This window comes from Exiguobacterium sp. s128, from assembly GCF_018618815.1.
Classification (GTDB): domain Bacteria; phylum Bacillota; class Bacilli; order Exiguobacteriales; family Exiguobacteriaceae; genus Exiguobacterium_A; species Exiguobacterium_A antarcticum.
In genome coordinates this window covers 1-57,671 of sequence record NZ_JACSMT010000003.1, presented here as the reverse complement: position 1 = coordinate 57,671, position 57,671 = coordinate 1, and the positions used below count along the sequence as shown (strand labels likewise).

The 57,671-nt window shown below is 46.2% G+C and carries 55 protein-coding genes, 1 riboswitch and 2 other annotated features (1 of these 58 running past the window's edge); of the genes, 38 read left to right on the top strand and 17 right to left on the bottom strand.

Translation table 11 applies throughout. The annotated features are described in order from the left end of the window. The 5 genes from KNQ13_RS02155 to KNQ13_RS02135 form a co-directional block, all read left to right on the top strand. Positions 1-233 carry the 3' end of an iron-containing alcohol dehydrogenase gene (locus KNQ13_RS02155; protein ID WP_209548003.1) on the top strand. Its footprint begins 934 nt before the window's first position, so only the last 233 of its 1,167 coding nucleotides appear in the window; its start codon lies off the left edge, out of view; the stop codon is at positions 231-233. A 112-nt stretch (positions 234-345) separates the two neighbouring features. Next, complete coding sequence (locus KNQ13_RS02150; protein WP_209548002.1) at positions 346-1,695, top strand: glucose-6-phosphate isomerase; 1,350 nt, start codon at positions 346-348, stop codon at positions 1,693-1,695. 129 nt (positions 1,696-1,824) lie between these two features. After that, complete coding sequence (gene ytkD, locus KNQ13_RS02145) at positions 1,825-2,298, top strand: RNA deprotection pyrophosphohydrolase (protein ID WP_026830037.1); 474 nt, start codon at positions 1,825-1,827, stop codon at positions 2,296-2,298. Further along, positions 2,270-3,013, top strand: coding sequence for an alpha/beta hydrolase family protein (locus KNQ13_RS02140; RefSeq protein WP_209548001.1), 744 nt, complete (start codon positions 2,270-2,272; stop codon positions 3,011-3,013). The genes ytkD and KNQ13_RS02140 overlap by 29 nt, the downstream gene beginning before the upstream one ends. Before the next feature lie 167 nt (positions 3,014-3,180). Further along, a complete protein-coding gene (locus KNQ13_RS02135) occupies positions 3,181-4,434 on the top strand; it encodes an EAL and HDOD domain-containing protein (protein ID WP_209548000.1) in 1,254 nt (417 codons plus the stop codon). Between the two features lie 61 nt (positions 4,435-4,495). Here KNQ13_RS02135 and pckA read toward each other — a convergent pair whose 3' ends face one another. Next, the gene (gene pckA / locus KNQ13_RS02130; RefSeq protein WP_209547999.1) at positions 4,496-6,064 is read right to left on the bottom strand and encodes a phosphoenolpyruvate carboxykinase (ATP); all 1,569 of its coding nucleotides are present in this window, start codon (positions 6,062-6,064) and stop codon (positions 4,496-4,498) included. A 232-nt stretch (positions 6,065-6,296) separates the two neighbouring features. Beyond that, positions 6,297-6,423, top strand: a riboswitch (SAM riboswitch). Between the two features lie 127 nt (positions 6,424-6,550). Here pckA and metK point away from each other — a divergent pair. The 3 genes from metK to KNQ13_RS02115 all read left to right on the top strand — a co-directional run bounded on the left by metK (position 6,551) and on the right by KNQ13_RS02115 (position 9,172). Then, positions 6,551-7,759 (top strand): methionine adenosyltransferase, encoded by a 1,209-nt coding sequence (metK, locus tag KNQ13_RS02125; protein WP_209547998.1) that lies wholly within the window; start codon positions 6,551-6,553, stop codon positions 7,757-7,759. A gap of 138 nt (positions 7,760-7,897) precedes the next feature. Further along, positions 7,898-8,386, top strand: coding sequence for a GNAT family N-acetyltransferase (locus KNQ13_RS02120; protein WP_071499671.1), 489 nt, complete (start codon positions 7,898-7,900; stop codon positions 8,384-8,386). Between the two features lie 81 nt (positions 8,387-8,467). Beyond that, entirely contained in the window at positions 8,468-9,172 is a 705-nt protein-coding gene (locus tag KNQ13_RS02115; RefSeq protein WP_071499672.1) for an alpha/beta fold hydrolase, read from the top strand. Between the two features lie 54 nt (positions 9,173-9,226). On the opposite strand, the gene mnmM is transcribed toward KNQ13_RS02115, so the two are convergent. After that, entirely contained in the window at positions 9,227-9,817 is a 591-nt protein-coding gene (mnmM, locus tag KNQ13_RS02110; RefSeq protein WP_071499673.1) for a tRNA 5-(aminomethyl)-2-thiouridylate-methyltransferase MnmM, read from the bottom strand. A gap of 175 nt (positions 9,818-9,992) precedes the next feature. Here mnmM and KNQ13_RS02105 point away from each other — a divergent pair, with 175 nt between their 5' ends. The 5 genes from KNQ13_RS02105 (at position 9,993) to KNQ13_RS02085 (ending at position 16,960) form a co-directional block, all read left to right on the top strand. After that, on the top strand, positions 9,993-11,180 hold the full coding sequence (locus KNQ13_RS02105) for an MDR family MFS transporter (protein ID WP_071499674.1): 1,188 nt from the start codon (positions 9,993-9,995) through the stop codon (positions 11,178-11,180). A 164-nt stretch (positions 11,181-11,344) separates the two neighbouring features. Next, the gene (locus KNQ13_RS02100) at positions 11,345-12,376 is read left to right on the top strand and encodes a peptidoglycan bridge formation glycyltransferase FemA/FemB family protein (RefSeq protein WP_209547997.1); all 1,032 of its coding nucleotides are present in this window, start codon (positions 11,345-11,347) and stop codon (positions 12,374-12,376) included. Between the two features lie 109 nt (positions 12,377-12,485). Continuing rightward, a complete protein-coding gene (locus KNQ13_RS02095; RefSeq protein WP_209547996.1) occupies positions 12,486-13,130 on the top strand; it encodes an HAD family hydrolase in 645 nt (214 codons plus the stop codon). 39 nt (positions 13,131-13,169) lie between these two features. Further along, positions 13,170-13,391 (top strand) — a binding site (T-box leader). 52 nt (positions 13,392-13,443) lie between these two features. Beyond that, positions 13,444-15,849, top strand: coding sequence for a leucine--tRNA ligase (leuS, locus tag KNQ13_RS02090; RefSeq protein ID WP_209547995.1), 2,406 nt, complete (start codon positions 13,444-13,446; stop codon positions 15,847-15,849). A gap of 130 nt (positions 15,850-15,979) precedes the next feature. Continuing rightward, entirely contained in the window at positions 15,980-16,960 is a 981-nt protein-coding gene (locus tag KNQ13_RS02085) for a hypothetical protein (RefSeq protein WP_209547994.1), read from the top strand. A 35-nt stretch (positions 16,961-16,995) separates the two neighbouring features. Here KNQ13_RS02085 and KNQ13_RS02080 read toward each other — a convergent pair whose 3' ends face one another. Further along, positions 16,996-18,255: a BaiN/RdsA family NAD(P)/FAD-dependent oxidoreductase gene (locus KNQ13_RS02080; protein ID WP_209547993.1), complete on the bottom strand. Its 1,260-nt coding sequence runs from the start codon at positions 18,253-18,255 to the stop codon at positions 16,996-16,998. 184 nt (positions 18,256-18,439) lie between these two features. On the opposite strand from KNQ13_RS02080, the gene KNQ13_RS02075 reads away from it, so the two are divergent. Then, a complete protein-coding gene (locus KNQ13_RS02075; protein ID WP_209547992.1) occupies positions 18,440-20,104 on the top strand; it encodes a putative polysaccharide biosynthesis protein in 1,665 nt (554 codons plus the stop codon). Then, entirely contained in the window at positions 20,091-20,810 is a 720-nt protein-coding gene (locus KNQ13_RS02070) for a pseudouridine synthase (protein WP_071499681.1), read from the top strand. Before KNQ13_RS02075 ends, KNQ13_RS02070 begins: the two co-directional genes overlap by 14 nt. Before the next feature lie 40 nt (positions 20,811-20,850). Here KNQ13_RS02070 and KNQ13_RS02065 read toward each other — a convergent pair whose 3' ends face one another. Together KNQ13_RS02065 and KNQ13_RS02060 are read right to left on the bottom strand one after the other, a co-directional pair. Continuing rightward, on the bottom strand, positions 20,851-21,483 hold the full coding sequence (locus tag KNQ13_RS02065) for an SDR family oxidoreductase (protein WP_209547991.1): 633 nt from the start codon (positions 21,481-21,483) through the stop codon (positions 20,851-20,853). 109 nt (positions 21,484-21,592) lie between these two features. After that, positions 21,593-21,811, bottom strand: coding sequence for a DeoR family transcriptional regulator (locus KNQ13_RS02060; RefSeq protein ID WP_012371138.1), 219 nt, complete (start codon positions 21,809-21,811; stop codon positions 21,593-21,595). A 307-nt stretch (positions 21,812-22,118) separates the two neighbouring features. Between KNQ13_RS02060 and pepV the strand changes: the two genes are divergently transcribed. The 6 genes from pepV (at position 22,119) to KNQ13_RS02030 (ending at position 29,223) form a co-directional block, all read left to right on the top strand. Beyond that, positions 22,119-23,516, top strand: a complete 1,398-nt coding sequence (pepV, locus tag KNQ13_RS02055) for a dipeptidase PepV (RefSeq protein ID WP_209547990.1) — start codon at positions 22,119-22,121, stop codon at positions 23,514-23,516. Positions 23,517-23,625: 109 nt separating this feature from the next. Next, positions 23,626-24,771, top strand: coding sequence for an MFS transporter (locus tag KNQ13_RS02050; RefSeq protein WP_209547989.1), 1,146 nt, complete (start codon positions 23,626-23,628; stop codon positions 24,769-24,771). Positions 24,772-24,776: 5 nt separating this feature from the next. Further along, on the top strand, positions 24,777-25,289 hold the full coding sequence (thpR, locus tag KNQ13_RS02045; RefSeq protein WP_209547988.1) for an RNA 2',3'-cyclic phosphodiesterase: 513 nt from the start codon (positions 24,777-24,779) through the stop codon (positions 25,287-25,289). A gap of 13 nt (positions 25,290-25,302) precedes the next feature. Then, positions 25,303-26,169, top strand: a complete 867-nt coding sequence (locus KNQ13_RS02040) for a hypothetical protein (RefSeq protein WP_071499686.1) — start codon at positions 25,303-25,305, stop codon at positions 26,167-26,169. A gap of 39 nt (positions 26,170-26,208) precedes the next feature. Then, positions 26,209-28,368 (top strand): type I pullulanase, encoded by a 2,160-nt coding sequence (gene pulA / locus KNQ13_RS02035; RefSeq protein WP_209547987.1) that lies wholly within the window; start codon positions 26,209-26,211, stop codon positions 28,366-28,368. A gap of 51 nt (positions 28,369-28,419) precedes the next feature. Next, entirely contained in the window at positions 28,420-29,223 is an 804-nt protein-coding gene (locus KNQ13_RS02030; RefSeq protein ID WP_014971047.1) for a phosphotransferase family protein, read from the top strand. Positions 29,224-29,289: 66 nt separating this feature from the next. On the opposite strand, the gene budA is transcribed toward KNQ13_RS02030, so the two are convergent. The 3 genes from budA to cydS form a co-directional block, all read right to left on the bottom strand. Further along, on the bottom strand, positions 29,290-30,003 hold the full coding sequence (gene budA / locus KNQ13_RS02025) for an acetolactate decarboxylase (RefSeq protein WP_071499688.1): 714 nt from the start codon (positions 30,001-30,003) through the stop codon (positions 29,290-29,292). A 15-nt stretch (positions 30,004-30,018) separates the two neighbouring features. Then, the gene (alsS, locus tag KNQ13_RS02020; protein ID WP_209547986.1) at positions 30,019-31,713 is read right to left on the bottom strand and encodes an acetolactate synthase AlsS; all 1,695 of its coding nucleotides are present in this window, start codon (positions 31,711-31,713) and stop codon (positions 30,019-30,021) included. 162 nt (positions 31,714-31,875) lie between these two features. Then, positions 31,876-31,977 (bottom strand): cytochrome bd oxidase small subunit CydS family protein, encoded by a 102-nt coding sequence (gene cydS, locus KNQ13_RS16285; protein WP_371818609.1) that lies wholly within the window; start codon positions 31,975-31,977, stop codon positions 31,876-31,878. Positions 31,978-32,157: 180 nt separating this feature from the next. Here cydS and trmB point away from each other — a divergent pair, with 180 nt between their 5' ends. Both trmB and KNQ13_RS02010 read left to right on the top strand, forming a co-directional pair. After that, complete coding sequence (trmB, locus tag KNQ13_RS02015) at positions 32,158-32,799, top strand: tRNA (guanosine(46)-N7)-methyltransferase TrmB (RefSeq protein WP_071499690.1); 642 nt, start codon at positions 32,158-32,160, stop codon at positions 32,797-32,799. Between the two features lie 115 nt (positions 32,800-32,914). After that, positions 32,915-33,430 (top strand): hypothetical protein, encoded by a 516-nt coding sequence (locus KNQ13_RS02010; protein ID WP_071499691.1) that lies wholly within the window; start codon positions 32,915-32,917, stop codon positions 33,428-33,430. Positions 33,431-33,492: 62 nt separating this feature from the next. Here the strand turns inward: KNQ13_RS02010 and KNQ13_RS02005 are convergent, their stop codons facing one another. Then, entirely contained in the window at positions 33,493-33,849 is a 357-nt protein-coding gene (locus KNQ13_RS02005; protein ID WP_209547985.1) for a DUF1304 domain-containing protein, read from the bottom strand. A gap of 59 nt (positions 33,850-33,908) precedes the next feature. After that, positions 33,909-34,211, bottom strand: a complete 303-nt coding sequence (locus KNQ13_RS02000) for a PepSY domain-containing protein (protein ID WP_012371126.1) — start codon at positions 34,209-34,211, stop codon at positions 33,909-33,911. A gap of 120 nt (positions 34,212-34,331) precedes the next feature. Between KNQ13_RS02000 and KNQ13_RS01995 the strand changes: the two genes are divergently transcribed. After that, positions 34,332-35,402 (top strand): M42 family metallopeptidase, encoded by a 1,071-nt coding sequence (locus tag KNQ13_RS01995; protein WP_209547984.1) that lies wholly within the window; start codon positions 34,332-34,334, stop codon positions 35,400-35,402. Between the two features lie 145 nt (positions 35,403-35,547). Next, positions 35,548-36,561, top strand: coding sequence for a PTS sugar transporter subunit IIC (locus tag KNQ13_RS01990; protein ID WP_209547983.1), 1,014 nt, complete (start codon positions 35,548-35,550; stop codon positions 36,559-36,561). A 565-nt stretch (positions 36,562-37,126) separates the two neighbouring features. Here KNQ13_RS01990 and KNQ13_RS01985 read toward each other — a convergent pair. Further along, positions 37,127-37,417 (bottom strand): hypothetical protein, encoded by a 291-nt coding sequence (locus KNQ13_RS01985; protein WP_209547982.1) that lies wholly within the window; start codon positions 37,415-37,417, stop codon positions 37,127-37,129. A 126-nt stretch (positions 37,418-37,543) separates the two neighbouring features. Here KNQ13_RS01985 and KNQ13_RS01980 point away from each other — a divergent pair, with 126 nt between their 5' ends. The 7 genes from KNQ13_RS01980 (at position 37,544) to KNQ13_RS01950 (ending at position 42,931) form a co-directional block, all read left to right on the top strand. Then, the gene (locus tag KNQ13_RS01980) at positions 37,544-37,852 is read left to right on the top strand and encodes a thioredoxin family protein (RefSeq protein ID WP_209547981.1); all 309 of its coding nucleotides are present in this window, start codon (positions 37,544-37,546) and stop codon (positions 37,850-37,852) included. A gap of 54 nt (positions 37,853-37,906) precedes the next feature. Then, entirely contained in the window at positions 37,907-38,704 is a 798-nt protein-coding gene (locus tag KNQ13_RS01975; protein WP_209547980.1) for a DUF1444 domain-containing protein, read from the top strand. 53 nt (positions 38,705-38,757) lie between these two features. Further along, on the top strand, positions 38,758-39,366 hold the full coding sequence (gene ytpR / locus KNQ13_RS01970; RefSeq protein WP_209547979.1) for a YtpR family tRNA-binding protein: 609 nt from the start codon (positions 38,758-38,760) through the stop codon (positions 39,364-39,366). 37 nt (positions 39,367-39,403) lie between these two features. Then, positions 39,404-40,297, top strand: coding sequence for a hypothetical protein (locus KNQ13_RS01965; RefSeq protein WP_214773181.1), 894 nt, complete (start codon positions 39,404-39,406; stop codon positions 40,295-40,297). 78 nt (positions 40,298-40,375) lie between these two features. Continuing rightward, complete coding sequence (gene murC / locus KNQ13_RS01960) at positions 40,376-41,671, top strand: UDP-N-acetylmuramate--L-alanine ligase (RefSeq protein ID WP_071499700.1); 1,296 nt, start codon at positions 40,376-40,378, stop codon at positions 41,669-41,671. A 173-nt stretch (positions 41,672-41,844) separates the two neighbouring features. Further along, positions 41,845-42,360 carry a DUF5698 domain-containing protein gene (locus tag KNQ13_RS01955; protein WP_071499701.1) on the top strand — a complete coding sequence of 172 codons (516 nt, stop codon included), beginning with the start codon at positions 41,845-41,847 and terminating at the stop codon, positions 42,358-42,360. Positions 42,361-42,490: 130 nt separating this feature from the next. Further along, on the top strand, positions 42,491-42,931 hold the full coding sequence (locus tag KNQ13_RS01950) for a Dps family protein (RefSeq protein WP_209548480.1): 441 nt from the start codon (positions 42,491-42,493) through the stop codon (positions 42,929-42,931). 51 nt (positions 42,932-42,982) lie between these two features. Here KNQ13_RS01950 and KNQ13_RS01945 read toward each other — a convergent pair whose 3' ends face one another. Continuing rightward, positions 42,983-44,095, bottom strand: coding sequence for an aminopeptidase (locus KNQ13_RS01945; RefSeq protein WP_071499702.1), 1,113 nt, complete (start codon positions 44,093-44,095; stop codon positions 42,983-42,985). 140 nt (positions 44,096-44,235) lie between these two features. Between KNQ13_RS01945 and KNQ13_RS01940 the strand changes: the two genes are divergently transcribed. From KNQ13_RS01940 to ccpA, 4 genes are all read left to right on the top strand, one after another. Further along, the gene (locus tag KNQ13_RS01940; RefSeq protein WP_209548479.1) at positions 44,236-44,808 is read left to right on the top strand and encodes a DUF948 domain-containing protein; all 573 of its coding nucleotides are present in this window, start codon (positions 44,236-44,238) and stop codon (positions 44,806-44,808) included. Continuing rightward, on the top strand, positions 44,805-45,371 hold the full coding sequence (locus tag KNQ13_RS01935) for a YtxH domain-containing protein (RefSeq protein ID WP_209548478.1): 567 nt from the start codon (positions 44,805-44,807) through the stop codon (positions 45,369-45,371). The genes KNQ13_RS01940 and KNQ13_RS01935 overlap by 4 nt, the downstream gene beginning before the upstream one ends. A 125-nt stretch (positions 45,372-45,496) precedes the next feature. Beyond that, positions 45,497-46,582 carry a bifunctional 3-deoxy-7-phosphoheptulonate synthase/chorismate mutase gene (locus KNQ13_RS01930; protein WP_071499705.1) on the top strand — a complete coding sequence of 362 codons (1,086 nt, stop codon included), beginning with the start codon at positions 45,497-45,499 and terminating at the stop codon, positions 46,580-46,582. Positions 46,583-46,745: 163 nt separating this feature from the next. After that, complete coding sequence (gene ccpA, locus KNQ13_RS01925) at positions 46,746-47,759, top strand: catabolite control protein A (RefSeq protein WP_083412270.1); 1,014 nt, start codon at positions 46,746-46,748, stop codon at positions 47,757-47,759. A 63-nt stretch (positions 47,760-47,822) separates the two neighbouring features. Here the strand turns inward: ccpA and KNQ13_RS01920 are convergent, their stop codons facing one another. The 4 genes from KNQ13_RS01920 to KNQ13_RS01905 form a co-directional block, all read right to left on the bottom strand. Beyond that, positions 47,823-48,581, bottom strand: a complete 759-nt coding sequence (locus tag KNQ13_RS01920) for a FixH family protein (RefSeq protein WP_209548477.1) — start codon at positions 48,579-48,581, stop codon at positions 47,823-47,825. Between the two features lie 114 nt (positions 48,582-48,695). After that, a complete protein-coding gene (locus tag KNQ13_RS01915; protein WP_209548476.1) occupies positions 48,696-49,886 on the bottom strand; it encodes an acetoin utilization protein AcuC in 1,191 nt (396 codons plus the stop codon). After that, positions 49,883-50,515, bottom strand: coding sequence for an acetoin utilization AcuB family protein (locus tag KNQ13_RS01910; RefSeq protein ID WP_209548475.1), 633 nt, complete (start codon positions 50,513-50,515; stop codon positions 49,883-49,885). Before KNQ13_RS01910 ends, KNQ13_RS01915 begins: the two co-directional genes overlap by 4 nt. Positions 50,516-50,526: 11 nt before the next feature. Continuing rightward, positions 50,527-51,159: a GNAT family N-acetyltransferase gene (locus KNQ13_RS01905; RefSeq protein WP_209548474.1), complete on the bottom strand. Its 633-nt coding sequence runs from the start codon at positions 51,157-51,159 to the stop codon at positions 50,527-50,529. Positions 51,160-51,305: 146 nt separating this feature from the next. Between KNQ13_RS01905 and acsA the strand changes: the two genes are divergently transcribed. Beyond that, on the top strand, positions 51,306-53,009 hold the full coding sequence (gene acsA, locus KNQ13_RS01900) for an acetate--CoA ligase (RefSeq protein WP_209548473.1): 1,704 nt from the start codon (positions 51,306-51,308) through the stop codon (positions 53,007-53,009). 142 nt (positions 53,010-53,151) lie between these two features. Here the strand turns inward: acsA and KNQ13_RS01895 are convergent, their stop codons facing one another. Then, positions 53,152-55,752: a transglycosylase domain-containing protein gene (locus KNQ13_RS01895; RefSeq protein WP_209548472.1), complete on the bottom strand. Its 2,601-nt coding sequence runs from the start codon at positions 55,750-55,752 to the stop codon at positions 53,152-53,154. Positions 55,753-55,902: 150 nt separating this feature from the next. Further along, positions 55,903-56,106, top strand: a binding site (T-box leader). A gap of 48 nt (positions 56,107-56,154) precedes the next feature. Between KNQ13_RS01895 and tyrS the strand changes: the two genes are divergently transcribed. Next, positions 56,155-57,402: a tyrosine--tRNA ligase gene (gene tyrS, locus KNQ13_RS01890; RefSeq protein ID WP_014971020.1), complete on the top strand. Its 1,248-nt coding sequence runs from the start codon at positions 56,155-56,157 to the stop codon at positions 57,400-57,402. Positions 57,403-57,671: the final 269 nt, after the last annotated feature.

Genomic DNA, 57,671 nt, shown 5'->3' with positions numbered 1-57,671 from the left:
TCTTTGACGTCGACACGACAGGTAAATCAGAGATGGAAGCAGCACACGCGACCATCGATGCAATCAGTGCGTTCTGGACGTCACTGGGTGCACCGAACCGTCTCGCGGATTATGACATCAAAGAAGAGACGGTCGATTCAATCGTGAAGTCAGCGATGACACGTGGAGACTTCGGAAACTTCAAATCACTTGGTAATGACGATGTCCGTCAAATCGTAACAGCTGCTTTATAAGCACTACAACATTTGCTAATCTTTTCACAAAAGACTTGAACGACCTTCCTTCTTGCGTTTTAATGAAAAGGAAGGTCGCATTTGTTTGCGAATGAATAAGGAGGACGAGTGAATGACAACGGTACGTTTTGATTATTCGAAGGCCCTACAATTCGTAGGACAACATGAAGTAGACTATATGGCAGATACGGTGAAGACATTACACGGAGCCATCCATAACGGGACAGGTGCCGGTAGTGATTTCCTCGGTTGGGTGGACTTACCGACGAACTATGATAAAACGGAGTTTGCTAACATTCAAGCAGCAGCAGAAAAAATCAAGTCGGATTCGGATGTCTTGTTAGTCGTCGGAATCGGCGGATCGTATCTTGGTGCCCGTGCGGCAATCGAGATGCTCGGTCATTCGTTCCACAACTTATTGTCAAAAGAAGAGCGGAAAGCTCCGCAAATCATTTATGCCGGACATAACATTTCTTCGACGTACTTACACGATTTGTTCCAAGTACTGGAAGGGAAAGATGTGTCGGTCAACATCATCTCGAAATCGGGGACGACGACAGAACCAGCGATTTCGTTCCGCCTCTTGAAAACATTCATGGAAGGTAAGTATGGTAAAGCCGGTGCCAAAGACCGGATTTATGCGACGACAGATAAAGCACGTGGTGCCTTGAAGACGCTTGCGGATTCAGAAGGCTATCAGACGTTTGTCATTCCAGATGATGTTGGTGGACGTTTCTCGGTCTTGACACCGGTTGGTCTGTTACCGATTGCAGCGGCTGGAATCTCGATCGAAGAATTAATGGCTGGAGCACGTGACGCACAAGTTCAATTCTCAAATGAGAACTTGGCTGAAAACGAAGCCTATCAATATGCAGTCGTTCGGAACGCCTTGTATGCAAAAGGAAAAACAATTGAACTCCTCGTCAACTACGAACCGGCCCTGCACTATGTGTCCGAATGGTGGAAACAGTTGTACGGCGAGTCAGAAGGAAAAGACTTCAAAGGCATTTTCCCGGCAGCGGTCGATTTCTCGACGGATCTTCACTCGATGGGCCAATACGTCCAAGAAGGACGCCGTGACTTGTTTGAGACGGTCATCAAAGTCGGACAAGCGCGTCATGCCTTGACGATCGAAAAAGATGCGCAGGACTTGGACGGTTTGAACTTCCTCGAAGGAAAATCGATTCAATTCGTCAATGATAAGGCAGCTGAAGGGACGTTACTTGCCCATACGGATGGACAAGTACCAAACTTGACGGTTGAATTACCGGAGATGACACCGTATCATCTCGGATTCTTGTTCTACTTCTTCGAAAAAGCATGTGCGATGAGCGGCTATTTGCTCGGTGTAAACCCGTTTGATCAGCCGGGTGTTGAAGCGTACAAGAAAAACATGTTCGCGCTACTCGGTAAACCAGGATTTGAAGCAGAAAAAGCAGAACTTGAAGCCCGCTTGAACTAAGCAAACCGGCATCTCCGCATTGGGAGATGCCTTTTTTTGTCATTCTGACGAATTCCTACGCACTTTCACTTTTAGAATGCTTTCGAAACAGGTAAAGTGAAGAGAGAAGAAGAAATGAGGTGCACGCACGTGATTACGTTTTTAGATTATTACCAAAATCGGGTTGAACTGAGTTTTGAAGACCATCCATTCTCGATTCAACCCCTTCATGTCTGGGTCATTGCCGTGTACGAGGGAAAATGGTTACTGACACATCACAAACAACGGGGGTACGAGTTTCCAGGTGGAAAAGTCGAACCAGGAGAGACGGCCGAGCAAGCGGCGTATCGAGAAGTGATGGAAGAAACCGGTGGACGGATTGAACGTCTGCAATACATTGGACAATACCGGGTCGAAGGGCGAGGGGACACGATCATCAAAAACATTTATTTTGCTGAAATCGAGTCGCTTGTCCCGCATCTGGCTGTCGATGAGACAGACGGAGCCTACCTGTTGGACGAGATCCCACCTCGTCTGGATACGAACCGTCAATACAGCTTCATGATGAAGGACCGTGTCCTTCCGGAGACTCTTCGTGTACTCGCCGAACGCCGATTGGTTTGAACTGCCGCGACAAGGGCCGTTCCGGACGTTTCGGATGTTTTATGAAACGTCTGACGGCGAACGGGTCGGTGCTTACGTCGTCCTTCCCGTTCATGCGAACGGTCAAGGGTTGTTGTACTTACGTGGTGGGACACGAAATATCGGGATGGTCCGCCCGACACGTCTGATGCAGTTCGCCCAAGCGGGATACCTGGTCATGGCTCCTTTTTACCGAGGAAATTTAGGTGGGACGGGGAAAGAAGATTTTGGTCATCACGACATCCTGGATGCGGTTGCCGCATTTGATTGGCTGAATGAACGGGTAGAGCGGACGTCCGTCTTCGGTTTTTCAAGGGGAGGGCAGATGGCACTGTTACTGGCCCACTATCGACCTGTCGCTCGGACTGTCTCCTGGGCGGGTGTGACGAATCTGGTCTGGACGTATGAGGAACAGCGGACGATGCAAAAGATGTTAAGGCGGTTTACAGGTGGGATGCCGGATCAACAGAAGCAAGCCTACCAAGTCCGTTCGCCGCTTTATTTTCCACCGCAAGGAGACGTCTTGTTGATTCACGGACTGTACGATGAAAATGTTCGTCTGCGGCATGCAACGAATTATGCAGCCCGTTATCCAGGACAAACCCACTTAAAAGTCTATCAATATGCCCATCAATTCCCAATTCATCAAAAAATTGCTGTGACCGGTCAAGTCATCGATTGGATGCTGTCAGAATGAACGGAATGTAGAAATCACCTCAACGACTTGTCTTGAGGTGATTTTTACTAAAAATGTAAGGAACATTGATATCTTTTGAAAAACTGATTTTTTAAGAGAAATCAATATTTGATATACTAGAACATATAAAATAAGCTTGATTAACGGATTTAGAAGGGGAACATGAGATGGAAATCTTACTCGCGCGACAACCGATCGTTGACCGGTATGGTTCGATTGATGCTTTTGAATTACTTTATCGTTCCGTTGAAGCACCTGCTGTGTTTGATGGGGATCTTGCGACGATGGATGTGTTGACGAATACACTGATTCATCTCGGAGTAGATCGTGTGGCGGAAGGGAAACGACTATTCATCAACTTCACGGGGGACTTATTGCAGTCCGAGTTGATTGATCATCTGGATCCAACACGATTTGTGATTGAAGTATTGGAGACCGTTCAGATTGATGATGTCATGTTGCTGACGCTCAAGAAGTGGAAAGAAGCAGGTTTCATGCTGGCACTCGATGATTTCGTGACGGACTTGTTACGTCATCATGGTGCTGAACTGTTTGATTTAATTGATCTCATCAAAATTGACATCGAAGCGATTAATCCACGGGAACAAAGTGCGATTTTACATATCTTAAAACGTAATTATCCACATATGCGCTTTTTGGCGGAGCGCGTCGAAACGCATGAAGACCATACACGGAGCCTTGAAATGGGTTATGACTGGTTTCAAGGATATTTTTATGCGAAACCGATGCTGATGAAAGGGAAAGCGGTTCCGCCTCAAGTCCCTGTTTTGCTGAAGATGCTGAAATGGTTGGATACAGATGACCATTACGACGAGGTCGTCGATGAAATCGAAAGAAATCCGTACGTTAGTGTTCAAGTCTTGCAACTCATCAATTCACCGGGAATCGGGTTGCGGAATACGGTTAGTTCTGTCCGACAAGCCATTTCGTTACTTGGTTTTTCGCAGTTGAAAAGTTGGATTTCACTGATCGTCTTACGTGAGATGAAACTCGCGAGTCCTTATAAATGGTCGGATGAATTATTACGTTCTTCGTTACATTGTGCGAAGTTATGCGAATTGTTTGCGAGCGAAACGAAGACATTGAAAGCAGAAAGTGCTTACATGATCGGACTACTTTCGCACATCGATGCCTTGCTGTCAGTCGATATCGATGAAATCATCGATCAATTACCGATTGAACTGACCTTAAAAACGGTCTTGCAAGGAGACGATCATCCGTTTCGGGACTGTCTCTTACTGGCAATCAGCGCGGATCGTGGTGAATTCGAAAATTTTGAGTTGCTCAGCAACCGGTTTGGGATCTCGAAGCAACGTGCTTATGAGTTACTGAAGGAAAGTCAGGTTTGGTTGGCTCAAAAGGAACAACATCTGCAAGATGAAACAGATTTGATTGTCTAAACGGCAAAAAAAGGTTGAGCACTCCAAACAGAGGCTCAACCTTTTTGCTATAGACGAAACATTAAATACGAGGTCCAGCCGATTTGATAGCATCGGTCGCACTTTCGAATCGGTTGAAGTTTTCGGCGAACTTATGAGCAAGTGCCGTCGCTTGTTGCTCGTAAGCGGCTGTATCTGCCCACACTTTGACGGGATTCAGCAGATTAGTCGGCACACCAGGTACTTCGACTGGCATGTGCAGTCCGAAGATTGAATGTTCTTCTGTCGGGATGTCGACGAGTAGACCGTTGACCGCGGCGTTGACCATCGTCCGTGTATACGCAAGCTTCATCCGACTACCGGTACCATAAGCACCACCGGTCCAACCTGTGTTGACAAGATAAACCGTGACACCATGACGATCAATCAGTTCACCCAGCATCGTCGCATATTTTTCCGGAATCAATGGTAAGAACGGAGAACCGAAGCACGTCGAGAATGTCGCTTCTGGTTCAGTGACACCACGTTCTGTCCCGGCGAGTTTAGACGTGTAACCCGATAAGAAATGATACATCGCCTGTTCCTTCGTCAACTTGCTGATTGGTGGTAAGACACCATACGCATCAGCCGTCAAGAACACAATCGTTTTCGGATGGCCAGCGCGTGACGGGATGGCGATATTATCGATTGAAGTAATCGGATAGGCAGCACGTGTATTTTCCGTCAATGACGTATCATCATAGTCTGGCGTCCGTTGTGCATCAAGAACGACATTTTCAAGCACCGTACCAAATCGGATCGCATCAAAGATTTGTGGTTCCTTTTCGCGCGAGAGATTAACGGTTTTGGCATAACAGCCGCCTTCGATATTGAACACACCATCATGCGACCAACCGTGTTCATCGTCACCGATCAATTGACGATTGTCGTCTGCCGACAGGGTGGTCTTACCAGTCCCGGATAGTCCGAAGAACAGAGCGACGTCACCTTCGTATCCGACGTTTGCTGAACAGTGCATCGATAAGACATCTTGTTGCGGTAACAGATAATTCATGACTGAGAAAATCGATTTTTTGATTTCTCCTGCGTACTCGGTACCACCGATCAAGACGATCCGGTGTTCGAACGACATCGCGATGAACGTCTCTGAGTTCGTACCATCGACTGCTGGATCAGCTTTGAAGTGTGGTGCATAGACGACCGTAAAGGGTTCAAAGGCCGCAACCGTAGGATATTCCCGTAAGAACAGTTGTTTTGCGAACAGATTATGCCAAGCATATTCTGTCACGACGCGTACTGGAAGGGTGAAATGCGTATCGGCACCAGCAGCAGCCTCTGTGTAGTAGAGCTGATCTGTTTCATTCATATGACGAAGAACTTTTTGTAACAGTTGCTCGAATTTGTCCGACTCCATCGGTTGGTTAACATGGCCCCAATCGATGTGTGTCTCGCATGACTGATCGCGGACGATGAACTTGTCTTTTGGCGAACGACCTGTAAATTTCCCCGTTTCTACAGATAAAGCACCATTCTCTGCAAGAACTCCTTCTTTGTTTCGAATCGCATGTTCGACTAGTTCGGCAACGGATAGTTGTTTGAACACATGCTCCTTCATGAGTAGTTCTTCGATATTCAGGACCGTCATCGGCATCCTGACCCCACCTTTCCCCTACGTTGGTTTTGGCTCCATCATTAGTATGACACATTTATTATATATGACATACTAATGATAGGGCAATCATTTTCCTGCGCTGATTTCTATTTATCTGGAAACGCTTTCAGCATTAACAGTTTAACACCTCTTCCGAAAATTTTCGACAAAAAATTAAAACGTTGCTTGACAGAGTGGACACAAGTTTATATCATGTAATTCGTAACGGATACTCTTATTCTGAGCAGGTGGAGGGAACAAGGCCCGAAGAAACCCGGCAACCGTCTTATGTTAATTTCATCATTAATGTAGGAAAAGGTGCTCTCCTGAAGCGAAGTAAACACTTCGAACGATAAGAGGGTAAAGGAAGAACGCACAACCTTTCCCTGACCATTTTTGGACATGGAAAGGTTTTTTTCATTTTACCGTCCCACTCAACTAGGGGAAATGAGTACACCGTCAAATTCTTTTTTGGGAGGGTCAAACATGACAAACCTTAATCGCCGGCTATTTACGTCGGAGTCAGTAACTGAAGGTCACCCGGATAAAATCTGTGACCAGATTTCGGATTCAATCTTAGATGCGATTCTTGCGGCAGATCCTAATGCACGTGTTGCTGCAGAAACGTCTGTCACGACAGGACTTGTCCTTGTGGCAGGAGAAATTACGACAACGACTTACGTGGATATCCCGAAAGTCGTACGCGAAACGATTCGTGAAATCGGCTATACACGTGCGAAGTACGGATTCGATGCAGACACATGTGCTGTATTGACTTCAATCGATGAGCAATCGGCAGACATCGCTCTTGGTGTAGACCAAGCGCTTGAAGCACGCGAAGGAAACATGTCAGATGAAGAAATCGATGCGATCGGAGCAGGAGACCAAGGTCTGATGTTCGGTTACGCAACGAAAGAAACACCTGAACTGATGCCACTTCCGATCTCACTTGCACACCGTCTCGCTCGTCGTCTTGCAGAAGTTCGTAAGACAGGACAACTCGATTACCTCCGCCCGGATGGTAAAACGCAAGTCACGGTTGAATACAACGAGAACAATGAACCTGTTCGCGTCGATACAATCGTCATCTCAACACAACATGCGGAAGAAGTGACGCTTGAGCAAATCCAAGCAGATCTGAAAGAACATGTCATCGCTCCAGTCATTCCGACGGAGTACATCGATGAAGACACGAAATTCTTCATCAACCCAACTGGTCGTTTCGTCATTGGCGGACCACAAGGCGATGCAGGTTTGACAGGTCGTAAAATCATCGTTGATACGTATGGCGGTTACGCACGCCACGGTGGTGGTGCTTTCTCTGGTAAAGATCCAACGAAAGTCGACCGTTCAGCTGCCTATGCAGCACGTTATGTTGCGAAAAACTTGGTTGCATCTGGTCTTGCAGACAAAGCAGAAGTTCAGCTTGCTTACGCAATCGGTGTGGCGCATCCGGTGTCAATCGCGGTTGACACATTCGGAACAGGAAAACTTCCTGAAGCGCAACTCGTCGAATTAATCGCAGAAAACTTTGATCTCCGTCCTGCAGGGATCATCAAGATGCTTGATCTCCGTCGTCCGATTTACCGTCAGACAGCAGCTTATGGCCACTTCGGTCGTACAGACATCGAATTGCCATGGGAGCAGACAGATAAAGCTGCTACTCTTGAAGAACAGGCAAAACGTTTCGTCTAATCCTTTGTTCAGAAATAACCTTTCACAGGTTGTTTCTGAACTTTTTTTGTTTCTCCGGAACTTTGCAGGGAAACGACTGAAATTTCTAGAAAAGGGTAAAAGAACATGAGTCTGTAAAAGGAAAAGGGGGATTTCGGTATGGAGATACGCGAAGCAGTTCCTGCTGATGCAGCACGCATTCATGATATTGCGCTCACGTCTTGGATGGATACGTACGAGGAAATCTATTCTGAGCGCTCGAAAGCCCATTTCGTTCAGGAAGCCTACCCACAAGAAGAAGTAGTTCGGGCAATCCGGACAGCAGAAGAAGCGCGCGGAGAATATTTTAATGTAGGTCTGATCGATGGGGAGATTGTGGGATTCATTCATGCGATTGATGTCGACGGGACGTGGGAAATTGTCCGCCTGTATGTCCTGCCGAAATATCAACAGAATGGAATCGGGCGGAGACTGATTCGAGAGCTTGAGCTCCAAGGTGCTTCTCCAATTGAAGTGTACATCGAATCACGCAATTATAAAGCCCGTCACTTTTTGACTGCATACGGATTTAAGGAAATCAGCGAGACGACAGAGGAAGTCTTTGGACAAGTGGAACCTGTGACCCGACTGCAACGTATATATGAATAAAAACGAAATCCGACTTAAGGCGGTTTGGCTTGAGTCGGATTTGTTGCATACTAAACAGATATCAAATGAAGAGGTGAGTTTGTGGTAGAACAACCAACCGGAGTGATCGTTCTTGTGTATCCACTCCAATTACGTGCCCGACCAAGTGAAGCGTTGATTCGTGTCTTGGAACAAGAATATGAAGTACTCTTAGTCGACGCACCACGTCGTGTATCGTTTGAAGAACACCAACAGTTATTAAAAGAAGCGTTACGGGAAGCGGGTAAACGGAAGCTTCCGATTCATATCATTGCCTGCAGCATGGGGGCACTCGTCGTCAACCGACTGTTGCAGGAATACGAATTACCGATTGCCAGTCTTTCTTTCATTTCACCCTTGTTTGATTGGCACAATTCGAAGCAACTTGGTGGCGTCAAGCAAGTGTTTGCGAGTGCATTTGATCGTTTTCGCCCGGATGCCCCACTCGGGACGTTACCGTTCGGACAAAACAATGAAGACGCTGTCCGTTTGGGTGAGTTGACCTATGCCCAATATCGTGAAATCGAAGAAGAAATCGTATTACATGATGAGGAACGAAAAAAATTACCTCGTGTTCATTTGGCTTGTTTTTATGCGCCGGACGATCAGTTTGCGGATGTCAAGTTGACGCTCGAAGTGTGCCGGAAAATGGGGGGCGACCAGATTTATCTGCAACGCCTGCATGGTTTCCCGCATTTTAGTTTTGAACGATTAAACACACGGTTTGCTGAAAAACTTTTATTGTTCCTCAAACTGGTTGAGGATTAAGGAAAAGTCATCTAAAAAGGAGGACGCCGTCATTTGCGACAGCATCCTCTTTTTTCAGTCGATCGTTTGTTTTTTAAGTTTTTTTTCAATGGCGACGATAAAGGGTGGATTATTTTGTTGGTTCAAGAACCGATACTGCAAGACCGCATAATCTTGCTGCGGCAGCAGGGCAACATGTTCCAAAACGGCGTCGCGTTCTTTACGTCCTTCAAGGTGTCCATGATAAATCACGAGGACAATCAACCCACCGGGCACGAGGACGGGAAGTAACGCCCGAAGCGCTTCTAACGTTTCTTCTCCCGTCGTCGTGACCGACTTATCGCTCCCTGGTAAATAACCGAGATTAAAGACCCCAGCACGAATCGGACGCTGTTCGTCAAATAAACGAGCACCGACATGAATATGGCTTTCGTGATACAAGTCGACCCATTCGGAGACATGTGCCGCCTGCAGACGGCGTTTCGTTTCTTCAATGGCTTGTTCCTGAACATCAAAAGCGATGACACGTCCGCTTGGTCCGACTCGTTCAGCAAGGAAATGGGTATCGTGACCGTTTCCGGCAGTCATATCCACGACGCAGTCTCCTTCGTGGATGACGGATTCCAGTAATTCTTTTGCGTAAGGTAACACACGTGCAAGTGACATGGCATAAACTCCTCTTCCTGATAGCTATTCTGTTTTTTCTAAGTACCCGCAAATCCGATCATTTAGTCAATTGTATCATTTTTCCGATTGTTCGTTTAAAACGAAGTTTCTTGACAGAGTGCGATACAATTTCGTAAAGTGGCAAGGTTGGAAACTATATTGGAGGATACTTACCATGCCGAAATTACCTCGAGCGGTCTGGATTCTGGTATTGGCGATGGCGATCAATACGACAGGATCTTCTTTTTTATGGCCGTTCAATACATTATACATTCATGAATATCTGGGAGAATCGATGACGAAAGCCGGAATGGCTTTATTCGTCAACTCTGCTCTTGCCATCGTCGGGAACTATATCGGTGGAAAAGCTTTTGACCGGTTAGGCGGCAAACGGACACTTGTCATCAGTGTCGTCGGTCTGGTCCTCGCTTCCATCGGCTTATGGATGTTCCACCAGACCTTTACCGGGTACGTGGTGATGCTTGGATTGATCGGATTCGTCGGAGGAATGGTTTTCCCGACCATCTATGCCTTGACGGGTGTCATCTGGCCGGAAGGTGGCAGACGGGCCTTTAATGCGATTTATGTGGCGCAAAATGTCGGTGTCGCGTTAGGAACAGCGATTAGCGGTCAGATTGCGGCGATTGACATTCAATTCATCTTTATCGCGAATCTTGTGCTGTATCTGTTGTTTGCCGTCGTCTTGTTAGTTGGTTTGAACTGGATCCATGTGAATCCAGTGAAACGCCATACGAGATCAGCGGGGGAAGAGACACGTGAACCCCTGTCGCGTACATCGGTCCGGACGATGCTCTACGTATCGATCGGATATGCCCTGTTGTGGTTCGTTTACGTCCAGTGGCAAGGGACATTTGCTGTCCATACGAAGTCACTCGGTGTGACGATTTCCGAGTACTCTATCTTATGGACGATCAACGGGGCTTTGATCGTGTTTGCACAACCGTTGTTGACACCTGTCTTGCGCTGGTTTGGAGATGATTTGAAGCGTCAGTTGTTAACCGGGACCGGTATCTTCCTTCTGTCCTATTTGATTGTTCCGTTTGCTGGCGGCTTCAAGATGTTTTTAGTCGCCATGATCATCTTGACGATTGGTGAAATGTTCATCTGGCCTGCTGTTCCGGCAATGGCAGCACGCTTAGCACCGATCGGGAAAGAAGGAGAGTTTCAGGGGTATGTCAATATCGCAGCCTCTGCAGGACGGATGATCAGTCCGACGGTTGGAGGATTGATTTATGATGTATCCGGAATGGATGCCGTTTTCCTCACATTGATTGGTTTGATCATTCTGGCAGGATTCACCTTCGTTCGAGCGGTACCAAAACCTAAAAAAATAGAGCAGTGAAAAAAGACGTGAGAAGCGGGGGTGAATCCGTTCTTGCGTCTTTTTAAAGAGGGAGCATAAAAAAAGGGAGATTGGGTATTTTATTAACAGGGGAATATTGTTTAATTAACCAAATTAAAGAAAATTTGGTTTGTCAGACGTGTCGCATGCCGGAGGTGGACAAGATGAGGCAATGTGTTTTTATTGAAGACCAGTCGATTTGGACGACGCTTATGCAAGACAAACCACTCGATATTTTTTACAGTTACGAATATGTTCATTTGAATGCACGTCCTGAAGAATCTCCCGGTCTGATTTATTTTCAGGGGCAGTCGGGTGAACTGTTTTATCCGTTTTTGAAACGGCGGATTTTTGAGACCCGTTATTTTGACATCATCACGCCCTACGGTTACGGCGGACCAGAAATCGTCGGTGAATTGACGAGACAGGAATTGGCGGATGCGAAACGGTCTTTTCGCCAATGGGCGATGCGTAATCAAGTCGTTTCAGAATTGATTCGTTTTAATCCGTTGACGGAAAATGAAAAACATGTACCGGATTGGACGGAAAGGGAGTTCATTCGACATACGACTAGCATTGATCTTCGACCATCTGTAGAAGAAATCATGCAGACATTTCACAAGAAAAATCGAAGCATGATTCGGAAGTCATTAGCGTCTGATCTGAGTGTCCGTATAGGTACAAACGATGATTTACAGACGTTCATCCGCCTCTATTATCAGACGATGGACCGAAAAGATGCTTCGTTGCACTATTACTTTACATCCGACTACTTCGAACGATTATTTAAACCGACATCGCTTTGTCGACCGTTGTTGTTAATTGCTGAATGGCAGGGAGAGGCAATTGGCGCTTACTTTGTCTTGCTAGGTAAACGGTACGCGCACGGCCATCTCATCGGATGCCAACGGGATGAACATAAACTCTATCCGAATCAACGTCTCGAATATGAAGCGATTTTATATTCGAAAGCTGCCGGGATGGTGGAACAGCATCTAGGTGGTGGCTACAAAGAACGGGATAGTCTGTTTGAAAGTAAGTGTCGATACACAGGATACCGGATGTTTGAGTACCACCAAGGAAAAACAATTCTTTTACCGCATATCTACGAACAATTGTGTGAGCATTATGGCAGCAATAAAGAAGCCGGTTATTTCCCGGAGTATCGGTATCAAGAAACTGTTTTATCCATATGACACTCCCACCACTAAAGTAGGGGCTTCCTGGACTTAAATTCTGTGAATCCGCCTGACCGTCTACGAACGGTCAGGTTTTTTTGGTACGCTACGTACAGGAGGGAAAACAATGCAAAAAACCGGTCTGATTTTTGATATGGATGGTGTCATCTTAGATAGTGAGATCCAATATTTTAAAGTACATCAGCAGATGTTTGAGACGTTATCGATTCCGCTTGATCGTGTCCGGTATGCGACGTTCATGGGGAAGACAGGTGATGAGATGTGGACAGAACTCATTACGCAACATAAGCTCCCCCACGACACCGAATCGTTGCTTGCGCTCGAACATGAATTATTTCAACAACATGCGAAGCCGGAAGACTGTGGTTTAAAAGACGGTGTCAAAGAGTTGATGGAGCTTGCCCGGACGGAAGGATACAAAATCGCGATTGCTTCGTCGAGTTCGCTTGAAAAAATCAAACGGGTCATCACACATTATGAGTTAAAAGTCGATGCGTACACGAGTGGATTTGAAGTCCCACGGTCGAAGCCGGATCCGGCGATTTTCCGATTGGCGGCAAAGCGGATCGGTCAAACGCCGGACGCCTGTATCGTGATTGAAGACGCGGCGAACGGAATGATTGGTGCAAAGCAGGCCGGTATGGAAGTCATTGCTTTACTTGATGAACGGATGCCGACACAAGTCTTGCATCACGCGGACCACGTCGTCTCATCGCACGCGGCGATTGGGGAAATTTTACGGAACCGTTGACGATAAGGGAAGGTTCAGCTTACACTAACACATAGATAGTCCATTGCGACGAACTGAAGTAGTAAGGGAGTCATTCCGTTTTAGAGAGCTGGTGGTCGGTGCAAACCAGTCGGAATCGTCCGTGAACTCGTCAGGGAGCATGATGCGTGAAAACAAGTAGTGCATCCGGTCCTTCACACCGTTATCTGTGAATCAAGTGGTCTGCTGTAGTAGACAACGTGGGTGGTACCGCGGAAGACAAACCGGTCTTTCGTCCCTATTCCTAGGGGCGGAGACCGGTTTTTTTTGTATATTCAGAGGGGGAATGAAAAAAATGCCGTACAATCATCGTGACATCGAACCAAAATGGCAAGCGCGCTGGGAACAAGATAATGCGTTCGTGACAACAGAAGATCCAGAAAAAGAAGGTTTTTATGCGTTAGACATGTTTCCGTATCCATCGGGAGCTGGACTGCATGTCGGACACCCGGAAGGATACACGGCAACGGATATCCTCGCACGGATGAAACGGATGCAAGGATACAACGTCCTTCATCCGATGGGATGGGATGCGTTTGGACTTCCTGCGGAACAGTATGCACTCGATACAGGGAATGATCCACGTGAATTCACTACCCAAAATATCGAGACGTTTAAACGTCAGTTAAAAGATCTCGGTTTCTCATACGATTGGGATCGTGAAATCAATACGACGGATCCGAAATACTACAAGTGGACGCAGTGGATTTTCACACAACTGTATGAAAAAGGATTGGCGTTTGTGGATGAAGTGGCCGTCAACTGGTGTCCGGCGCTTGGGACCGTTCTTGCGAATGAAGAAGTCATCGACGGTTTATCCGAACGCGGGAATCATCCGGTCGTGCGTGTCCCGATGCGTCAATGGGTCTTAAAAATCACAGATTACGCCGATCGGTTGTTAGAAGATTTAGATGAACTCGACTGGCCGGAATCCGTCAAGGAAATGCAACGGAACTGGATCGGGAAATCGGAAGGCGCCGAAATCGACTTTACGATTGATGGTCACAAAAAACAAGTGACGGTCTTTACGACACGTCCGGATACCGTGTTCGGTGCGACATACCTCGTTCTTGCACCGGAGCATCCGTTTGTCTCGGACATCACGACGGCAGACCACACGGAAGCCGTTCAAAGCTATATTGCTTCCGTCCAAACAAAGTCGGATTTAGAACGGACGGATCTTGCGAAAGAAAAAACGGGCGTCTTCACAGGTGCTTTTGCCGTCAATCCGATTTCTGGAGAACGCCTTCCGATCTGGATTGCGGATTATGTTTTGTCGACGTATGGCACAGGTGCCATCATGGCCGTACCGGCCCATGATGAACGTGACCATGAGTTTGCGAAACAATTTGACCTTCCGATCATTGAAGTCGTAAAAGGTGGTAACGTCGAAGAAGCTGCCTATACAGGTGAAGGGGAACACGTCAACTCACAAATGTTAGACGGTTTGTCGAAAGACGAAGCAATTGAGACGATCATCGCAGAACTTGAAACGAACCAAGTCGGGCGGAAGAAAATCACATTCCGTCTACGGGACTGGTTATTTAGCCGTCAACGTTACTGGGGCGAACCGATTCCGGTCGTCCACATGGAAGACGGAACGATGAAGACACTGGATAAATCCGAATTACCGCTTGAGTTACCGATCATTCCTGAAATCAAACCGTCTGGAACAGGCGAATCACCGCTCGCGCTTGCAGAAGACTGGCTCGACTACACGGATCCCGTCACTGGACAAAAAGGGCGTCGCGAGACGAACACGATGCCACAATGGGGAGGAAGCTGCTGGTATTACCTCCGCTTCATCGATCCACATAATGAAGAAATGTTTGCGGATCCCGAAAAATTAAAATACTGGCTCCCGGTTGATATTTATATCGGCGGTGCCGAACACGCTGTCCTTCACTTGTTGTATGCCCGCTTCTGGCATAAAGTCTTGTATGATATCGGCGTCTTGCCAACAAAGGAACCGTTCCAAAAACTATACAACCAAGGGATGATTCTTGGGGAAAACAACGAAAAGATGTCGAAGTCACGTGGTAATGTCATCAATCCGGATGAAATCGTCAAATCACACGGTGCGGATACACTTCGTTTATATGAGATGTTCATGGGACCACTCGATGCGTCCGTCTCCTGGTCGGAAAATGGACTTGATGGAGCACGTCGTTTCCTTGACCGTGTCTGGCGTCTGTTTGAACGGATGGCTGATATTCAGGACGTCACATCCGTCGATGCGGATTTCGAACGGGTTTACCATCAGACCGTTAAAAAAGTTACAGAGGACTTTACGAATATTCAATTTAATACAGGGATTTCACAATTGATGGTCTTCGTCAACGAAGCCAATAAACAGCCTGTCCTTCCACGGCATTTCCTTCGTGGATTCATCCAATTGTTGACACCTGTCGCACCGCACCTTGGTGAAGAACTTTGGGAACAACTTGGTTTTGAAGAGACGTTGACGTATGCATCGTGGCCGACATTTGATGAAACAAAACTTGTCAGTGACACGATGGAATTTGTCATTCAGGTGAACGGAAAAGTCCGTTCGAAACTTGTCATCAGTACGGAAGCTACAAAAGAAGAAATTGAAGCTCTTGCATTTGCAGATGAAAAAACACAAGAGTGGATTGGTGATAAAACAGTTCGGAAAGTCATTGTCGTTCCGAAAAAATTGATTAACATCGTCGCGAATTAATGAAAACCTCCTCGTCTGGTGTCATCAGAACGAGGAGGTTTTTGTGTTCTCCGTCGCAAGTCCGCTTTTTTTTTAGGTCACCTTCTGCTAAACTGAATCAGAAACCGAGACAGAAAGGCGATTTGTGTAAATGAAACGAACTTATATAGTCTATACAACGATTTTTGCCGTTGTCTCCGGGCTGATTCTTTGTGTATCACTCGTCTTTTCTAAACCAGAGACGTTGGCGCAAATTCAAGAGACCTTTGCAAAAATTGAGACTCAATCCAAACATCAGGCAGCAGTGAAACAAGTCCCATCTAAAACGCCATCCTCGATTCCGAATCCGGAAGAGCCGTTGATCAAGAATGTCCAGCAGATGTTATACGATGATTCGATCGGCTCGTATCTCGTTGTGACAGAAGATTACCGTTTCTTTGAGATCAGCGGAACTGGGGAACGGATCAACGCTTCGTTCCAGATTGAGGATGAAGGGAAATTGATGTTATCAGGTCTTGACGGCATGACACTCGTCGATGGTGAAACCGTTGCCCTGTTGACATCAAACCAGATACTCGTCACGATCAAACGGGAAGACGGCGTCTGGAAGGAAGACAAACGTGAAAAAATAACAGGTACGACGATTCGAGACAGTTTTCATGGTCTTGGTTATGATATGAAAGAAAAACAATTCTATACCATCAATCACATTCGTTCTCTAGAACGAAGTGAGCTGACGTATTTTATGACGAAACAGGACGAACTTAAAATCGATCCAGATGCGACGGCGAAAGAAAAACGTGCATTGAAGAAAAAACAAAAACCACCTTACTTGACGATCGTCGCACGGAAGCGAATCGATACGGTCAATGGGATGCGAAGTGATGTGAAAAAAGCTTTTACGGATAACTTCCGACCGATTGGTCTGGCAGAACGACAAGGTCGGATCTATACGCTGGATTCGGAAGCCCTGTATCTCTATTCCATTGATACGAAGGATGTGACGATTACAGGAGAATCGGCCAGTCCGAAAGTATATGGTGCGGAAGGGATATTCGTCCAAGATAACGAACTGTTTGCGCTTGTCGAAACCGATAAATTTTCGAGCCGTTCCTTCACGCCAATCGACTAAAAAGGCTAGCTCCGATGATGGAACTAGCCTTTTTGTTATTGCGCTGTCATGGCCGCGTTTGTTCCGGCACAATGTCCGGTCACGAATGCGGCAGTGATGTTGTAACCACCTGTATAGCCGTGAATATCGAGGATTTCGCCTGCGAAAAACAAACCATCTGCCTTTTTCGACATCATCGTTTTGGGATGAATCTCCTTGATTGAGACACCACCTCCGGTAACAAACGCTTTATCAAAGTCGAGTGTACCCATCGCTTGTAAGGGGAACCGCTTGAGTGTCGTCAGAAATTCGGTGAAGTCCTGTTTTTTGATTTGCGTGCAGACTTCGTCACCAAAGCCGATTCGGGCAAACAACAGTTCAAGGAGTCGTTCCGGAACAAAACCTTTAAAGGCGTTTCGGACCGTCTTCTTCGGATTAGCGGAAAGGGCTGCCTGAAAACGTTCCGTCAGGGCGCCGATTGATTCTTCCGGGAACAAGTCGATTGAGAGATGGACGATGCGTTCACCAGACCGTTTTCTTTCCTTGATCGTATATTGGCTACACCGTAAGGCGATTGGACCACTCAGTCCGAAATGCGTAAACAAGAGATCACCCGTATGTGTTTTGATGGGTTTATCTTTTTTACCATGAACCGTCAACGCGACATCACGTAACGACAGTCCTTGAAGCGTTTTTTCTTGGATGAACAAATCGTTTAATAAGATGGGAACTTCTGTCGGAAACAGATCCGTGATCGTATGTCCGGCTTTACGTGCCCACGGATAACCGTCACCGGTCGATCCCGTATGGGGAACCGATTGTCCACCGACAGCGACGACGCAGCTGTGTGCTTCTAGACGTGTCCCGTCCGCCAAGAGAACGGCAGCAAATGAACCGTCCGGATGGAAATCCAGTGTCGCGACTTCGGCATTGATTTGAATCTCTGCCCCGTGTTGACGGATCTGATCGATTAAGACACGGACGACATCGGCTGCTTTATCCGAAACCGGGAACATCCGTCCATTGTCTTCTTCTTTTAATGCGACACCAAACCCTTCGAATAGTTCGATGATTGATTCATTATTGAACTGCGAAAAGGCGCTATAAAGAAAACGGCCGTTTCCCGGAATCGATTGCACGAGTTCTTCGAGTGGCTTTCGATTCGTGACGTTACAACGACCGCCACCCGAGATGGCGAGTTTACGTCCGAGCTTACTTCCTTTATCAAGCAAAAGCGTCTTCGCGCCTGCTTGTAACGAGGCGAGCGTTGCCATTAAGCCGCTTGGTCCGCCTCCGATTACGATTACATCATACATGTGGTCACCTCATTCAGTTAGATTCTGCTTGTTCCACTTTAGCAGAAGTTGGTACTGTAAACAAACCGTCTCTTTCTTTTATGCAAACTGAGGGGTATAATGATTTGCAATTGTGCAAGAGAGAACTTGTATATTAAGACGTCGGTTGATTCAAGAAAAAATAGAAAGCGCGAGGAAGGTTATCATGTCCACTGTCAACAAAAAGCAAGAGACTTCATCCACCAATACCGGATTCGTTCGTGGAACGATGTTATTGTCCGGCGCATCACTCATTTCACGTGCCCTTGGTTTGATTTATCTGTTTCCGTTCCAGTTCATGGTCGGAGCGACGGGTATCATGTTTTATACGTATGCCTACAATTATTATGCCATCATGATTGGTCTCGCGACGGCTGGAATTCCGGTCGCGGTTTCGAAGTTTGTCGCGAAATATAATGCGATGGGCGAATATGATACGAGTGAACGGTTGTATCGTTCGGGACTGAAAATCATGTCGATTACCGGTGTGATTTCGTTCTTAGCCTTATTTTTACTGGCGCCTTATTTGGCACATCGTGCGATTCCCGGAGGAGACGTCAATTCCGCATCGTACATCGATGCCGTCACGATGACGATTCGTGGTGTCAGCTTTGCCTTGATCCTGATTCCGGCAATGAGTATGACACGTGGTTATTTTCAAGGCTACCAATCGATGGGTCCAACCGCGATTTCGCAAATCTTGGAACAAATCGTCCGGATCATCTTTTTACTAGCGGGAGTCAGCATCGCGATTTATCTATTTGATTCAGATGCGGCTTGGGCAGCAACGATTGCGACATTCAGTGCCTTTATCGGCGCAATCGGGAGTGTCGTCGTGCTCGTCTATTACTTCCGGAAACGGGCGCCTGGTCTGAAAGCATTACGGGAGGGACAGACGGTCGTGTCACCCGACCGACCGCTATCCGGTCTCTATAAAGAGTTATTGACCTATGCGATTCCGATTGTCATGGTCGGTTTATCGACGCCCCTCTATCAAGTCATCGATCAAAATACGATGAATGCGGCTTTGCAGAGTATCGGCTATACGTTAGAAGCAGCAGGAAATGCGACAGCCTATCTGATTGCAGATAGCCATAAAATCGTCTTGATTCCCGTGTCGGTCGCGACGGGTCTATCATTGTCGGCGACGCCTTTGTTGACGGCATCCTTTACGCAAGGCGATATGCAAAAAGTCCGGAAACAGATTTCCCAAATTTATCAACTGGCCTTTTTCGTGACGATTCCGGCTGTCGTCGGAATGATTTTACTCAGCGAAGAAACGTTCCGTGTGTTATTCCCGAAAGATCAAGCGGCTTGGGTCTACTTGTTGAGTTACGCACCTAGCGCCTTATTCCTCGCGCTTTATTCGGTTACGGCGGCTGTCCTTCAAGGAATCAATCGGCAATATTTCACGATCGTTGCGACGCTTGCCGGTTTATTGACGAAGTATCTGCTCAATGCACCCTTGATTCATTGGGTCGGAGACGGAACAGGGGCAGGTTATGCGACGATTCTCGGATATCTTGTTGCAACCGGATTGATGTTCTTCCGGATTACGCAAACGGTTCAGTTCCCGTTTAATACGGTTTTACGGCGGACCTCTTTAATCATGATCATCAGTGCGATCATGGGAGCGAGTGTTGCCCTGGTCAAATGGGGATTGGATACGTGGCTTCCGGACACGACAGTCGGATCGCTCGTCATCTTACTTGTCGGAGCAGCCGTCGGGATTGTTGTGTTTGCCGGTCTTTCGATCTGGAGTGGATTAGCTGAAGCAGTGCTTGGACGAAAATTTTCAATGAAACGAGGACGAGGAAATGCGTCTAGATAAATTACTCTCAAACATGGGAGCAGGATCACGCAAAGAAGTGAAACAATTACTCAAGTCTGGTGCGATTCAAGTCGATGGAGAAATCGTATTCGACCCGAAACAACATGTCGATACGGAAAAACAACAGGTACTTTTGTATGGCGAACCGGTTACGTATCAAAAATTCGTCTACTTGATGATGAACAAACCACCCGGTGTGATCAGTGCGACGGAAGATAAACGGGATCAAACCGTCATCGATTTGCTGCTTGAAGATGTCACGTACTTTAAGCCATTCCCGGTCGGTCGTTTGGACAAGGATACGGAAGGATTATTGTTGTTAACGAATGATGGTTCCTTTAATCATGCGTTGATGTCACCGAAAAAACATGTCGAAAAAGTCTATTATGCAGAAGTCATCGGGATGTTGACGGAAGAGGATGTCGAGGAAGTGGCAGAAGGTGTGACGCTGGATGATGGATATAAAACAAAACCGGGTAAACTCGTCATCTTAGAAGCGACGGATGAGACGTCGACGCTTGAGCTGACGATTACGGAAGGTAAGTTCCATCAGGTCAAACGAATGATGCTTGCGCTTGGGAAGGAAGTCAGCTATCTCAAACGATTATCGATTGGTCAATTGCCACTCGATCCGACGCTCGAAGCAGGCGAATACCGTGAATTGACACGAGGTGAGTTAGCCTTGTTTGACTGGAAACCGGAATGAAAAAAGGACGCTCTTCGTGAGAAGGGCGTCCTTTTGGTTATCATTGATTTCGAAGAGCTTCCGCAATCGGATAAGGACCGCTTAATACTTCGAATTGATGTGTCTGAGTCGGCTGATCAATCAACGTGACGAACAGAGCGGCGACGTCATCACGTGGAACTTCTCGTCCTTCATACGAATCAAAATGTTCTTTTGTTTCAATCGTACCCGTCGGCGCATCGTAGCTGAGTGGACCAGGACGTACGATCGTATAGTCAAGACCGCTGTCTTTTAGATGACGGTCTGCAGCCCCTTTGGACTCGAGATACACTTTTAAATCACCTTGCGGGTGATCGGCACCGACTGAACTGAGCATCAAGAAGCGTTTAATTCCATTTGCTTTTGCCGCATCGATGACCTTAATGGCACCCTCCTTATCGACGGCGCGCGTCAATTCTTCAGAAGCTCCACCGGCACCAGCAGCGAAAATGACGACGTCGGCATCTTTGACGACATCCGTGACCTCTTTTGTTAAGTCACCAAGGCGTACTTCAGAAGCGCCGAGTGCAATCAAGTCATTGATCTGATTTTCTTCCCGGACGACGGCGATGGCTTGGTGTTGACCATGTTTGCCGATCAATTCGACTATTTTTCGACCTGTTGTTCCGTTTGCTCCAATGATTAAAATATTCATGACATCATCTCCTTCTCAAACTAGATATACCCTGCTTGAAAAAAAAATAACAAAAAAAGACGCGAAGAATTCGCGTCGTAACAGAAAATAGTCTGATGAAACATCTTAATCAACCGGCTTGTCGTTGTTTTTTACTTGATGTCCAAGTACCACGTCTTGGGCTTACAATGAGGTTGTTGTATTCGAGTACATTCAAGTCACGTTGAACGGTTCTTGAGGTAATCCCGAACTCTTCAACCAAGTCTGCTGTCGTAGTAGCTCCGTTCTCATTGATATAGAGATAAATCGATTTAATACGGGTCAACATACGGTCTGTAGAGTCTTTCATTGGTATAACCACTCCCCCAATGGATAGAATAGTGTTCTAAAGCTTCGGGTGACAAAAGACGATGACTAATTAAGTTGTTTCGCCTTTAGTATAACTCTTTTAGTATAGAATGCAAGTGATTTAACCGAACGTTTTCAAAAAAAACACAATCAATACATACTCATTAACGAATGAATAGTCTTTTTTAGTCTATTAATGTTCGTTTAAAGGCTAATAACAAAAGATTTCGTATTTTGGATGTTCGTCATTGTCAAATTTTCGCTATACTTAGAGGTGAACGAATTAGCGGATAAGGGAGAGAAGTGTAATGGTCAACTGGAAAGAAGAAGTTTTGGCTCGACGCGAGGATCTTTTAGCTGATTTACAAGAGTTGTTACGGATTCCAAGTATCCTCGATGAAACGACGATCGAAGAAGGTGCTCCGTTTGGTAGAGAAGTCAAACGCGCACTCGATTGGATGCTCGCATTAGGCGAACGAGATGGATTCATCACGAAAAATGTCGACGGTTATGCCGGGCATCTTGAATATGGTCAAGGACAGGAATTACTCGGCATCCTGTGCCACCTGGACGTGGTGCCTGCTGGAGGCGACAACTGGACGTATGGACCGTTTAATCCGACGCTTTCAGATGGAAAGTTGTACGCCCGGGGAGCAATCGATGACAAAGGACCGACGATGGCGGCGTATTACGCGTTAAAAATCGTCAAGGAGTTAGGGTTGCCACTTTCGAAACGGATTCGTTTGATTGCAGGTGGGGATGAAGAAAGTGAATGGCGTTGTGTGAACCATTACTTCAAACATGAAGAAATGCCGACGCTTGGATTTGCTCCTGACGCGGACTTTCCAATCATCAATGCGGAAAAAGGATTATACGATGGTTTACTGACACAAGGGAAACCGGTCAAAACGGACGATGCGGGGTATCATCTCGTCCGTTTTGAAGGGGGAGAACGCCCGAACATGGTTCCGGGGCATGCGACAGCGACAGTTCGTGTGGCAGAACGCGGGACGATCGAAGAAAAGTTCCATCAGCATCTGGAAGAACAAGGGCTGACGGGAACGGTCAAAGACACGGCAGAAGGACTTGTCTTTGAAGTGATTGGTGTCGCAGCACACGCCATGGAACCGGACAATGGTAAAAATGCCGCCCTCCACTTGGCTCGTTTCTTAAATACCCTCCATTTGGATTACAATGGTCGGCGTTACATCGAGATGACGGTGCATATGTTCCGTGATTCAAGAGGGGTGGCGCTTGGCGTCGCAGCATCGGATGAAACAGGCGACTTGACGATCAACGGGGGTGTCTTCCGCTACGAAGGGGAACAAGGAACTGCTTCGATCAACATTCGTTATCCATACAGTGCAGACTTCACGGAACGGTTGCAACTGATCAAAGAAGCGGCGAGTGCTTACGGTTTTGAGTTGCAGACACGCACCCATATGCCACCGCACCATGTCGATCCGGAACATGAGTTGATTCGGACACTCAGCGCGGTCTATGAACGACAGACGAATCAAAAAGCAGATTTGATTGCGATCGGTGGTGGAACATACGCCCGTTCTCTGACGGCAGGTGTCGCATTTGGACCGGTTTTCCCAGGTGGGCCGGAAGTGGCGCACCAAGTGGATGAGTATGTTGATTTTGAAGAGTTGTTGTTGGCAGTAGCGATTTACGCAGAAGCAATTTACGAATTAGCGAAATAATCATTGTTTCGAGACCGTATACATGCTTGTTCAATCGTCAATTTCATAATGAAATGATCCCCCGAATCCATCGTGATAGGGGGATTGATTCTTAAAAGGAGCGTCAGTTGTGATCTATCGTCAAAAATATCATTTTCAAGCACTCTATTTTTTCATTTTTTTTGGGCAAGGTGCACTCATTCCGTATTTGACGCTTTATTTTTCAAATGATACCTTCCGATTATCGGCATCCGAAATTGGGACGATTGTTGCAGTGGGACCTGTATTGTCGATTGTCTTGCAACCGGTCTGGGGGATGGCGGCAGACCGTTTTGGACGACCGAAACGGTTGTTGCTCGTCGCGTTACTTGCAGCAGGTCTCCTGACGGTCAGCTATTTGCTGACCTCCGTTTATCTTTTGTTATTATTGATTGCTTCTCTTTGGGCATTGTTCCAGTGTGCACATATTCCACTTGTCGACACGTTAGCGATTGAATTTTCAAAACGAAAGTCGGTTGACTATGGGGCATTACGATTATTTGGGTCTGCCGGTTTTGCGCTTGCTGTGTTTATTTTAGGTCAAGTGACGGAACAAGGGTCACTCGGCGCGATTTTTTATGCAAGTGGAGCAGCACTTGTGCTTGGGTTCCTTGTCCTGATCGGCATCGAAGAAACTCCTGCCATATCGGTGGAGCGTGAACATGTTCCGTTGGCGACGTTATTTTCCAACAAACGCTTTTTGTTGTTTTTGGCAGGCGGAAGTTTAGTGTTCGGACCGATTTTTGCTAATAACTATTATTTCGGAAGTTACGTGACGATTCGTGGAGAATCGACGGCACTCGTCGGAACTTTATTTTTTGTCGCTGTTCTATGTGAAATTCCATTTATGCGTGTGGCAACCCGTGTAATGTTACGGTTTGGTCCGATTCCGATCCTTGTTTTCGTCTCGTTATTATCAGCAGTGCGAACAGGGCTGTTGGCTCTTGAACCACCGGTTTGGACGTTATGGATACTTGCGGCATTACAAGGACTGATCATCGGTCTGTTGATTCCGGTCGCACTTGACTATGTCCGTTCGCTGGTACCTGCATCGACAGTAGCGACGGCGGTTAGCACGTACATGGCGACGACAACCGGTTTAGCAACGGCGTTATTTAATTTAATGAGTGGTTTCGTTTTTGATCAAGGAACCATCTATACGGTATTTTGGGTATATACAGGTAGTAGCCTCTTGGGAGCATGTCTCTATCTCATCAGTGGGAAAATCAAGGAGTGACTCGCATGGACGTACATTATTTCATCGCCCTTCCGATAGCAGACGAGCAACTGATACAATTTGCGACAACCTTACAATTGGAGCAGTATTATAAGACGGTTTATGAGCCGGACGAGTATCACCTGACCCTTCGTTTCTTAGGCGCTTTGACAGAAACGGAGTTAGCGGATTGGCGAACTCGTTTGTTGGACATCGTTGAGACGATGCCGGGATTGACACTCCATTTGGACCATCTCGAACGGTTTGGTTTGGCTGAACGTCCGCGTGTGTTTGCGGTCGGACCATCATTAAACAATCAATTGCTTCAACTGGCGCAAAAAATAGATCCGACCCCACATCAACCGTTCCTTCCACACGTTACTCTAGCGAAAAAGTGGAGGCAGGAAGTAACCCTTCTTCCTCCTGAAGGAATACCGGCTAGTTATGTGGACGTAAACGAAATCATTTTATATAAAATTTGTCCTACCAGTCGACCACGCTATCAGGCCGATACACGGTTTCAATTCGGGAAGAAATAAATGAGGTGATATGATGGCATTGCTGATGAAACTGTATGATTTGGAAAGTCGATATGAACGAAATCCGTTAGAAGTCTCGAAACGATTTAAAGACCAACAACTTGTGGATCATGCAAATGTTTTAAAAAAATGGGAGGCGGGAGAGTTGTTTCCGGGTGAAACGATTGTACGTCCTAAAAAATGGTGGCAACCGTTTAAGAAAGCGGAGGTCGTTCAAGTACCCGGTAAGCAGATTTCGAAGGTGGCTTTTGATAAATGGTATAAAAAACGAGTCGAAGTGCAGAAGTTAGTTTATGTAGCCGGTGGAGCGACAGAAGAAGACATCTGGCGCCTACCGTTAAGACGGCATCTCGACTTTTATCAGATGCTTCATTTATTAAATGATCAATTCGGCATGTTTTATCGGGCCGTCATTCAGTATCAACAAGGCGAAGTCGAACTCAGTCCGTTTATCATCGGACCGTCTAGGATTTATCTGCTTGATTGGCTTGACGGAGAAGAGAGTATCTATCATATTAAACGCGATAAACTTTGGCGGGAGCAACCGTTTAAGGCGTCGCCTAAAAATATCGTCAACCCGTTGATTAGTCTGAAACGGACGGAAGATGTCTTACGGATGATATTAGGTTCGGAATTCATGTTGCCAATTGAACGCGTCGTCATCGCGTCACAAGGATATTTTGATCATATCCCAAAAGAGACGACGACGACCTATGTCAGTAAAATTGATTTTAGTGAATGGTTACGGAAAATGAATGCGTCTGCTCCACATACAAAAGCGTCCCAGATGCGGGTGTGTGAGCAAATCCTCAAGGAAACGGTTTCGGTTACATTTCAGATGGCACTGAACAGTCAGGAAAATGAACGGATTCGTAAATAGGGAGGGAAGCGACAAGACATTCGATTGTCGCGTGAAGAGATGAGGAACAGTGAATCGGGAACACAACAAGCCAGGCTGATTTCAGTCGAATTCATGACGTTTCAAACCATTTTGATGGAAACGATGACGCCGTTCGGACAGGATGACTTTTTGCTTGTATCCGATGGACGGGTGATCGACCACCGGATCAGTAGTCAAGAAGAGAGTGACGGTACATTCAAATTGACACTTCTGCTCGATCGAGCAATTGAGTTGGAACGGTGTTATGAAATCGTATTACCCGACCAGGAGCGACTTCGTGTTTTACCGAGTCAAATCGTACGGACGATGTTGTTTGACCGTAAATACAGTTACGAAGGACCGTTAGGCCTTGTGTTTCAGGAGGAGAAGATTGCTTTTTATGTATGGTCACCAATCGCGGAGCGGATCGAGTGTGTGCGTTACGATCAAGAAGAACAGGAAATTGAAACAAAAGAACTTGTTCGGCAGGAACGGGGTGCTCATCACCTGATTGTTCCGCGGCAATGGGAGCATAGCTTATACCGGTACCGGGTGACGACGTATCTCGGAACACATGAAATCGTTGATCCGTATGCAAAAGCAGTTAGCACCAACGGCTGTTTTGGTGTGTTGCTTGATATTGAGCATGAAATCGATCAACATTTTCCACACCGCGAGAAACGTCCCATCTTAATCAAACCAACAGATGCCATTCTTTATGAGGCGCATGTACGTGATTTCACGGTCGATCCGTCTTCCGGTTCTGCATACCCTGGGCAATACTTGGGCGTCGTGGAGTCAGGAACAGTCTCGCCGGAGGGGCGGACGACGGGCATCGACTATTTACTTGAGCTTGGTGTCACGCATCTTCAGTTGCTGCCCGTTCATTTTTTTACGACGACAGAAGAAGTGAGTCGCAGTCCGTATAATTGGGGATATGATCCTGTTCAGTGGTTTTCACTTGCCGGGAGTTATGCCAGTGACCCGACCGATCCGAAAGTCCGGATTTTGGAGTACGCCGAGATGGTGGAACGACTACATGCAGCGGGAATTCGTGTGACGTTTGATGTCGTCATGAACCATGTCTACATCCGGGAGCACTCGGCACTCGAACATCTGGTGCCGGGTTACTATTTCCGGTATGAATTAGACGGTACACTTGCCAATGGGACCGGTGTCGGCAATGATACGGCATCCGAACGTTTCATGATGAGGCGGATGATCGTCGACTGTCTGACGTATTTTGCTGATGTCTTTCGGATTGATGCTTTTCGATTTGATTTGATGGGGATTCATGATATCGAAACGATGAATGCTGTTCGGGCTGCGTTAGATGCAATTGATCCGACGATTTTAGTGTATGGGGAAGGTTGGGATTTAGCGACGCCACTTCCGCACCGTCAAAAAGCAACCAGTTCCTTCGCGTCACAAATGCCTAAGGTCGGTCATTTTAATGATGTCTTCCGAGATGCATTAAAAGGATCGACGTTCAGTGAGACCGACCGTGGTTTTGTTTCAGGAAACGGTTGGCCTGAAGGCGAGGTTCGAAACGGAATGGCAGGCAGTATCACACTAGCGGGTCAAACAGTGGGGCGTTTTCCGGAGCCGACGTATTCCATCAATTATGTCGAGGCGCATGATAACCATACGTTATATGATAAGTTGGTGCTGGCTCGACCGGATTTGGATGAAAGGACACGACTGCAGATGAGTCGACTTGCCCAAACGATTGTCTTTTTATCAGCGGGCATACCGTTTCTTCATGCCGGGCAAGAATTCGGGCGGACTAAAGGCGGAGTCGAAAATAGTTACAACGCACCCGATGCCATCAACCGAATCGATTGGACGTTACGGGATCGGCATGCTCGGATGGTCGACTATCTCAAGAACATCTTACAAATTCGTCGGATGCACGGTGGTTTTCGGCTGCATCGAGCCAATCAGATTCAAGAACTCTTTCATTTCTTACCGATGCGCGCGGGAGTCATCGCCTATGAAGTCGAAGCCGTCCATTCGTATGATGCCTGGCAACGGACATTGGTCGTCCACAATGTGACGATGGAATCTGTTGAGATCGCGCTTGATCATAACCGGTGGAACGTCCATGTACAGGGAGAGCGCGCATCCGTTACGCCGATTGAGAAGGGTGTTGCCCGGATCATGGTCCTTCCGTTGTCAACAACGATTGCAACATGTTAAGATAAGCATTGTGCCTGAAGGCAAATCTACTAAAAAGTTGAGCGGATTATAATGGAATTAGATATTTTAGATGCGCTTGGCGAAGGCTGGACCCTTACGCCAGCAGGTGGAATTACGGGAGAAGCGTACATTGCTTCGACCGGTCAGTCGAAACTCTTTTTAAAACGAAATTCATCGCCATTCCTGGCGATTTTATCTGCGGATGGGATCGTACCAAAACTGCTTTGGACAAAACGGATTTATAGCGGGGATGTCATTAGTGCGCAACAGTTCATCGAAGGTCAAGAACTGGAACCGGAAATGATGGAACGACCGGAAGTGGCGCGCCTGCTTGGGAAAATTCACGATTCGAAAGAATTGTTATTCATGTTGCAACAGCTGGACCAACGCCCGATTGAGCCAGATGAGCTGTTACGACAATGCCGTTTGTATTTTCAACCAACCGAACTTAAGCAACCTGAACTGATTGAACAGGCGATTGACTATTTATCCGAGCGTTTACCGTATGTCAGAACGGATGAACAGGTTGTCTGTCACTCCGATCTGAATCACAATAATTGGTTAGTCGGGACAGACGGTCATCTGTATCTCAATGACTGGGATGATGCGATCATTGCGGATCGTGCCTATGATCTAGGGATGATGCTGTACAGTTATGTGGATGAGGAATTCTGGCCGGAGTGGTTTGCGAGCTACGGTCATCCATTGACGGCTGAACTCAAACAACGGATGTATTGGTATGTCGTCGCACAAGCTGTTTTGTCGATTTATTGGTATGAAGATACGGCTCATCCCGATGCGACAGATAGTTACCTTTTTCTAGAACAACTGCTTGAGACTGAGCAGGGGGAATAAGGCGGGATCTATGCCGAATGACGACAAAAAACGTGTGGACACAGAAATAAGTGTCCACACGTTTTTTTAGCCTTCTGCGATTTTGATTTCTTGTTCGATATCGTGGCTTTCGAGATCAGCTGTCCGGTAATCGACTGTCGTCGGAAGACGTAAATCCAGACGGGGTTTTTCTTCAAATGTCACGGTCACATGTTGGACCGTATAGTCGAAGACGTGACCACCACCGCTGCGCTCCTTGTCGATGAAATGAAGGTGATACCCAGCGACGGCGATACCGTGACCGAACCGTGGTGTGAAGTAACCCGCTAACGTTCCTTCGATCTGTTCGAACGTCCGGGCACTTTGTGTCGCGACGGCTTCTGTGATCGGTCGAAACGGTTTTTCTTGTCGGGCGACCGTCCGTGTTTTGACTTCAGAAAATGTTCCGTCGATCCGCACTGCATAAAAACTGTTGACGGTATGGAGTTGCTCACTCAACCACTGTTCAAACGCTTGTTTCGTCATCACCTGATCCATTTGGAACGAGTGTTCTGGAGTGAATCGGGTGAGGGAACAGAACGGCGTTGTCGTTTCTGGGTCGAGTGGTCGGGCGCTGCCATCAGAACGGAGCTGGTAAAACGCTCCGTCAAACCCAATCATTTCACCATCTAGATGATCGAACGTTCCGATACCGAAATCGTGTCCTGCGAGAATGGAGGCATAACTCGTTTCGCTTTCAAACACACCATCGAGTAACGCCATCATCGTTGAAATTTGAAGTAACGTATCATCGTGTTGCATCGTTTCCAGCTCCTATCAGTTAAGTTGATCCAAGTGTACTTCTTTACCAAGCGTGATGTTATCACTGTAGTCAATCGGAACGTCGACGATGACGGGACCTTCCGTCTTCCATGCTTCTTCCATGACGGAGACGAGTTCCGATGGATGGTTGACGCGGAGTCCTTTGGCACCAAAACTTTCGGCGTATTTCACAAGATCGACTTCACCGAACGATGTGCCCGATTTCCGGTTGTATTTCATTTCTTGTTGGAAAGCAACCATATCAAAACCACTATCACGCCAAACGAAATGAACGAGTGGTGCATTCAGTCGGACGGCAGTTTCGAGCTCCATCGCGGAGAAAAGGAACCCGCCATCACCAGAAATCGAGACGGCTTTTTTACCAGGGCGAACGAGCGTCGCAGCAATTGCCCAAGGTAAGGCGACGCCAAGTGTCTGCATGCCGTTGCTGAATAAAAGGTGACGTGGTTCATACGAACGGAAATGGCGAGCCATCCAGATATAGTGAGACCCGACATCGACGGTAACGGTCACATCGTCAGCGATTTGTTCCCGTAATGTTTTCATGAAATAGAGTGGGTGTGTCAAAAGAGAGTCTTTGGCGATTGGTGGAATATCTCGTTCCTCTAGCCGTTGTTGAAGACCACGCAAGAACTCCGTTGAACTCGTCGGGAGGGTCAGTGGATTCAAACGGTCAGATAAGGCGTTGATCGTTGCTGCGACATCACCGACAAGTTCCCGGTCCGGGCGATAGAAGTGATCAATTTCAGCGCGCATCTGATCGAGGTGAATCAAAGTCCGGTCGTGGGAAGGTTGATTCCAGAACTTCGGATCATAGCCGATCGGGTCATATCCGACCGCTAAGACGAGATCGGCTTCTGCCAACAAGGAATCCCCTGGTTGGTTGCGGAATAGACCGACGCGGCCATAGAAGTTCGATTCGAGTTCTCGCGAAAGTGTACCGGCTGCCTGGAACGTCTGGACGACAGGAATCGATACCCGTTGTAAGAGTGCGCGAATCGCTTGGACGACATGTGGTTGACTCGAGCGCATACCAAGTAATAACACCGGTAACTGAGCTTGCTCGATTAACGTTGCTGTCTCGTTGACCCACTCTTCTGGAGCGATCCCGAGTTTGGGTGTCGGGACTGCTTTAAAGGAGGTGACGTTCGATTCACTTAGACCAACATCTTGCGGGATGCTGACAAAAGTGGCACCGGACGTCGTTTCAGCAGTCCGAAACGCATTCGACAAGACCTCTGGAATATTATCGGCATCTTGAACTTCGGCGCTGAAGTTCGTGATTGGTGTGAAGAGAGCCTGATTGTCCATCGATTGGTGAGTCCGTTTCAGACGATCGGCACGCGGCACGGCACCGGCGATCGCGACAACCGGGTCACCTTCCGAGTTGGCCGTGACGAGACCAGTCGCGAGATTCGAAGCGCCGGGACCTGATGTGACAAGGACGACACCCGGTTTATCCGTTAAACGACCAATGGCTTGAGCCATGAAAGCGGCATTTTGTTCGTGGCGTGCGACAATCAGTTTCGGACCACGATCCTGAAGAACGTTGAACACGGAGTCGATCTTCGCGCCCGGGATTCCGAAAATATAGTCGACCCCTTGTTCAATCAAGGTGTCGACGACTAAATCGGCGCCTGTTTTCTTCTGTATCATATTTTCTTTTTCTCTGTTTTGTTTTTCTTTCATTACAATTCTCCTTCTTTACCAATAGTTTTGGTTGTTCGATAGCTGTAATTAAAAAACTGTTTCAACGAAATTATACAACTGTTTTAGTGATAATCCAAGGTCAATCGTTCAGAAACTAAAAAAGACACCTTGTGATGAACACAAGATGCCTTGACTTGACGATTATTCAGCGTTGACTTTACCAAACGTCGCCCAAACGAAAAGGGCAGTTACACCCATGACGAGGACGATCGGGGAAGCCCATGAGATCAAGAAGTCATCCATCAATAAAACCTCCTTTTAATGAAAAACCTTTGTACTGTCAGTGTAGTAGATTGCTCACTAATTCTCAAGTGACGATCTGCTGAACATTCTTTTTTGAGAGTAGGAAGAACATCTTATATATTTACCCGAATCATGATAAACTTATCTGCGGATAATTTAAGAATCGAAAGGATGAGCAGTATGCGTTTACGCCACAAGCCATGGGCACTGGATTATATGAAAGAGCAATCCTCCATCTATATAGCAGACCCGTCAACTTTAAAAGGAAACTGGTCAAGCGAATTTAAGAATACAAATCCGATCTTCATCGAAGTCGGTTCGGGCAAAGGGGCCTTCATCACAGGGATGGCAAAACAGTATCCGGAGGTCAACTTCATCGCAATCGAGTTATTTGAGAGCGTTGCTGTTGCAATCGTTCAGAAGATGGTTGAAGAACCACTTGAAAATGTCCGTGTCTTGACTGTCGATGCAAAAGACTTACGTGACTTCTTTGAAAAAGGAGAAGTTGCCCGTGTTTATTTGAACTTCTCTGATCCTTGGCCAAAGTCACGTCATGCGAAGCGACGCTTGACATACAAAACATTCCTTTCGACATACGAAGAGATTTTACCGAAGAACGGGCAGATTCACTTTAAGACGGATAACCGGAAATTATTTGAATCGAGTCTGATGACGATGTCGGCTTACGGGATGACATTTGATTGGATGTCGCTTGATTTACACGCCAATGAGCCGGAAAATAACGTCAGAACAGAATACGAAGAACGATTCTCAGCACTTGGTCAACCGATTTATCGGATGGAAGCGACGTACGATAATTAATTTGGACAAAAAGTTTTCTTATTTTCCTAGCATTTCTTTCACACTTTTTTCTTATTAATTGGTACAATGTTGTTGACTGAAGAACTGTATTTACAGGTAAAGGGGGAATTTGGGGATGTGGCAAAAAAGCTTAGCCTTCGTAACAGCACTCTTTCTCGCATTAAGTATCGGTCAATCGGTATTCGCTGCGATTGATACGTCATCTATGCAAAAAGCACTTGATGAGGATTTGAAGAGTACGCATTACGATTATAAAAAAGGATCTGTTGAGATTGAAGATCCAAAAATGTTTACTGGTGAAAAAGGTGAACAGATTATTGGTGGAATTGCTGTCATTGAGACGGTTCGTGATGGAATCTTCATTACAATGAAACGTGAAATTCATTTCTATAACGCAGATAGCGGCAAATTACTTACAAGTGCAGATGCAGCTAAAGTAGATGGCGTCAAAGAATACATCGATAGCAACTCGGATAACTTGCAACAAAAAGTTGTCTACTGGTTACCGATGTTACTGATGTTATTATTGATTGCTGTACCAGCCATCATGTTATATGTCGTCGTACCGCGCCTGTATTCTACTACAGAATATATGAACCCGATCTACGAACGTAATGACAATCCGCGTTGATCAAGACGGAATACCAAAACACCCGATGTGAACCATATGGCTCACATCGGGTGTTTTTTCATTCAAACGAACAAAACGAGTAAAAAAGCGATAATTGCAGGTAAACCTTGTTTCCAGAGAATCGAAAGACTGGCCGTCGCGGCTCCGTAAAGAGCGGCAATGATGACGCAAGCGAGGAAAAAAAGTTGAACAACGGACGAACCGAGAATCAATCCGAAAATCAAACCAGCGGCAAGGAAACCGTTGTACAACCCTTGATTTGCGAACAGCGTCTTGATGCGGGGATCTGCGGCAGTTTCTTTCGTCAAATTAAATGTACGCAGCGCAGGACGAGACGATAAGAAAAACATCTCAAGCGCCAAAATATAAAAGTGTTCTAACGCGACGATGAGCACAAAAATCGTGGCGAGCATATCCATAAAGAATTTTCCTCCTCAAAAAAAGACCATACTTCGTCGATCGAAGCATGGTCTACATATTATGCATATTCGAGTAAAGCACCTGTTTCCGCATCAACAGTAAATTGATACGTCTTTTCGTCGTCACCTTCAAGGACCGAGATGCCACCTTTGTAGCTTTGGTAGTCACGTGACTCATATGCATAAGCCTCTGGTGTTGCAGAGATCCATGCACCTTGGACACGTCCTTTTGCTGAAAATGTGCGTTTCGTGATTTCGAGCGCTTCCTCGGCAGATAATTGTTTGTTGTCGACAGCCTTCTTGACTGCGAAAGCGGCAACGACAGCTGCTGCAAGACCGATAATCCAATAGCGTTTTTTCATTAAAATTCCCCTCCTTACAGGTTCTATTCCTACTGTACCAAATAATTCGCCCAGTGAGAAACAAAAGGTTAAGTGATTGAAGCAAAATTTTGTATAATGAATGAACAGGAGGCGATACATATGAATGAAAAAACAAGAGAGTTATTTCGAACGTTAACGGAATTGAATGGTGCACCCGGATTTGAACATGATGTCAGACAGTTCGTCAAAGAACGGATTGCACCGGTGACCGATGAAATCATTACGGATGGTCTCGGATCGATTTTTGGAAAACGGACAGGGCAAGCAGATGGCCCAAGAGTCATGGTCGCAGGACACATGGATGAAGTAGCCTTCATGGTGACACAAATCACCAAAAACGGGATGCTCCGCATTCAACCGCTTGGTGGATGGTGGAGTCAAGTCTTGCTTGCACAACGGTTCTCGATTTGCGGGGATAAGGGAATCATTCCCGGAGTCATCGCATCAACTCCGCCCCATCTGTTGACGGATGAGGTTCGGAATAAGCCGATGGCGATCAAAGACATGTTCATCGATGTCGGTGCAGATTCAAAAGAAGAAGCCGAGTCGTTTGGCATTCGTCCGGGTATTCCGGCGGTTCCGTTTTTCCCGTTCACTCCGATGGCGAACCCGAAAAAAATCATGGCCAAAGCATGGGACAACCGTTATGGCGTGGGAATGGCAATCGAGTTATTAGAGGAAACGACAGCATCGGACCATCCGAATGTCTTATTCTCAGGCGCAACGGTCCAAGAAGAAGTTGGATTACGCGGCGCCCAAACGGCAACGAACCTGATTGATCCTGACGTCGCATTCGTCGTCGACGCGTCGCCGGCAAATGATGCGTCGGGGGATAAAACAGAATTTGGACAGCTGGGACAAGGTCCGTTGTTGCGGATTAAGGACAGTGTCATGATCTTATCAAAAGAGATGACGGAGTACGTCTTAGATACAGCGGAATCAAACAACATTTCGTATCAATACTATGTTGGGGCAGGCGGAACAGACGGCGGAGTCATCCACCGCTCGAACAACGGGATTCCAACGACCGTCGTAGGTCTGCCGGCACGCTACATCCACACGCATGCGTCGATCATGCATACGGATGATTACGATGCAGCAAAAGAGTTACTCAAAAAACTCGTGACACAACTTGATGCAACGACACTAGCTACTTTACAAGTGAAGTGAAATTAGACTGAAGAGGATGTTCAAGTTCCTCTTCGGTTTTTTTTATTGATTTCAAATTGTCTTGTCAGGTGATGAACAATTGTATGCTCTTTTTCTGGAGTGTTTGTTATAATGAATTTGATTTTAAGCAGAAGGAAGTGGCATTTTGTTAAAACAGAAAAATATCTTGCTCAGCCCGAAAATATACTTCATCACGGTTCTGAGTTATATGGCGTTAGGACTCTTCAGTTCATTAATCATGGGATTAATTTTAAAGACGATCGGTGAAGGGCTGATGACAAATGGAGTCGATGCATCGTTTTTAGTCACTGTCGGAGAACAAGCCATTGCGTTGACAGGACCGGCGATCGGCGTAGCGGTGGCGTTTGCGTTAGAAGCGCCACCACTCGTCCTGTTTTCGGCGGTTGCCGTTGGTGCATTTGGTTATGAAGCTGGAGGTCCGGCCGGCAGTTATGTAGCGGCAGTCATCGCCACTGAAATCGGTAAATTGATTTCAAAAACGACGCGGCTCGATATCATTTTGACACCGTTCGTGACCTTATTGATTGGCTTTGTGAGCGGAAAGTACGTCGGGGCTTGGATCGGAACGTTGATGACGGATTTAGGAGAAGTCATCCGTTGGGGAACGGAACGGGAACCTTTGATTATGGGGATTTTCGTTGCGACCGTCATGGGTCTGGCGTTGACGGCCCCAATCTCAAGTGCCGCACTCGGCATCATGTTAGGACTTGACGGGCTGGCGGCAGGAGCGGCGACGATTGGATGTGCCGCTCAGATGATTGGTTTTGGTGTCATCAGTTACCGTGATAATGGGATTGGCGGATTCATCGCACAGAGCGTAGGAACATCAATGCTGCAGGTCGGGAATATCATCCGGAATCCCTGGACGATTGTACCACCGACGCTTGCGGGAGCTATATTAGCCCCATTTGCGACAGTTTTGTTGACGCTAGAAAGTAATCCAGAAGGTTCGGGTATGGGGACGAGTGGGCTTGTCGGTCCATTGATGTTATTGAAGACAATGGGTTTTGAAGCGGAATATTATGTAGCGGTGATCGTCCTATGTTTTATCGCTCCTGCCTTGTTGAGTTATTTGATTTATCGTGGCTTACGGCGCATCGGACGAATTAAAGATGGTGATTTGAAGATTGAATACTAAAAGATAGGCTGATACAACCGTTAGTCTTTACATAAAACAGGGAGTGGATTTCAAATCCACTCCCTGTTTTTATCTAAATGAAACCATTTGCTTGACGCGACTCTTACAGAGCGAGCTTGACACTCCCGCGGCTCAAGCTGCAAACTCACACCTTTGGTGTGAGTGGGATTCTGAAGTGCTTGTGCGAGCACAGTGTTTTGCTCAAGCCTTCAGATGAGGGTGTGCCATCACCCCTCCTGAGACAGACCGTATAGGTTCTCAGGCTGGTTGACTGTTACCATCCACAGGACGTTGCAGGTGTGTCCACCTTATGTTTTAGCGTCTTTTGCATGACGACAGACATCGTTTTACCGGTCACATGGTTTCTTAACCGAACCGTATACGATGATCAAAGGACGATGGACACTAGCGTTTTAGAGACTTGTACTTGTCTATAGGTCACTTATACCCAAATGTCGGATGTGTTTCACATCCGAACTCACTTTCATCCCATGTCTAAAGACGGGCTACGCCCGATATGAGCTTTCACGTTCGTAAAATCTGTAAAGAAGAACGATTCCTGTTTTCACAGCGAAAAACCAAATGAACTGGAGTAGAAGCTAATAAAGAAGACATACAAATACAAAACATAAAGCGGAAGCAAATAACGCATCCGAACGATTGGTAATTTTCGGGCAAGTCGCTTGGTGAATAGTTCGAGCAACATGATGAGCGCAAAACCGACGACGAGTAACATCAGAATCTGCGGTAAACTCCGTTCGGAATCAATGAACGAATAACCGTACCGAAGGCAACTCGTCATGCCGACAAAACCGACGAATCGTTCGAAGGGATGTTTGATAGGTTGGTCAGTCATAGTCATTTCCTTTCGAGACATTTTCTAGTTGCAGTATAGCAAACAGAGCGCGAAAACGCACAGAAACATTCGAATATGCTATGATGAAGCCAATGAAAACAGCTTGTACTAAAGGAGTCGATAGGGATGAAGAAGTTAGAATCCAAACAACAGTTTGATGAAGCGAAACAAGGAAATGCAGTCTTTTTATTCTCCGCCAATTGGTGTCCGGATTGCCGGTTTTTAGATCCGTTCATGCCGGAGATGGAAAGCACGTTCAATGAATTTGATTTTTATTACGTCGATCGTGACGAGCACATTGAAATTGCCCAGGAAATGGACATCTTCGGTATTCCGAGTTTCGTGGCTTACCGCGATAATGCAGAAACAGGTCGTTATGTCGGGAAAGAACGAAAAACACCGGAGCAAGTCACGGCATTTTTAGAAACAGTCTGACATCAAAGCGAGCGCTGTCTCGCTTTTTTTAATAGGAAAGGATGAAAAAGAGCCATGGAACTACAACAAATTCGTCGGATGGTGACGGAAGCATTTGAAACATCACGCTATACCACGTATTTTGATCGTGAAAAATCGGTGTTGCGCATCGAACGGAAGCAGGACCGGACAGGTGTTGATTTAGGTCTGAACCCATTGGTCGCAAAAGCGAAACGACGTGGTGTGATTGCGGTCGAAGAAACGATTGAATACATCAAAGCCGTCCTGGAACAGACAGAACCCGTTTCGTTAACGGGGCATGAACAGCAGGTTTTCCCGGTCATCCGTGCGAAATCATTTGCCGATAAGACAAAAGACGGAAAGAAAATCATCAGTACACCTCATACGGGTGAAACAAAGATCATGTATGCGCTCGATCTGGGTGCAACATATCGGTTGATTGATGAAGAATTGTTAGCACAAGCGGGGTGGACGGCAGAACATTTGTCAGAAGCGGCACGCTTTAACTTGAAGACACTGGATGCCCCCTTTAAAACCGATGAAGTAGCTGGGAACATCTTTTACTTTTTAAGTACGGGTGACGGATACGAGGCAAGTCGTGTCTTAAATAAACAATTGTTAAGCGACTATGCTGAAAAAATGGCAGGTGAATTTGCGGTCGGCATCCCGCATCAAGACGTCTTAATCTTCGCCGACATTCGAAACGATGCCGGATATGATGTCTTGCAACAATTGATGTTTGATTTCTTTACGAATGGCCGAGTTCCCGTCACGGCACTTCCGTTTATCTACGACGACGGAAATCTCGAACCGGTCTTTGTCCTTGCAAAAAACAAGCAGCCGAAAAGTTAAATAATCTGCTACAATAGGCATTGTGAGAAAGTTTGAAGGGAGTCATGGATTGAATGAATGTTTTTTATAATAAAGAAGGTGTCGGTGACGTTTTAATGGTCATCTTAGCAGACGCTCCGCGTGCTGAAATCACAGCTGAACGAAAAGGACGTGTCGCGACGATTTTCCATGGCACAGACGTCATTGGTTACAATATTTTTGAGGCATCGGAAAAGTTTGACCTGAGCAGTGTTGGGGCGGTTGATCTGACACCGGAACTCGTTCAAACGATCCAAGGGATCTTAGCAGAAGAAGGCATTACATTCGTTGCGGATGACATCGACTATTCACCGAAGTTCGTCGTTGGATTCGTTGCTTCTGCTGAAAAACATCCGGACGCTGATAAATTATCGGTCTGTCAAGTTGATGTGGACGGAAATACGTTGCAAATCGTTTGTGGGGCACCGAATGTCGAAGCCGGACAAAAAGTGGTCGTGGCGAAGCCGGGAGCAGTCATGCCTTCTGGTTTGATCATTCGTCCGTCCGCACTGCGCGGAGTAGCCTCAAGCGGCATGCTTTGTTCTGCACGTGAACTCGGTCTGGCAGATGCGCCACAAGTCAAAGGGATTCTTGTGTTGGATGAATCAGCGCAAACAGGAGAGGCATTTTTAATCGGTCGATAATTCGACCGATTTTTTAACAAGATGGAGGGGTGAAGGAATGAGCAATCGTTATGAGCAGTCGTTAAAGGAACAGGCAGCACGAATCCGACGAGAATTAGCAGGCGAAAAAGAAACGAAGCCTGTTGAGCGTCCGAAAAAAGAAGAACGGGAAGATCGCTTCGTGTTGACGGATGTTCCATCGCCTATTTACGGATTCCAGCGACCTAAAAAGCAACGGTCGATCCATGAAGAGGGAATTTCAGACGAATCAGAAGTTGAGGTTTCAAGTGAGCTTAAAGAGGAAAAAACGAAAGAGTCGCTTGCAGATGCTACGGATGAGACGAATGAAACATCAGAGATCGAGACGATGGAACAGACTGATTCGACTGAAGCAGATGCGGGTCTAGTCCCGACGACTGATTCTGATCTACTTGTTCCTGAACCAATCATCGAACAAGTGCCGGAAGATCGTGCGGAAGAAACGCAGCCGGAAATCTTACATGTCGTAGCGACAGAAGAAAACGAAGTCCGGTTGGAAGAAGCAACGGATGAGACGAATGAAACATCAGAGATCGAGACGATGGAACAGACAGATTCGACTGAAGCAGATGCGGGTCTAGTCCCGACGACTGATTCTGATCTACTTGTTCCTGAACCAATCATCGAACAAGTGCCGGAAGATCGTGCGGAAGAAATGCAGCCGGAAATCTTACATGTCGTAGCGACAGAAGAAAACGAAGTCCGTGAATCAGAAACGGCATTCCAAGTGACGGATGAAAATGCGGCAAATATCTCCGTGACAACAATCGAAGAAACGGTAACTCCGCAAGCGGATCAGGTGTCGATCAAAAAGCCAATCGGACCACCTGTAAACGTTGTGATGACAACAAAAGATTTAATGGCAATGTATCGTGCACGACGGGAACAAAATAATTTACATGGTAAAAAATAAATCGGTTTGCTATAATGGTACAGGTTTTGTACCCAAGCCCGATGGTACGGACCGGAACGTGAATTGGAGGGCTCATATATGACAAACTATCATTTTGTAGGGATTAAAGGGACTGGGATGAGTGCGCTTGCCCAAGTGCTACATGAAATGAATCATCAAGTGCAAGGTTCTGATATTGAAAAGCATATTTTTACGGAAGATGCCTTACGGGCAAAAGGAATTCCGTTTTTCCCGTTTAGTGCGGACAATATTAAAGAAAATCAAGTCATCATCCAAGGGAATGCCTTTGGTGATGATCATCCAGAAATTGCTCGGGCAAAGGAACTGGATTTAACGATCTATCACTATTATGACTTTTTAGGGTATTTGGCAAATGAATACCGATCGGTTGCGATTACAGGTTCGCACGGTAAGACATCGACGACTGGTTTATTGTCACACGTTTTGAGTGGCATCACGCCGACGGCATTCTTGATTGGTGACGGAACTGGTGCCGGTGTTGAAGACGCAAAGGCGTTTGTCTTTGAAGCGTGTGAATACAAACGACATTTCTTATACTACAAACCGGATTATGCGATCATGACGAACATCGATTTTGATCACTCGGACTACTTTACAGGCATCGACGACGTCGTATCAGCCTTCCAAGAGATGGCGATGCAAGTCAAACAAGCGATCGTAGCGTGTGGAGACGACGAACATCTTCAGAACATCCAGGCGAATGTTCCTGTCTTGTATTATGGTTTTGGCGAAAACAATGATTTCCGAGCGGAAAACGCAACATCAACACCGGACGGGACATCGTTTGACGTTTATCTCCGCGATGATTTCTACGGCACGTTCTTGATTCCTGGTTTTGGACAGCATCATGTCTTAAATGCATTGTCTGTCATTGCAATCTGCCAGTACGAAGGATTAAGCAAAGAAGATGTTGCAGCACGTCTGTCTTCGTTTGGTGGCGTTAAACGTCGTTTCAGTGAATCAAGTTTTGGTTCACAGATTCTAGTTGATGATTATGCGCACCATCCAAAAGAGATCAGTGCAACGATTGAATCGGCACGGAAAAAATATCCCGATCGTGAAGTCGTGGCAATTTTCCAACCGCACACGTACACTCGCTTGAAATCATTCATGGATGATTTTGCGACATCGTTACGTGAAGCAGATGCGACGTATCTGTGTGAAATCTTTGGATCAGCACGTGAGCAAGAAGGGCAAGTTCGTGTAGAGGATCTGCAAGAAAAAGTACCGGGATCGGATATTCTGACACGGGACAACGTATCACTGTTAAGTAAACATGAAAATGCCGTATTGCTCTTCATGGGAGCAGGGGACATTCAAACGTATCAAAAGCAGTATGAAGGTACGAAGTGAATATAAATATGCAAATCGGACACTGACGGAAATTTGTCGGTGTCTTTTTTTGTCGGTTTCGTGAACCAGTAAAAAAGGAGGAATTATTGACTCGGAAAATCGTTAACTTTTCATTGCATCTTGAATTGATTTTTGGAATAGTGGGTGTATGTTATTTAGAAAGGAAAGAGGTCATGGGACAGATTTTGCTCATTTTATTATTACAACTGATTTACGTGCCCGTCTTGACATTGCGGACCATCATGCTCGTCAAAGGAAGAACTGTCATTGCAGGTGCGTTAGGAACAGTTGAGACGTTGATTTACATCTTTGCACTGGGGGTCGTCTTCCGGGACTTGACGACGCTTGGGATGATCGTTTATGCACTCGGCTTTGGCTTCGGTATCTTGATTGGAGGATTTATCGAACGAAAACTTGCCATCGGATACAATATGATTCAAGTTCATACACAGGATTTCCCGGCGGAGTTGATTCAAGTCATCCGTGACAATGGATTTGGTGTTACCCATTATCAAGGACAAGGGCGGGACGGGATTCGTTATCGCTTGGATGTGCTAGCTGCTCGGACACGAATGAAGATCTTACGCAACCTGGTCGAAGAATATGAACCAAAGGCTTTTCTGGTAGCATTTGACTCGGTTGATTTTAAAGGTGGATACATGCTCAAAGGATTGAAGCGTCCACAGTGAGTCTGAAAGGTCGGTTCCACTAAATCGGACATCGGAAGATTCTCTCATGAAATCATGTTTAAGTTTTGTTATTTAAGGATAAAGATGATATAGAACAAAACACAGTTTTTATTGAGAGGAGAAATCTACGATGATTAGTAATCATGCTAAAACTGCTTTAAACCAACAGGTGGCGAACTATGGTGTCCTGTTCGTAAAACTCCATAACTATCACTGGTACATCAAAGGTCCTGAATTTTTGACGTTACATGTAAAACTCGAAGAATTGTATACATGGGTCTCTGAACAGTATGACGTCGTAGCAGAACGTCTGTTAATGAACAACGGAATGCCTTCTGCGACACTAAAAGAATATTTGGAACAAACGACGCTTGAAGAGGCGAAATCAGGTTTATCAGCGGATGAAATGGTCGAATCGGTCATCAGTGATTTCCAACAAGTCCGGAAAGAGATGCTAGATGCCATCGAACATCTTGAATCGCAGGATGTAACGGTCGAAGACGATTTGTTAGCGCAAGCTAAAGAAATCGAAAAACAGATTTGGATGTTGCGGGCGACGTTAAAAAAATAATGAAAAAACGGATGGCTGCATCCTATAAGGAATGTGCCATCCGTTTTTGACTTATTTCAAGTTTTCAGGATTCAAGACATCGAGTTCCGGAAGCACGAACCGACCATCTTTACGAATCAATACATCGTCAAACCAGATTTCACCGCCACCGTAATCAGGGCGTTGGATGTTAACCAAGTCCCAATGGACAGAAGAATCATTCCCGTTATAGGCTTCTGCATAGGCTTGACCCGGTGTGAAGTGGAAGCTGCCGTCAATCTTCTCATCGAACAAGATATCCTTCATCGGATGTTGGATGAACGGGTTGACACCAATCGCAAACTCACCGACGAACCGGGCTCCTGCATCTGTGTCGAACACTTGATTAATGCGTGCCGTATCATTTGCAGTCGCTTCAATGATTTTTCCGTCTTTGAATGTCAATGTGACATTTTCGAACGTGAATCCTTGATACGGTGATGGTGTGTTGTATGAAATCGTCCCATTGATGGAATCCTTGACTGGGGCAGTGAAGACTTCACCGTCCGGGATATTGGCATTGCCGGCACATTTAATGGCGGGAATGTCCTTGATTGAAAATGCTAAATCTGTTCCAGGACCAACAAGACGGACGCGGTCTGTCCGATTCATCAAATCAACAAGCGGTGTCATCGCCTCGCCCATTTTGGCATAATCCAATGTACAAACGTCGAAATAAAAATCTTCGAAGGCTTCCGTCGATTGATTCGCAAGTTGTGCCATGGAAGTCGTCGGGAAGCGTAAGACAACCCATTTGGTGCCTTTCACACGGTCTTCTGTATGCATCTTACCTAACGTCTGTCCGTACAGTTTCATTTTGTCAGACGGGACATCAGACAGTTCATTGATGTTGTCGCCTGCACGTAAACCGATATAGGCGTCCATCGCCTGCATTTGTTTTCGTTCGACATCCGCCATCAATTGAAGTTGATCTTCCGAAGCATTGCGATAGAGTTTTCGTAAAATGCGGTTGTCTTTCAATAAAACGAACGGAAGACCACCTGCTTCATAGGCCGCATCGACCAAGGCTTCGACGAGTTCACGTTCGATTCCAAAATTTTCGATTAATACTTTTTCACCAGGAGCAAGCGCAACCGAATAATTTATTAAATTCGTTGCAAGTTGGGTAAGACGTGGATCACGCATAAAAAAGTTCCTCCTCAAATGATGTATGTAGGTTTCATTTATCATTGTAACGGAAATAAACCATTTGGAGTAGCAGGAACGATTGCGTCAACGTCGAACTATCAACAAGACACTAGCAAAAGAAAATGGAGGCACGAATCATGGAAATCACATTAGGCGGAATCGCCGGATTAGTAGCTGCGATTGCTTTCGTAGTACTTGTCATCTTCCTTGCCCGCGTCTTAAGCGCAGCAAGCAAGACACTCAATAACGTAGCCGATACGACGGCAGGATTAGAACGTCAATTAGACGGCATCATGATGGAGACGACAGCGTTGTTACATAAAACGAATCGTCTCGTCGATACGATTGAAGAAAAAACGGAATTGCTTGCACCAGTAGCCAACTCGATTGAAGAGTTAGGCACATCACTCAATAAAGTGACGGATTCGGTTCGAACTGTTTCGGATACAGTCGCAGGTGCTGCCGATACGAATAAAGAGCAGATTGCGCAAGCAGTCCGCTGGGGTTCAGTTGCTGTTGAACTCTTCAAGAAAAACAAACCAGAACCGGGTCAAGATGTCTCTTCTTCGACGACTGCAACAACGACAGTCGAAAAGAAAACACGTCGCCGTTTCCGTAAAAAATCAGAAACACCGGTGACACCAGAAGTCGTTTCTGTGCCGGATGTTGAAAGTATTCCAGATGAGTTGAAGGGAGATCGTACGCAATGACAAAACAACACCCATACCAAGCACAAGATACTTCAAAAGGTGGCGGGTTCCTCGCCGGGATTATCGTAGGGGGATTACTTGGGGCAGCGGCAGCGTTGCTGTCGAGTCCGAAATCAGGTCGTGAAATGCGCGGCATGCTCGACGAGCGCACAGCGCCAGCACGTCAACGTCTGAACGAACAAACACAAGTCGTTCGTGAAAAAGCAGAACCGCTCGTAGGCGAATGGATTCAATTAGCAAAAGATAAAGCAGCTCCTGTCATCGAAAAAGCAAAGAAAAATCCAACCGTTCAAGAAGCGGCACAGTATGCTGGTTTTGAAAAAGATCAATCGAGCATTGACGCAGCACTCGCTGAAGCAGAACAACTTGTCCGGGACATTGAACGTGAAATCGGAGATGAAGTCGACGGAGCATCGGTTGCCGAACAACTTGATACCGAAACAGTGGCTGGACTCTCTGAATTACGTGAGGATCTTGCATTGGAAGAAAACGAAGAAGATACAGAAGACGAGGACAATGATCCCCAGTCAAAGTTAAGTCATGAAAAACAACCTAAAAAATAAGTAATCCTTAAGCGTACTCACTGACTTTAAATAGTGAGTACGCTTTATTTATATACAATTTCACAAGAGTTCGCTATAATTAGTTGCTATTACGAGCTATACGCTGATTAGGGAGTGGTAGAAGAATGGATCAACATGCAGAATTAAAACGCTTACGTGATGAACTCGACCTGGTAAATGCAGAATTACTTGGATTAATTAACAAACGGGGAGAGATAGCGGTTGAAATCGGTAAAGTAAAACGAGCGCAAGGAATCGATCGATATGATCCGGTTCGTGAACGCCAGATGCTTGAATCGATTGCAGCGAGCAACAATGGTCCATTTGAAACAGGACGCCTACAGCACGTATTTAAAGAAATTTTCAAGGCCTCTTTGGAACTGCAAGGAGAAGACCGGACACGCAAGTTGCTTGTGTCGCGTAAACAAAAGCCGACGAATACCATCATCCGGATCGGAGATGACGTCATCGGTGACGGCTCGCAACAGTTAATTGCTGGTCCCTGTGCCGTTGAAAGTGAGGAACAGGTCTTTGAAGTGGCCGAGCAACTCGCGAAGCATGGTGTACGCTTCATGCGTGGTGGAGCTTACAAACCACGGACATCACCATATGATTTCCAGGGTCTTGGTTTAGAAGGATTGAAGATGTTGAAAAAGGCCGCTGATGCCCATGGTCTTCATGTCATCACAGAAATCATGACGCCGAGTGCAGTTGAGTCGGCTTTACCATACGTGGACATCATTCAAGTCGGTGCCCGCAATATGCAAAACTTCGATCTTTTGAAAGAAGTCGGCCGAACGGACAAACCGGTTCTATTGAAACGTGGTTTGTCAGCGACGCTCGAAGAATTCATGTACGCAGCAGAGTACATCATGGCAAGCGGGAATGAGCAGGTCATCTTATGTGAACGCGGTATTCGGACGTATGAGCGTGCGACACGAAACACATTGGATATCTCAGCTGTCCCAATCTTGAAGCAAGAAACGCATTTGCCTGTCATGGTCGATGTGACGCATTCGACGGGTCGCAAAGACCTGCTCCTGCCGACAGCGAAAGCGGCTTACGCAATCGGTGCAGATGCCGTCATGGTAGAAGTCCATCCGTTCCCTGCGCTCGCTCTCTCGGATGCGAACCAACAATTAGATTTTAATGAGTTTGATTCGTTCATCGAGAATCTGACTTCCACTTTTCCGGCACTAAACGTTCAATGATTTTCTAAAAAGGGTAACCTATAGCGAATGAAAACGTTTTACAATGAGGGAAGAACGGGAAAAGAAACATATCTTTTCCTGTCTTCCTTTCGTGTTGCCTAAAAATGAAAATAAAAATGAAAACGAAATCGAAATGATCGCCTAAAATAAGGAGGAATTTGTTTTGAACAGTAATATAACGATTTATGATGTCGCACGGGAAGCAGCCGTGTCGATGGCAACCGTCTCACGTGTGGTGAATGGTAATCCGAACGTCAAACCGTCGACGCGGAAGAAAGTCCAGGATGCGATTGATCAGCTCGGATACCGTCCGAATGCCGTTGCACGAGGACTCGCAAGTAAAAAAACAACGACGGTTGGTGTGATTGTACCGGATATCTCGAATATCTTTTTTGCAGATTTAGCGCGAGGGATTGAAGATGTCGCGACGATGTACAAATACAATATCATCTTATGTAATTCGGATCAAAATCCGGAAAAAGAAATCCATTTGTTAAATACGTTACTCGGGAAGCAGGTCGACGGGATCATCTTCATGGGTGGTCGTTTACACGAAGACCTTGTCCGGGAATTCAAGACATCCCCTGTTCCGATTGTGTTAGCTGCGACGTTAAATCAAGATTATGACCTTCCTGCCGTCAACATCGATTATGAAAGTGCTGCACATGATGCCGTGAAGTCGTTGATTGATCATGGACATAAACAGATCGGTTTCATCACAGGACCGCTCGAACAGCAAATTAACGGAGAAAAGAAATTTGCAGGTTACCGTAATGCCTTGGAAGAAGCGAACTTACCGTTTGACGAACAGAACGTAGTCCTCGGAAACTACACATATGATTCGGGAATGAAAGCCATGAACCAGTTGCTGGAACTCGGAGAAGATTGCCCACGTGCGATCTTTGCTGGAACAGATGAGATGGCATTGGGTGTCATTCATGCGCTCCAAGATGCCGGTTATCAAGTGCCTGAAGATTTCGAAGTCATCGGTCACGATAATACCCGTCTTGCGACGATGATTCGTCCGAAGCTGACGACGGTCGTCCAGCCGATGTATGATATCGGTGCAGTTTCGATGCGTTTGTTGACTAAAATCCTCAACAAAGAAGAAATCGAAACAAACGATGTGACGTTACCGCATCGGATTGAACAACGAGATTCGACCCGTTCTTCGTGAAAACAACAAATCCCCTTTGCTTTTCCAAGATGTTAACGGAAAAGCAAAGGGGATTTTGTATGATTATTTCTTAACGGTAACGAGTTGATCCTGATGATGATGCAATTGGTCATTTTCGACATGCAGACGAACTGTTGCAGTACCAGGATGAGTAAGGGATACCTCACCCACGTATTGATCCGCTTGTTTCGTCAAAGGAATGTACGTGTGCTTCTCGACACTCGGTTCAATGACTTCGATTTGAACATCGGCCTGGAGGGGTTTGCCATCGAGAAAGACATGAAAGGCAATCGGAAGTTTTGCTCCGACCATCGTCTTTTTTGCACCCATGTAGTGAACGGTTAAGCCCTCTGCAGCCGCGTGTTCATGCTCATGTGCCGGCTTTGCTGTTTTTTTTTCATGCGAGTGATTCATGACGACAAAAGAAATCTTGTCCATGTGATGGAGTCCTTTTTTATCATTGATATGATAAAGTCCTTCATATTCACCTTCCGCAAGCTTCGCTTCCGCTTGATAGGTACCGGTTTTCTTTAAAGTTGCCTTGATTTTTTTATGTGCAGCTTCTTTTTCATCTGCTTTCCAGACTTCAAACGTCACGTCTTCGACGGTTACTGCTTTTTTGTTCTCAAGTGCGGTCGCTTGGAAGACGACTTTTTGACTCTCCATTGTTTTTGCCGGAACATCGACCTTGACGTCAACAGCTGGTTTTCCAGACCCTTGCATCGTTTCATGATCCATCGCGTGTTTATCATTGCCGCATCCGACGAGTAACAAACCACTTGCTAAAAATACCCCCGTTAAACCAATCGTTGTTTTCTTCATCTTTTGTTCCCCCAATTGTTCGTTTACTAAGTAAAGTAATGAGACCTTATTCAGTATACCAAGAACGTGTGAAGTCCTAACGAACTAATTGTGAAAAGAACAAGACGTTTTTCCTTATTTGGAGTAGGGGGAGTGAGCCGACAAGTGTTCTTTTTTTGTGTCGTTTACAAACGGCCAAAGCAGCCGTTTGACCGTTTCCCAGTTTTTCTCCTCGATTTCAGGACGCCTTGGAATCGTCGGATAGAGCGGAAAGCGATCCCGCCAGGTTTTCGGTACGTCCGGACTTTCGGTCTGCCAGCGTGTGACCCACGAAGCGGGAAGATCGCCTTTAAAAGGCGGACGAGTGGTCAAAGCAGCAAAGACTTGGCTCCAGGCACGGGGGACAACCCGGTACCAATCATACCCACCGCCACCTAGGGCGACAATCCGTCCATCTGTATAGCGATTGGCGGCTTCGACGGCAATTTGTGGAATCTGTTCATAACTCTCCATCGTTAAGGACAGATGTGTCAGTGGGTCGAGAGCATGTGCATCTGCACCGTTTTGCGTGATGATGAGATCGGGTTTAAAAAGTTCGCATGCTTCGAACAAAACGGTCCGGTAAGCGTGCAAAAAAGAAGCATCTTCCGTGAAGGCATCAAACGGCACGTTCCAACTCCAACCATAGCCTTCCTCAGCTCCACGCTCTGTCACCATACCGGTTCCAGGGAACAAATACCGTCCCGTTTCATGAAGTGAAACGGTCATGACATCAGATCGATTATAAAAAGCCCACTGCACGCCATCGCCATGATGCGCATCGGTATCGACATATAAAATCCGGCAATCGTATTTCTGGATCATCGCCGCCATTGCGACGGCCGTGTCGTTATAAATACAAAATCCGGAAGCACGTCCACGGAAACCGTGATGCAAACCACCGCCGATATGAAAAGTCCGGCGATACTGACCGGATAAAACAAGATCACACGCTTCAATCGTTCCGCCAACAAGCAACGCCGCACTTTCATGCATCTTGTCAAATAGCGGGGTATCTTCCGTCCCAAGACCATACATCTGTGCTTTCATCGGAGAAAGTTCGCCGTGTCCTGCGAGTTTCACCGCTTGTATGTAGTCCGGATCATGAATCAGCAATAATTCCTCGTCTGTTGCCGGTCGAGGAGCACGACAGTCTACCGTATCAAGCACGCCCATTGCTTCAAGCAGAGAGACCGTCAACTCCAACCGGATGGGGTTGAAAGGGTGGGTGTCTGAAAAACGATAGTGTGCTTCTTCTTGACTGTACACATAGGCAAAGTCCTTCATCGACTGACATCAGGACCGAGCACATCAAATCCTTCCTTTCGTAATTTTTCGATGACGCGGATAGGATTCATCGTCTGGACACGAAAGGCAACGATACGAACGTACGGATCATCGGTCGGATATACTAAGACATTTAAGATATTGACATTCGTTTTGGCAAGTAAACCGGCAATTTTTGCTAAAGTCCCGGCCGTGTTTTCGACCCGGATTTCGATTTGGGAACTCGGTTCGAGTGCACCGGTCAGCTGGACGAATGTCCGTAACAAGTCCGTTTCCGTAATCAATCCGACTAGCCGACGACCGCGGACGATTGGAAGACAAGATAGGCGGTGTTCATGAAACAAGACAGCGGCATCCTCGATGAAATCTAATGGATGGGCAGTCATCGGTGTCCGTTGCATGATGCTGGAAACGGAATTTTGTTGATCCGCTAAAAAGGTATCGGGATGAAAGACACTACTTGCGCTTTGTATCTCCGTGAGTCCGATGAGCCCGAGCAGTTCATGTCGGGCATTCGTCACCGGGAGATGACGGATCTGATGACGGCGCATCAGATCAGCAGCATGAGCAATCGAATTTGTTGGTTGAATCGTGATGCAGTGTGTCTTCATGATTTGTTCGATTAACATGCGAACCCTCCTTAATCGTACATGAAGCGACGGCGGAGTCGTAACGCATCAAAATGCGCGACGACTTCGGATGCGACATGTTTTCCGATGCGTGCCATTAAACAATTGGCAGGATGCGAGGCGATTTCTGGATCATCCGTCGGAAAAAAGACAAGACCACCATGATTCATCATTTTTTCCATGATTTTGCGATAGTCCCAAACGGATAAGCCGCTTCCTTTTAAATCCCAATGCCAATAATATTCAGTCGTCAAAATTAAGTAATGTTCCATTGCGGGATCAAGCATCGACACTTCGAGTAGTTTTTTCCCAATCTGTTGTCCGCGAAAACAGGCAGCTACTTCAATGGCACCTAATTCTAAAATATACGGGTTATTTCCTTCACTCCATGTCTCATACGGATCGGGGTACAGAAACGTCACGTAACCGATGATGTCGGTCCCTTGTCTTGCGACGATGATCCGTCCTTCTTCAAGATCCGCGATTTCAACAAGTGCCTGATGTTGTTCGAGTGGTTGTCGGAAGGCTGTCAATCCTGGATCAAGCGTGTACGTAGCGAGGACCTGGCTTGGGACGGGTCCCTCGATTTCAACTGGACCAAGCGATGTTTCATGAGTACGATGATTGAATTGTTTTTCAAACATGTAAGCGTCACCACCTTCTTGTATATTATAGTCGAAAGCAGGTCGAGAAAGAGAGGGATTTTTTAACAAATTGACGGCAAATGGATTGAACTACACGATAACTAGCTTATAATGTAGAAGAGAACAGCGAAGGGGAGGAACGAGACATGAAAGTTTTGAAAGCGCTTCCGGGAAAGCATTGGTTATCCGAATATGATGGATCAGATTCATATGATTGGAAAGAAGCAGAACACTATTTTTCATGGGCGACGACGGGGAAAGTCAATATGGCCTATGAAGCAATCGATCGTCATGCTGAAGGTGAACGCGCCAATAAAAAAGCATTGGTCTACTTTGACGGTACGACCGAACAAAGCTTTACGTATGCGGACATGAAACGATTGACGAATAAGGCGGCAAACGTCCTGACAGAGGCAGGAATCCAAGCAGGAGATCGAATTTTCATCTTCATGCCACGTTCACCAGAACTGTACTTTGCTCTGCTCGGTGCCCTGAAAGTTGGAGCCATCGTGGGTCCGTTGTTTGAAGCTTTCATGGAGCAAGCCGTTCGGGATCGGCTGCTTGATTCAGAAGCGAAGATGTTGATTACGACCAAAGCCTTGTTGCCACGTGTTCCGGTCGATGAGTTGACATCCCTCGAACAGATATTCTTAGTCGATGAAGAGATTGAAACAAATGAGAAAATTTCTGACTTCCGGAGTGCGTTTGAACAAGCTTCGGAGTCGTTTGAGCCAGTCTGGCTGGACCGCGAGGATGGTTTGATCTTGCACTACACATCAGGTTCTACCGGAAAACCAAAAGGGGTCTTACATGTTCAAAATGCGATGATTCAGCATATGATGACAGGGCGTTGGGTCCTTGATTTACAGGAAGAGGATGTCTACTGGTGTACCGCAGATCCAGGATGGGTGACCGGCACGAGTTACGGTATCTTTGCCCCATTTTTAAATGGCGCGACGAATGTGGTCGTCGGGGGACGCTTTAATCCCGACTTTTGGTATAGTATCATCGAAAAATATAAGGTGACGGTCTGGTACAGTGCACCAACGGCATTCCGAATGCTGATGGGAGCTGGAGCTGAAATTGCGAATACACATGATTTATCCAGTCTGCGCCATGTCCTCTCGGTCGGGGAACCACTTAATCCAGAAGTCATCCGTTGGGGAAAAGAAGCGTTTGACCAACGGATTCATGACACATGGTGGATGACTGAGACCGGTGCGATGATGATCTGCAATTATAAGTCGATGGATATTAAACCGGGATCGATGGGGAAACCGATTCCGGGTACGCAAGCCGCGATAGTCGATGATCAAGGAAACGAACTCCCTCCGTTCCGTATGGGGAATTTAGCACTGAAAACACCATGGCCATCGATGATGCGTCAAATCTGGAACAATCCGCAAAAATATGATTCGTATTTCTTCAAAGGCTGGTATGTCTCTGGGGATTCTGCTTATATGGACGACGAAGGGTACTTTTGGTTCCAAGGACGTGTGGATGATGTCATCATGACTGCTGGAGAACGTGTCGGACCGTTCGAAGTCGAAAGCCGACTCGTCGAGCACCCTGCTGTCGCGGAGGCTGGTGTCATCGGGAAACCGGATCCGGTACGTGGCGAAATCATCAAAGCCTTTATTTCATTACGGGATGGTTATGAACCGACGGAAGAATTAAAACAAGAAATTCAAAAGTTCGTCAAAGAGGGGCTGGCAGCACATGCAGCACCTCGGGAAATCGATTTCCGGGATAAATTGCCGAAAACACGAAGCGGAAAAATCATGCGTCGTGTCTTAAAGGCATGGGAATTGAATCTTGAAGCGGGTGACCTTTCGACGATGGAAGATTGATAACAACTTGATCGAACAGTAAACCATTAAAGACCACCTGCATCCAAAATGAATTTGGATGCAGGTGGTCTTTGGCGGTTGACTAAAAGCGACAAAAAACCATCGCCCACTGAAGGGGCGATGGTTAAAAAGAAGGCGTGCGTTACTCAGTGTTTTTCTTGTCCTCATTGGCTTTCTTTTTTGCCTCTGCTTCAGCCTTCGCTTTTGCCTCTGCTGCTTTTTTAGCCGCAGCGTCGGCTTTTGCGTCGTCTGCTTTACGTTTGGCGTCCGCATCGGCTTTCGCTTTTGCGTCGTCTGCTTTACGTTTGGCATCCGCATCGGCTTTCGCTTTTGCGTCGTCCGCTTTACGTTTGGCGTCCGCATCGGCTTTCGCTTTTGCGTCGTCTGCTTTACGTTTGGCGTCCGCATCGGCTTTTGCTTTTGCGTCATCCGCTTGTTGTTTGGCAACGTCTGCTTTCGCAGCATCCGCTTTTTTCTTCGCTTCCGCATCTGCTTGTTTTTTCTTTTCTTCGGCGGCTTTTTTCTTCGCCTCAGCTTCTTTTTTCTTTTTGTCTTCCTCTTTGAAACGACCTGTGTTTTTAAAGTCATTGGCACTGACGGATGCTGGCTGATTGAAGCGAGCACCTGACTTAAAGTAACTGCTGTTCGCATTATACGTCAGGTTGGCCATTTGAGCCCAAACATTTTGTGTTCGTTGATAATAGGTCGTCGCACCAAACAATGAGTTGTTTTGGTCATGTCCCGTCCAGACAGCGAGTGTAACACCAGGTGTTGAACCAACAAGGTAGGAATCCTTGATTTCGTTCGTCGTCCCTGTTTTACCAGCCCAATCTCCTGGCACCTTGAGTAAGGAATTCGCATACTGAGCCGTTCCTTTATCAAAGACGCCGCGCATCATATCTAATGTTAAATAGGCAGTCCGATCTTCATAAATCCGTTTTTTCTTTGATTTCGCTTTATAAATATTTTTGCCATCCTTCGTAATTTTGGAGATGATATACGGTTTGACATATTCACCGTAGTTCGCGAATGTCGCATAAGCACCTGCAAGCTCAACCGGTGTGATTTCCATCGTCCCGAGCGCGGCAGAAGGCGCGTAACGGATGTTATCGGGAATTTCGATCCCCATGTCGACTAACTTTTGTATCGAGTTTGCCATGTTCATTTTTTCGTACGTCTTAACGGCAGGGACGTTCAGCGAAAGTTCGAGTGCTTCTCGAATCGTAACGTTTCCACGGTAACGTCCGCCTTCATTATTGATCGGGTTATCTCCCGGTTGACGAGGAACGGTCTGGTAATAATATTCTTCATCATTAATCGTCGAAGCTGGTGTAATCAATCCGTTTTCGATTCCGTTTGAATAGACGAGAATCGGTTTAGCGGTTGATCCGATTTGACGTTTCGCTTGGAAAGCACGGTTGAAGTCATCCGCAGCTCCATCTGTATAACGTCCACCAACAAAACCTAGAATGCGACCGGTCTCATTTTGAATCAAGACGGCAGCTGTTTCTTCCGGATCTTTTTTGTTCACCGTTTTTTTCGTTTTTGGATCAACGACTTGTTTATACTGTAGTGTACTTGGGAAATTGGCTGCATTTTTAGCAGGCGTCTGCATCGCTTCGTGGATTTTTTTATCAAGCGTCAAGTGAATTTTATAACCACCTTGGCGGATCGCGACAAGTGCTTGATCTTGATAATTCGCTTTGACTTCAGCGAGTTCAGACGGTTTGACTTCATCTTCTTTAACACCGTCTTTCTTCATGAAATAACTGGTCATGATTCTTAAGGCTTCTTTTTCAGCCAAATCATAGACGTACGGATACGTCTCACGTGACCGTGTTGATGTTTTGGCGAAGTCTTTTGTGATATCGTATTTGATAGCTTTTTCGTACTGTGCTTTCGTAATGTTTTGGGCGACATACATCCGCTTTAAAACCGTTTTCATGCGGTTGGTACTTGGTGTCAGGTCTTTTTTGATGACACCACCTTGAAGGTACGGTGTGTAGTAGTACGGGTTTTTCGGGATACCCGCTAAGAAAGCAGCTTGTGGCAACGTTAATTTTTTCGCTGGTTTATTGAAGACACCACGTGAGGCTGCTTCGATTCCGGCGATATTGCGACCAAGTGAGTTTCGACCGAACGAAACGACGTTCAGATACGCCTGCAGGATTTCATCTTTTGTCATCGCATTTTCCAGACGTAACGCCAAGATGATTTCTTTTGCTTTTCGTTCGAATGACACTTCGTTCGTTAAGATTTGGTTTTTAATCAACTGCTGCGTGAGCGTACTACCGCCTGTTCGTGAAGCGGAGTTCGTGAGTTCTTGCAAAACGGCACGTAATGTTGCTTTTGGCACAACACCATCATGTTCGTAAAAATCAACATCTTCCGTTGATAAAACGGCATCGAGCAGATAGGGTGAAATTTCTTTGATATCGACAGGCTGACGTTCTTCATCTGTCGAGATGTTCGTCAACTTTTCGCCACTTCCCCAATAAATCTGACTCGTAATGGCATAACTATTCACTTGTTGCTTCATTTCTGTCAATTGAGGTGCTTTTGTATCTTTGACGAGTGACGCAAAGTAGCCTCCAGCTGCTCCGACAGAAAAACTTCCGACCAGTAAGACACCTATAATGAGGAATAAAATGATATTCCAAGATACGTCGTATGTGATATTCGACCAGTGCCGAACGGCTTTCGTCCGGGGATGATTCCAAAACTTGAACCAGTTCTCGCGCATAAATGATCTCCTTTACATCTTAAACTTGGGTGTAAATTAACATTAAATCACAGATAGGCGTATTATACCATATCTGAAGTATCAGAAAGTGGCTTGACAGTGGATTCTGCTTCGACGTATCATTGAAACATCTTAATGTGATTATATAAAAAATAAGCTGTGAATGGAATTGAGTAATGAATCGCTCCCTGTATCAGAGACCTAGTGGTGCTGCGAACTAGGACATAGCGCTTTCATGAATTACGCTTCCAGGAGCTTCTTGAGAAATCAAGCGGATGTGCCCCGTTATCGGCAATCTAAGTGGCATGAATTTCATGCAATTAGGGTGGTACCACGGAATCTTCCGTCCCTTCGTTTATTCGAGGGGACGGTTTTTTTTAGATTATTTTAGGGGGAAGACAGATGACGTTACTGGAAGACTTAGAGTTTCGTGGTTTAATTAGTCAAATGACAGACGAAACAGGGATAAAAGAATTACTCGCAAACCCGACGACGCTGTATACAGGATTTGATCCGACAGCGGATTCGTTACACATCGGACACTTATTGCCGATTCTTGTCCTCAAACGGTTCCAAGAAGCGGGGCATCACGTAATTGGACTAGTCGGCGGCGCAACAGGTATGATTGGTGATCCAAGTGGTCGTTCAACAGAACGTTCATTGAATACATCGGATATCGTCGAAGAATTTGCAAACCGAATCAAAGGACAATTATCCCGTTTCTTACCGCTTGCAGGTGAAAACCCGGTGACGATTGCCAATAACTTAGATTGGACAAAGGATTTGACGATCATCGATTTCTTGCGCGATATCGGAAAACATTTCCCGATCAGCTACATGTTAGCCAAGGATTCCGTGGATTCCCGCCTCCAAAATGGGATTTCGTTCACAGAGTTTTCGTACATGTTGTTACAATCATTCGATTTTTTGAAGTTATACGAAAATGAAGGCTGCCGCCTCCAGGTTGGAGGAAGCGATCAGTGGGGGAATATCACGGCGGGAATGGAATTGATTCGTCGTGTCGGACATGATCAAAAAGCATTCGGGATGACGGTCCCTCTTGTCACGAAATCAGATGGACAAAAGTTCGGAAAAACGGCAGGCGGTGCAGTCTGGCTCGATGCGGAAAAAACGACACCATACGAATTCTACCAGTTTTGGTTTAACGTCGATGATTTAGATGTCATCAAGTTCTTGAAATACTTTACGTTCTTGACGCATGAAGAAATCATTGCACTCCAACAAGAAGTAGAAACCGCACCAGAAAAACGGGTAGCGCAGCGTCGACTAGCAGAAGAGATGACCGTCCTCGTTCATGGAACGGAGGCCTTGGAGCAAGCAGAACGTATCACGAAAGCACTCTTTAGCGGAGAAATCAAAGCGTTGAAAGCAGAAGACATTGCGGACGCCTTTAAAGGAATGCCACGTTTTACGCTTGGTGAGCACACGAACCTTGTCGATGTCCTGGTCGAGGCGAAGATCAGCCCGTCAAAACGTCAAGCGCGCGAAGATGTGACGAATGGTGCCATTTACATCAACGGAGATCGCGAACAAGAACTGACGAAAGAGATCACGAAACAAGATGCGATTGGTGACTTCACGATCATCCGGCGTGGGAAAAAGAAATACTTTGTCTTGGAACATGCTTGAACATAACCACAAAAACAACGCTGACTCAAAATTGAGGGCGTCTCTCGATTAAAATGAATGAAAGGAGTTGGATTTCCGGTGTTTGATCCGAAAATCCAACTCCCTTTTCTTTCGTAAACCATAAGAATTTGTATAGAAAAGGCCGATGATCCCGTGAAAAGTGATATGCTCCCACAAAAATAGACAGTTGAAATAACAAAACTGTCTACTTTTGAAGGGAGCTTTTTCTATGGCCACATCTAAATTTTTGCTTGATGAAAAAATACACA

Coding starts and splice junctions, on each gene's coding strand:
- KNQ13_RS02085 (WP_209547994.1), top strand. CDS start 15,980: ATGAAACGAACTTATATAGTCTATACAACGATTTTTGCCGTTGTCTCC.
- KNQ13_RS01980 (WP_209547981.1), top strand. CDS start 37,544: ATGAAGAAGTTAGAATCCAAACAACAGTTTGATGAAGCGAAACAAGGA.
- KNQ13_RS01955 (WP_071499701.1), top strand. CDS start 41,845: ATGGGACAGATTTTGCTCATTTTATTATTACAACTGATTTACGTGCCC.
- thpR (WP_209547988.1), top strand. CDS start 24,777: ATGGACGTACATTATTTCATCGCCCTTCCGATAGCAGACGAGCAACTG.
- KNQ13_RS01935 (WP_209548478.1), top strand. CDS start 44,805: ATGACAAAACAACACCCATACCAAGCACAAGATACTTCAAAAGGTGGC.
- budA (WP_071499688.1), bottom strand. CDS start 30,003: ATGCAACACGATGATACGTTACTTCAAATTTCAACGATGATGGCGTTA.
- KNQ13_RS02135 (WP_209548000.1), top strand. CDS start 3,181: ATGGAAATCTTACTCGCGCGACAACCGATCGTTGACCGGTATGGTTCG.
- tyrS (WP_014971020.1), top strand. CDS start 56,155: ATGACGTTACTGGAAGACTTAGAGTTTCGTGGTTTAATTAGTCAAATG.
- KNQ13_RS01930 (WP_071499705.1), top strand. CDS start 45,497: ATGGATCAACATGCAGAATTAAAACGCTTACGTGATGAACTCGACCTG.
- murC (WP_071499700.1), top strand. CDS start 40,376: ATGACAAACTATCATTTTGTAGGGATTAAAGGGACTGGGATGAGTGCG.
- trmB (WP_071499690.1), top strand. CDS start 32,158: ATGCGTTTACGCCACAAGCCATGGGCACTGGATTATATGAAAGAGCAA.
- KNQ13_RS01940 (WP_209548479.1), top strand. CDS start 44,236: ATGGAAATCACATTAGGCGGAATCGCCGGATTAGTAGCTGCGATTGCT.
- ytpR (WP_209547979.1), top strand. CDS start 38,758: ATGAATGTTTTTTATAATAAAGAAGGTGTCGGTGACGTTTTAATGGTC.
- KNQ13_RS02080 (WP_209547993.1), bottom strand. CDS start 18,255: ATGTATGATGTAATCGTAATCGGAGGCGGACCAAGCGGCTTAATGGCA.
- KNQ13_RS02150 (WP_209548002.1), top strand. CDS start 346: ATGACAACGGTACGTTTTGATTATTCGAAGGCCCTACAATTCGTAGGA.
- KNQ13_RS01895 (WP_209548472.1), bottom strand. CDS start 55,752: ATGCGCGAGAACTGGTTCAAGTTTTGGAATCATCCCCGGACGAAAGCC.
- KNQ13_RS02060 (WP_012371138.1), bottom strand. CDS start 21,811: ATGAAAGACTCTACAGACCGTATGTTGACCCGTATTAAATCGATTTAT.
- KNQ13_RS02070 (WP_071499681.1), top strand. CDS start 20,091: ATGCGTCTAGATAAATTACTCTCAAACATGGGAGCAGGATCACGCAAA.
- KNQ13_RS02105 (WP_071499674.1), top strand. CDS start 9,993: ATGCCGAAATTACCTCGAGCGGTCTGGATTCTGGTATTGGCGATGGCG.
- KNQ13_RS01905 (WP_209548474.1), bottom strand. CDS start 51,159: ATGTTTGAAAAACAATTCAATCATCGTACTCATGAAACATCGCTTGGT.
- KNQ13_RS02040 (WP_071499686.1), top strand. CDS start 25,303: ATGGCATTGCTGATGAAACTGTATGATTTGGAAAGTCGATATGAACGA.
- KNQ13_RS01950 (WP_209548480.1), top strand. CDS start 42,491: ATGATTAGTAATCATGCTAAAACTGCTTTAAACCAACAGGTGGCGAAC.
- KNQ13_RS02100 (WP_209547997.1), top strand. CDS start 11,345: ATGAGGCAATGTGTTTTTATTGAAGACCAGTCGATTTGGACGACGCTT.
- KNQ13_RS01965 (WP_214773181.1), top strand. CDS start 39,404: ATGAGCAATCGTTATGAGCAGTCGTTAAAGGAACAGGCAGCACGAATC.
- KNQ13_RS01920 (WP_209548477.1), bottom strand. CDS start 48,581: ATGAAGAAAACAACGATTGGTTTAACGGGGGTATTTTTAGCAAGTGGT.
- KNQ13_RS01995 (WP_209547984.1), top strand. CDS start 34,332: ATGAATGAAAAAACAAGAGAGTTATTTCGAACGTTAACGGAATTGAAT.
- KNQ13_RS01915 (WP_209548476.1), bottom strand. CDS start 49,886: ATGAAGGACTTTGCCTATGTGTACAGTCAAGAAGAAGCACACTATCGT.
- KNQ13_RS01910 (WP_209548475.1), bottom strand. CDS start 50,515: ATGTTAATCGAACAAATCATGAAGACACACTGCATCACGATTCAACCA.
- KNQ13_RS02005 (WP_209547985.1), bottom strand. CDS start 33,849: ATGGATATGCTCGCCACGATTTTTGTGCTCATCGTCGCGTTAGAACAC.
- metK (WP_209547998.1), top strand. CDS start 6,551: ATGACAAACCTTAATCGCCGGCTATTTACGTCGGAGTCAGTAACTGAA.
- KNQ13_RS02075 (WP_209547992.1), top strand. CDS start 18,440: ATGTCCACTGTCAACAAAAAGCAAGAGACTTCATCCACCAATACCGGA.
- KNQ13_RS01985 (WP_209547982.1), bottom strand. CDS start 37,417: ATGACTGACCAACCTATCAAACATCCCTTCGAACGATTCGTCGGTTTT.
- KNQ13_RS02000 (WP_012371126.1), bottom strand. CDS start 34,211: ATGAAAAAACGCTATTGGATTATCGGTCTTGCAGCAGCTGTCGTTGCC.
- KNQ13_RS02095 (WP_209547996.1), top strand. CDS start 12,486: ATGCAAAAAACCGGTCTGATTTTTGATATGGATGGTGTCATCTTAGAT.
- KNQ13_RS02010 (WP_071499691.1), top strand. CDS start 32,915: ATGTGGCAAAAAAGCTTAGCCTTCGTAACAGCACTCTTTCTCGCATTA.
- mnmM (WP_071499673.1), bottom strand. CDS start 9,817: ATGTCACTTGCACGTGTGTTACCTTACGCAAAAGAATTACTGGAATCC.
- leuS (WP_209547995.1), top strand. CDS start 13,444: ATGCCGTACAATCATCGTGACATCGAACCAAAATGGCAAGCGCGCTGG.
- acsA (WP_209548473.1), top strand. CDS start 51,306: ATGAAAGTTTTGAAAGCGCTTCCGGGAAAGCATTGGTTATCCGAATAT.
- KNQ13_RS02065 (WP_209547991.1), bottom strand. CDS start 21,483: ATGAATATTTTAATCATTGGAGCAAACGGAACAACAGGTCGAAAAATA.
- KNQ13_RS02120 (WP_071499671.1), top strand. CDS start 7,898: ATGGAGATACGCGAAGCAGTTCCTGCTGATGCAGCACGCATTCATGAT.
- KNQ13_RS02030 (WP_014971047.1), top strand. CDS start 28,420: ATGGAATTAGATATTTTAGATGCGCTTGGCGAAGGCTGGACCCTTACG.
- alsS (WP_209547986.1), bottom strand. CDS start 31,713: ATGAAAGAAAAACAAAACAGAGAAAAAGAAAATATGATACAGAAGAAA.
- KNQ13_RS01945 (WP_071499702.1), bottom strand. CDS start 44,095: ATGCGTGATCCACGTCTTACCCAACTTGCAACGAATTTAATAAATTAT.
- cydS (WP_371818609.1), bottom strand. CDS start 31,977: ATGGATGACTTCTTGATCTCATGGGCTTCCCCGATCGTCCTCGTCATG.
- pepV (WP_209547990.1), top strand. CDS start 22,119: ATGGTCAACTGGAAAGAAGAAGTTTTGGCTCGACGCGAGGATCTTTTA.
- pulA (WP_209547987.1), top strand. CDS start 26,209: ATGAGGAACAGTGAATCGGGAACACAACAAGCCAGGCTGATTTCAGTC.
- pckA (WP_209547999.1), bottom strand. CDS start 6,064: ATGCCGATGACGGTCCTGAATATCGAAGAACTACTCATGAAGGAGCAT.
- KNQ13_RS01975 (WP_209547980.1), top strand. CDS start 37,907: ATGGAACTACAACAAATTCGTCGGATGGTGACGGAAGCATTTGAAACA.